The organism is Leptolyngbya sp. FACHB-671, assembly GCF_014695745.1.
Classification (GTDB): Bacteria; Cyanobacteriota; Cyanobacteriia; order Elainellales; family Elainellaceae; genus JAAUTN01.
Window position 1 is genome coordinate 230,687 of the sequence record NZ_JACJOV010000127.1, and the last position, 57,671, is coordinate 288,357.

53 protein-coding genes (2 of these 53 running past the window's edge) are annotated in these 57,671 nt (G+C 47.8%); 23 read left to right on the top strand and 30 right to left on the bottom strand.

The genetic code is table 11. From position 1 onward, the window contains the following. On the top strand, positions 1-1,101 hold the 3' portion of the coding sequence (locus H6F93_RS17665) for a hypothetical protein (protein ID WP_190683730.1). Its footprint begins 579 nt before the window's first position; only the last 1,101 of its 1,680 coding nucleotides appear in the window; its start codon lies off the left edge, out of view; it ends in the stop codon at positions 1,099-1,101. A 19-nt stretch (positions 1,102-1,120) separates the two neighbouring features. Here the strand turns inward: H6F93_RS17665 and H6F93_RS17670 are convergent, their stop codons facing one another. Beyond that, entirely contained in the window at positions 1,121-2,428 is a 1,308-nt protein-coding gene (locus H6F93_RS17670) for a recombinase family protein (RefSeq protein WP_190683238.1), read from the bottom strand. 274 nt (positions 2,429-2,702) lie between these two features. Between H6F93_RS17670 and H6F93_RS17675 the strand changes: the two genes are divergently transcribed. From H6F93_RS17675 to H6F93_RS17700, 6 genes are all read left to right on the top strand, one after another. Continuing rightward, positions 2,703-3,383 carry a response regulator transcription factor gene (locus H6F93_RS17675; RefSeq protein WP_190683239.1) on the top strand — a complete coding sequence of 227 codons (681 nt, stop codon included), beginning with the start codon at positions 2,703-2,705 and terminating at the stop codon, positions 3,381-3,383. 274 nt (positions 3,384-3,657) lie between these two features. Continuing rightward, the gene (locus tag H6F93_RS17680; protein ID WP_190683242.1) at positions 3,658-4,671 is read left to right on the top strand and encodes an ABC transporter substrate-binding protein; all 1,014 of its coding nucleotides are present in this window, start codon (positions 3,658-3,660) and stop codon (positions 4,669-4,671) included. 37 nt (positions 4,672-4,708) lie between these two features. Continuing rightward, positions 4,709-5,503, top strand: coding sequence for an ABC transporter ATP-binding protein (locus H6F93_RS17685; RefSeq protein ID WP_190683245.1), 795 nt, complete (start codon positions 4,709-4,711; stop codon positions 5,501-5,503). Continuing rightward, positions 5,500-6,303, top strand: a complete 804-nt coding sequence (locus tag H6F93_RS17690) for an ABC transporter permease (RefSeq protein ID WP_190683248.1) — start codon at positions 5,500-5,502, stop codon at positions 6,301-6,303. The genes H6F93_RS17685 and H6F93_RS17690 overlap by 4 nt, the downstream gene beginning before the upstream one ends. Before the next feature lie 153 nt (positions 6,304-6,456). Then, positions 6,457-6,729: a DUF4278 domain-containing protein gene (locus H6F93_RS17695; RefSeq protein WP_190683252.1), complete on the top strand. Its 273-nt coding sequence runs from the start codon at positions 6,457-6,459 to the stop codon at positions 6,727-6,729. Between the two features lie 587 nt (positions 6,730-7,316). Beyond that, positions 7,317-7,505 (top strand): hypothetical protein, encoded by a 189-nt coding sequence (locus tag H6F93_RS17700; RefSeq protein ID WP_190683255.1) that lies wholly within the window; start codon positions 7,317-7,319, stop codon positions 7,503-7,505. 68 nt (positions 7,506-7,573) lie between these two features. Here the strand turns inward: H6F93_RS17700 and H6F93_RS17705 are convergent, their stop codons facing one another. The 3 genes from H6F93_RS17705 to H6F93_RS17715 all read right to left on the bottom strand — a co-directional run bounded on the left by H6F93_RS17705 (position 7,574) and on the right by H6F93_RS17715 (position 10,674). After that, a complete protein-coding gene (locus H6F93_RS17705) occupies positions 7,574-9,310 on the bottom strand; it encodes a CHASE domain-containing sensor histidine kinase (RefSeq protein ID WP_190683258.1) in 1,737 nt (578 codons plus the stop codon). A 101-nt stretch (positions 9,311-9,411) separates the two neighbouring features. Then, a complete protein-coding gene (locus H6F93_RS17710; RefSeq protein ID WP_190683261.1) occupies positions 9,412-10,116 on the bottom strand; it encodes a class I SAM-dependent methyltransferase in 705 nt (234 codons plus the stop codon). Between the two features lie 294 nt (positions 10,117-10,410). After that, positions 10,411-10,674 carry a hypothetical protein gene (locus H6F93_RS17715; RefSeq protein ID WP_206755741.1) on the bottom strand — a complete coding sequence of 88 codons (264 nt, stop codon included), beginning with the start codon at positions 10,672-10,674 and terminating at the stop codon, positions 10,411-10,413. 207 nt (positions 10,675-10,881) lie between these two features. Here H6F93_RS17715 and H6F93_RS17720 point away from each other — a divergent pair, with 207 nt between their 5' ends. Further along, positions 10,882-12,339, top strand: a complete 1,458-nt coding sequence (locus H6F93_RS17720) for an aminotransferase class I/II-fold pyridoxal phosphate-dependent enzyme (protein WP_190683266.1) — start codon at positions 10,882-10,884, stop codon at positions 12,337-12,339. On the opposite strand, the gene H6F93_RS17725 is transcribed toward H6F93_RS17720, so the two are convergent. Continuing rightward, complete coding sequence (locus H6F93_RS17725) at positions 12,334-12,627, bottom strand: hypothetical protein (protein WP_190683269.1); 294 nt, start codon at positions 12,625-12,627, stop codon at positions 12,334-12,336. The genes H6F93_RS17720 and H6F93_RS17725 overlap by 6 nt on opposite strands. A 539-nt stretch (positions 12,628-13,166) precedes the next feature. Between H6F93_RS17725 and H6F93_RS17730 the strand changes: the two genes are divergently transcribed. Further along, the gene (locus H6F93_RS17730) at positions 13,167-13,451 is read left to right on the top strand and encodes a hypothetical protein (protein ID WP_190683272.1); all 285 of its coding nucleotides are present in this window, start codon (positions 13,167-13,169) and stop codon (positions 13,449-13,451) included. A 37-nt stretch (positions 13,452-13,488) separates the two neighbouring features. On the opposite strand, the gene H6F93_RS17735 is transcribed toward H6F93_RS17730, so the two are convergent. After that, entirely contained in the window at positions 13,489-14,025 is a 537-nt protein-coding gene (locus H6F93_RS17735) for a DoxX family membrane protein (protein ID WP_190683275.1), read from the bottom strand. Between the two features lie 286 nt (positions 14,026-14,311). Continuing rightward, positions 14,312-15,220, bottom strand: a complete 909-nt coding sequence (locus H6F93_RS17740) for a hypothetical protein (RefSeq protein WP_206755742.1) — start codon at positions 15,218-15,220, stop codon at positions 14,312-14,314. A 237-nt stretch (positions 15,221-15,457) separates the two neighbouring features. Between H6F93_RS17740 and H6F93_RS17745 the strand changes: the two genes are divergently transcribed. The 3 genes from H6F93_RS17745 (at position 15,458) to H6F93_RS17755 (ending at position 22,007) form a co-directional block, all read left to right on the top strand. Beyond that, positions 15,458-16,693 (top strand): lipid-A-disaccharide synthase-related protein, encoded by a 1,236-nt coding sequence (locus H6F93_RS17745; protein ID WP_190683281.1) that lies wholly within the window; start codon positions 15,458-15,460, stop codon positions 16,691-16,693. A 465-nt stretch (positions 16,694-17,158) separates the two neighbouring features. After that, positions 17,159-21,634 carry a choice-of-anchor D domain-containing protein gene (locus tag H6F93_RS17750; RefSeq protein ID WP_190683284.1) on the top strand — a complete coding sequence of 1,492 codons (4,476 nt, stop codon included), beginning with the start codon at positions 17,159-17,161 and terminating at the stop codon, positions 21,632-21,634. 91 nt (positions 21,635-21,725) lie between these two features. Further along, positions 21,726-22,007 carry a hypothetical protein gene (locus H6F93_RS17755; RefSeq protein WP_190683286.1) on the top strand — a complete coding sequence of 94 codons (282 nt, stop codon included), beginning with the start codon at positions 21,726-21,728 and terminating at the stop codon, positions 22,005-22,007. A gap of 33 nt (positions 22,008-22,040) precedes the next feature. Here H6F93_RS17755 and H6F93_RS35850 read toward each other — a convergent pair whose 3' ends face one another. Further along, complete coding sequence (locus tag H6F93_RS35850; RefSeq protein ID WP_524537963.1) at positions 22,041-22,163, bottom strand: hypothetical protein; 123 nt, start codon at positions 22,161-22,163, stop codon at positions 22,041-22,043. Between the two features lie 270 nt (positions 22,164-22,433). Between H6F93_RS35850 and H6F93_RS17765 the strand changes: the two genes are divergently transcribed. Then, a complete protein-coding gene (locus H6F93_RS17765; protein ID WP_190683289.1) occupies positions 22,434-23,309 on the top strand; it encodes a hypothetical protein in 876 nt (291 codons plus the stop codon). Positions 23,310-23,364: 55 nt separating this feature from the next. Then, positions 23,365-23,508 (top strand): hypothetical protein, encoded by a 144-nt coding sequence (locus H6F93_RS33665; protein WP_206755743.1) that lies wholly within the window; start codon positions 23,365-23,367, stop codon positions 23,506-23,508. A 19-nt stretch (positions 23,509-23,527) separates the two neighbouring features. Here H6F93_RS33665 and H6F93_RS17770 read toward each other — a convergent pair whose 3' ends face one another. Beyond that, complete coding sequence (locus tag H6F93_RS17770; protein ID WP_190683292.1) at positions 23,528-24,976, bottom strand: aminotransferase-like domain-containing protein; 1,449 nt, start codon at positions 24,974-24,976, stop codon at positions 23,528-23,530. A 191-nt stretch (positions 24,977-25,167) separates the two neighbouring features. On the opposite strand from H6F93_RS17770, the gene H6F93_RS17775 reads away from it, so the two are divergent. Both H6F93_RS17775 and H6F93_RS17780 read left to right on the top strand, forming a co-directional pair. Further along, positions 25,168-25,665 carry a GNAT family N-acetyltransferase gene (locus H6F93_RS17775; protein WP_190683294.1) on the top strand — a complete coding sequence of 166 codons (498 nt, stop codon included), beginning with the start codon at positions 25,168-25,170 and terminating at the stop codon, positions 25,663-25,665. An 11-nt stretch (positions 25,666-25,676) separates the two neighbouring features. After that, positions 25,677-26,180: a GNAT family N-acetyltransferase gene (locus H6F93_RS17780; protein ID WP_190683298.1), complete on the top strand. Its 504-nt coding sequence runs from the start codon at positions 25,677-25,679 to the stop codon at positions 26,178-26,180. A 46-nt stretch (positions 26,181-26,226) separates the two neighbouring features. Here the strand turns inward: H6F93_RS17780 and H6F93_RS17785 are convergent, their stop codons facing one another. Together H6F93_RS17785 and H6F93_RS17790 are read right to left on the bottom strand one after the other, a co-directional pair. Then, positions 26,227-26,670, bottom strand: a complete 444-nt coding sequence (locus H6F93_RS17785; protein WP_190683302.1) for a DUF29 domain-containing protein — start codon at positions 26,668-26,670, stop codon at positions 26,227-26,229. Between the two features lie 70 nt (positions 26,671-26,740). Next, positions 26,741-27,061, bottom strand: coding sequence for a hypothetical protein (locus H6F93_RS17790; protein ID WP_190645569.1), 321 nt, complete (start codon positions 27,059-27,061; stop codon positions 26,741-26,743). A gap of 158 nt (positions 27,062-27,219) precedes the next feature. On the opposite strand from H6F93_RS17790, the gene recR reads away from it, so the two are divergent. Beyond that, complete coding sequence (recR, locus tag H6F93_RS17795) at positions 27,220-27,819, top strand: recombination mediator RecR (protein ID WP_199313809.1); 600 nt, start codon at positions 27,220-27,222, stop codon at positions 27,817-27,819. Positions 27,820-27,830: 11 nt separating this feature from the next. On the opposite strand, the gene H6F93_RS17800 is transcribed toward recR, so the two are convergent. After that, positions 27,831-28,385: a response regulator gene (locus H6F93_RS17800; RefSeq protein ID WP_190645570.1), complete on the bottom strand. Its 555-nt coding sequence runs from the start codon at positions 28,383-28,385 to the stop codon at positions 27,831-27,833. 484 nt (positions 28,386-28,869) lie between these two features. Between H6F93_RS17800 and lipA the strand changes: the two genes are divergently transcribed. Both lipA and H6F93_RS17810 read left to right on the top strand, forming a co-directional pair. Then, a complete protein-coding gene (gene lipA, locus H6F93_RS17805; RefSeq protein ID WP_190683305.1) occupies positions 28,870-29,808 on the top strand; it encodes a lipoyl synthase in 939 nt (312 codons plus the stop codon). A gap of 151 nt (positions 29,809-29,959) precedes the next feature. Further along, positions 29,960-30,100 carry a photosystem I protein PsaX gene (locus tag H6F93_RS17810; protein WP_190645572.1) on the top strand — a complete coding sequence of 47 codons (141 nt, stop codon included), beginning with the start codon at positions 29,960-29,962 and terminating at the stop codon, positions 30,098-30,100. A 225-nt stretch (positions 30,101-30,325) separates the two neighbouring features. On the opposite strand, the gene H6F93_RS17815 is transcribed toward H6F93_RS17810, so the two are convergent. The 12 genes from H6F93_RS17815 to H6F93_RS17870 all read right to left on the bottom strand — a co-directional run bounded on the left by H6F93_RS17815 (position 30,326) and on the right by H6F93_RS17870 (position 46,213). After that, positions 30,326-31,192: a branched-chain amino acid ABC transporter permease gene (locus tag H6F93_RS17815; RefSeq protein WP_190645573.1), complete on the bottom strand. Its 867-nt coding sequence runs from the start codon at positions 31,190-31,192 to the stop codon at positions 30,326-30,328. 131 nt (positions 31,193-31,323) lie between these two features. Beyond that, positions 31,324-33,099 carry a hypothetical protein gene (locus H6F93_RS17820; protein WP_242043503.1) on the bottom strand — a complete coding sequence of 592 codons (1,776 nt, stop codon included), beginning with the start codon at positions 33,097-33,099 and terminating at the stop codon, positions 31,324-31,326. A 65-nt stretch (positions 33,100-33,164) separates the two neighbouring features. After that, entirely contained in the window at positions 33,165-34,802 is a 1,638-nt protein-coding gene (locus H6F93_RS17825) for a DUF2079 domain-containing protein (RefSeq protein ID WP_190683308.1), read from the bottom strand. Between the two features lie 112 nt (positions 34,803-34,914). Further along, positions 34,915-35,883, bottom strand: a complete 969-nt coding sequence (locus H6F93_RS17830; protein ID WP_190683311.1) for an ABC transporter permease — start codon at positions 35,881-35,883, stop codon at positions 34,915-34,917. Positions 35,884-35,901: 18 nt separating this feature from the next. Continuing rightward, positions 35,902-36,960 (bottom strand): ABC transporter permease, encoded by a 1,059-nt coding sequence (locus H6F93_RS17835; protein WP_190683314.1) that lies wholly within the window; start codon positions 36,958-36,960, stop codon positions 35,902-35,904. Next, positions 36,957-38,504, bottom strand: a complete 1,548-nt coding sequence (locus tag H6F93_RS17840; protein WP_242043504.1) for an ABC transporter ATP-binding protein — start codon at positions 38,502-38,504, stop codon at positions 36,957-36,959. Before H6F93_RS17840 ends, H6F93_RS17835 begins: the two co-directional genes overlap by 4 nt. 131 nt (positions 38,505-38,635) lie before the next feature. Then, positions 38,636-39,694, bottom strand: a complete 1,059-nt coding sequence (locus H6F93_RS17845) for a BMP family protein (protein ID WP_190683317.1) — start codon at positions 39,692-39,694, stop codon at positions 38,636-38,638. A 153-nt stretch (positions 39,695-39,847) separates the two neighbouring features. Further along, positions 39,848-40,810 carry an isopenicillin N synthase family dioxygenase gene (locus tag H6F93_RS17850; protein ID WP_190683321.1) on the bottom strand — a complete coding sequence of 321 codons (963 nt, stop codon included), beginning with the start codon at positions 40,808-40,810 and terminating at the stop codon, positions 39,848-39,850. Positions 40,811-40,948: 138 nt separating this feature from the next. Beyond that, positions 40,949-42,562 carry an ArnT family glycosyltransferase gene (locus H6F93_RS17855; protein WP_190683323.1) on the bottom strand — a complete coding sequence of 538 codons (1,614 nt, stop codon included), beginning with the start codon at positions 42,560-42,562 and terminating at the stop codon, positions 40,949-40,951. After that, entirely contained in the window at positions 42,552-43,439 is an 888-nt protein-coding gene (locus tag H6F93_RS17860) for a carbohydrate ABC transporter permease (RefSeq protein ID WP_190683326.1), read from the bottom strand. Before H6F93_RS17860 ends, H6F93_RS17855 begins: the two co-directional genes overlap by 11 nt. Further along, entirely contained in the window at positions 43,436-44,116 is a 681-nt protein-coding gene (locus H6F93_RS17865; RefSeq protein WP_190683328.1) for an SRPBCC family protein, read from the bottom strand. Before H6F93_RS17865 ends, H6F93_RS17860 begins: the two co-directional genes overlap by 4 nt. A gap of 24 nt (positions 44,117-44,140) precedes the next feature. Further along, on the bottom strand, positions 44,141-46,213 hold the full coding sequence (locus H6F93_RS17870; protein WP_190683330.1) for a GAF domain-containing sensor histidine kinase: 2,073 nt from the start codon (positions 46,211-46,213) through the stop codon (positions 44,141-44,143). 290 nt (positions 46,214-46,503) lie between these two features. On the opposite strand from H6F93_RS17870, the gene H6F93_RS17875 reads away from it, so the two are divergent. Next, positions 46,504-48,207: an ATP-binding protein gene (locus H6F93_RS17875; protein WP_190683332.1), complete on the top strand. Its 1,704-nt coding sequence runs from the start codon at positions 46,504-46,506 to the stop codon at positions 48,205-48,207. Positions 48,208-48,249: 42 nt separating this feature from the next. Here H6F93_RS17875 and H6F93_RS17880 read toward each other — a convergent pair whose 3' ends face one another. Then, positions 48,250-49,632 carry a Sll1247 family protein gene (locus tag H6F93_RS17880; protein WP_190683710.1) on the bottom strand — a complete coding sequence of 461 codons (1,383 nt, stop codon included), beginning with the start codon at positions 49,630-49,632 and terminating at the stop codon, positions 48,250-48,252. A 1,457-nt stretch (positions 49,633-51,089) separates the two neighbouring features. On the opposite strand from H6F93_RS17880, the gene ndhL reads away from it, so the two are divergent. From ndhL to trpA, 3 genes are all read left to right on the top strand, one after another. Next, a complete protein-coding gene (gene ndhL, locus H6F93_RS17885; protein WP_190645584.1) occupies positions 51,090-51,311 on the top strand; it encodes an NAD(P)H-quinone oxidoreductase subunit L in 222 nt (73 codons plus the stop codon). A gap of 150 nt (positions 51,312-51,461) precedes the next feature. Beyond that, positions 51,462-51,827, top strand: coding sequence for a DUF3007 family protein (locus H6F93_RS17890; protein WP_190645585.1), 366 nt, complete (start codon positions 51,462-51,464; stop codon positions 51,825-51,827). Between the two features lie 50 nt (positions 51,828-51,877). Continuing rightward, complete coding sequence (trpA, locus tag H6F93_RS17895; protein WP_190645586.1) at positions 51,878-52,675, top strand: tryptophan synthase subunit alpha; 798 nt, start codon at positions 51,878-51,880, stop codon at positions 52,673-52,675. Between the two features lie 18 nt (positions 52,676-52,693). Here the strand turns inward: trpA and H6F93_RS17900 are convergent, their stop codons facing one another. From H6F93_RS17900 to H6F93_RS17920, 5 genes are all read right to left on the bottom strand, one after another. Next, positions 52,694-53,107 (bottom strand): hypothetical protein, encoded by a 414-nt coding sequence (locus tag H6F93_RS17900; RefSeq protein WP_190645587.1) that lies wholly within the window; start codon positions 53,105-53,107, stop codon positions 52,694-52,696. 140 nt (positions 53,108-53,247) lie between these two features. Next, a complete protein-coding gene (gene aroF, locus H6F93_RS17905; protein WP_524537966.1) occupies positions 53,248-54,180 on the bottom strand; it encodes a 3-deoxy-7-phosphoheptulonate synthase in 933 nt (310 codons plus the stop codon). 582 nt (positions 54,181-54,762) lie between these two features. Beyond that, a complete protein-coding gene (locus H6F93_RS33410; protein WP_199313786.1) occupies positions 54,763-55,143 on the bottom strand; it encodes a hypothetical protein in 381 nt (126 codons plus the stop codon). Positions 55,144-55,359: 216 nt separating this feature from the next. Further along, complete coding sequence (glmU, locus tag H6F93_RS17915; RefSeq protein ID WP_190645588.1) at positions 55,360-56,730, bottom strand: bifunctional UDP-N-acetylglucosamine diphosphorylase/glucosamine-1-phosphate N-acetyltransferase GlmU; 1,371 nt, start codon at positions 56,728-56,730, stop codon at positions 55,360-55,362. Between the two features lie 142 nt (positions 56,731-56,872). Beyond that, positions 56,873-57,671: the 3' portion of a response regulator gene (locus tag H6F93_RS17920; protein ID WP_190683334.1), read on the bottom strand. Its footprint extends 254 nt past the window's final position; only the last 799 of its 1,053 coding nucleotides appear in the window; its start codon lies off the right edge, out of view — the gene reads right to left on this strand; the stop codon is at positions 56,873-56,875.

Here is a 57,671-nt window from a genome sequence, read left to right on the forward strand (position 1 = left end):
AGAGGCAGAGTTGCTTTTACTACTGCAATTGACCAAATCGCTGAACAGATTAAGCAATTTGTTGATAATACAGAATTAAGTCTTTCAGATAATCACCACTGCCAGGAGATTATTCGTAGGCGTTTGCCCTATCTACGGCAGGCGATCGCACTTAAGCGGATGGAGCCTACCGTTTCTGAGGTTTTAGCGATTGTTTTAGATAAATCCAATCAGCAAAATCTGTCGCCTCAAATTGCTAGAATTATTGCCCGAATTCATGAGAAAAATCCGGAAATTCCAGAGCAATTACAGCGAAACTTGATTGCGCTAGCTCGACAGGCTCAGCTTAAAGCTGACGGCTTGCAGGCAGGAGTGCAGCAGTTAGAGCGGGAAGTTGGGACTTGGTTTGACTACTCGATGGAGAGATCGTCGGGAGTTTATAAGCGCAATTCAAAAGGAATTGCGATCGCCATCGGTTTCCTCGTTGCTACTATCAGTAATGCTGACACTTTTCACATTGTGAATCGGTTGTCTAAAGATTCAATTTTGCGATCGACCATCTCCAATGCAGCCGATCAACTGGTTGCTCAGCCGCTTCAAACTCCAGCCAGTTCGCCATTCGTATCAGAATCGGAACCTCCAATTTCTGAACCCAATGATGAATCTCAAGAATTTGAACCTGAAATAGAAGAAACATTGCCATCCGATTCTGCGAGCGAATTTCAGAATTCTGAACCGGAAACATTTGAGCCGCTGCCGCCCGATTTTTCTCTACCGGCTGAACCAGAAGCAGGTCAAGCTGCTAATGCTAATTCGGCTGAAGCTGTTCGCTTACGCAACATCAGAGATGCAGTGGATGGGGCGCTACAAGGATTATCTTTGCCGATTGGTTGGAATCAAGAAAATCTATACGCTCAGAATTTAGAAGGACAGTATTCGCTCATTCCATTCTTCCGAGTGCCATATCTTAGACGCATTCTTGGCTGGTTGGTCTCTGGAATTGCACTGTCAATGGGCGCGTCTTTTTGGTATGACCTGTTGAGTAAGGTCATGCGAGTGCGAAATTCGGGCAGGCGCAATGATGCTAACCCTACCAGCAGCGATGCTCCTGTTGAGGATTGAGTGGATGTAGACGTAAAGGCTAAAAGATAAAAACAAGCTGAATTTGCCAGTTTTGTTCTTGGCGGGAAATCTGAATTTGGCGAATGAATTCTCGAAAATAGAACCGTCGTTCTGCTTCTGATAGGTCTAGCCAGAACTGGGGAATGGAGACGGCTTGAGCGATCGCCCGCAAGTTAACAGGGGGAAATTGAGCTAGCTGAGCTTGCAGAGCTGAGATTTCTGTACGGATTTTGTAGGCTCTCAAATCAGCCGTTTCTACGTCTAAAACACCGCTTGTTACCAAGGGTTGTAACTGTTCCAGGACAGCCTGCTTTGCAGCAATTTGAGCTGAAACGCCTTGCTTGATTCGCTCCAAGTCTGGCATTTCTGCTCCGCTAACTGCACGAGGTAAATCTTCGCAAATTCGCTGAATCGTTTGCTCTAACACTTGTTGGTAGGGTAAAGCGCGACATTTAGGACGCTTTGGGCAGGCAATCGGTCGCAGATAGAGATATTCCTGCGATTTACGTACCGCTGTGACCCGAGTGACCGTCATCGCGGAGTTGCAAGCTGCACAAAACACCAGCCCTGCCAGCGATCGCGGCGCACTGGCAGAACGGGGAGACAAGCGGCGATTACGACGCAGCAGGCGATCGACCTGAGCTGCCTCTTCTCGGGACACGATCGCCGCATGGGTATCTGAGACGACCTCTCCGTTCTGATAGAGCAAATCGCCACGATAGACCGAACTAGTAAGCCAACGTTTTCCTGTAGAAACCGAGATTTTTTTGCCGTATTTTTTTTCTAAATGTCGAACACTTCCTCTAAGCGAACCATAGAGCAAGAAGTTATCAAAAAACTCTTTGACAATGGGTGCAGTGCTGCGATCAACGATATAGCGATCCTTGCCGCGACGATAGCCGTAAGGTACTTTGCCCGGAGGTGGCAGAGCCTTGATCCGATTTCGAGCGTGACCTTTGCGAATGTGGCGGCTGCGCTGGCTATCCTGAATCGATCGCAGCAGTTCCAGCAGATCTGAACGGGTAAGCGGCTGATTGTCTGCGCCAACTTTTTCCTCCGTTGCAATTAAGTGAACACCTAGAGTTTCAAGTTCTGTTAGGCGATCGCCTACTGCCTGCACAGAGTCTCCTAATTCTTCTAACCGACGCACTAATAAATAGGTTTCTGAGGAATCGTTTGACTCTGACTGACAATCTTGAAGTAACTGTTGAAGCTGCTGGCGATCGCCCAGGTCCTGATAAATCCGATCGACTTCCCATCCCCAAATGGTCGCATCTGGTGCAGATTCTAATAAAGGATCGGTATAAGAGTAAGCGATTGTTTTCATAGTGATTAGCCCAATCCTTAATTCAGGATAGGTGATTGGGTAACAGGTTTAGACTGGTGCAAGCCCTGCCTCAGGAAGCTCACAAGATTAGGGAATGTATCACTAAGGAAGTTTCTGTATGTTAGGTGACAATGAAGAGTCTCCACATGCGTCAGTATATTTTTTAACAGCGATGAAATTTATCCATACTGATTCAGCACTAGAGTAGTCTTCCTTGGCATAACTGTTTTTGATGAGCACCCTTCAACAAATAAAACAACAAATAAAGTAAGTAATGAGAATACTGCTAGTGGAAGATGATGTCCAGTTGGCAGCATCTTTGGCTGAAGCGTTGACCGCACAACGATATGCGGTTGATTTAGTCAGAGATGGAGAAATGGCATGGGAACAAACCAAAGGATTGGTTTACGATTTGGTGCTGCTGGATGTCACATTGCCTAAACTAGATGGAATTTGCCTGTGTCAGCAGTTGCGCGATCGCGGCTACCCTACCCCAATTTTGATGCTAACGGCTCGTGATACCAGCCTGGATAAAGTAGTTGGCTTGGATGCGGGCGCAGATGCTTACATGGTGAAGCCATTTAATCTACAGGAATTAATGGCGCAAATTCGCGCATTGCTGCGTCGGGGACAGTCCGGAACTGCTCCGGTTTTGAGTTGGGGTGCACTTCAACTAAATCCTAGTAGTTATGAAGTAACGTACAACCGATCGCCGATTCATCTCACTCCCAAAGAGTTTGCTTTGATGGAAGCAATGTTGCGTTATGGCAAGCGAGTGTTGAGCCGAGCTGCCATTCTTGAACATGTTTGGAACTGGCAAGACTCACCTGAAGAAGACACCATCAAAACCTACGTCAAAAACTTGCGGGCAAAGCTGAAAGCAGCAGGCGCACCCAAAGATTTTATTGAGACCGTTCACGGTTTAGGATATCGCTTGAAAACATTAGATAACTGATGGGGCGATACTATACGAGCTGTGAGTGTATATCCATGGAGTGCGCTCACAACCTACTCACCTTTAAAGCTGATATGTGAGAAATCGACTATATTCTCCACGATTTCTCCACCTATTCACTCCCAAAATCTATACCTGCAATCTGTACCTTTAATTCTCAAGTTACAGAAGAACCAGTCCTTAAGCCTTTTTCCTCAGCCCATAAAGGACTTCGTGGTTCTGTATCAGTTGATGCAATTTTACATCAAATTTGAGAATTTGTGGAGTAGCAGGTATGAATATTCGTAGACGGCATTTTCTTCAACTTGGTGCGGGAACAGCACTGGCGATCGCCGCTCATGGCTGTAGGCAGCCCCAAGCACAAGTTTCAACCAGTGGCAGTGCTGAGAGCCCCGGTAAGATTTCAATCGGATTTTGGCCCGTTGCATCAGGACTTCCCCTATTTGTTGCAGTTAAAAAAGGATACTTCGAGGAAGCTGGACTGAATGTGGAAGCGGTGAAATTTGCTTCTCCTAACCAGGTCGCAGAAGCACTGATTGCCGGACGGTTACAGGGAACTGGAAATGGAGTTGCTAGCGGTGCTCTGGGGCTGGCAGAAATCACTTCGCCGGGTTTGTTCAAAATCTTGGCGGCTAACCCAAGCAATGCTAAATATGTGTTAGATCAGGTGATTGTGGCAAAAGATAGCCCAATTCAGTCTGTTGCTGATTTGAATGGGAAAACGTTTGCAACGGGACCAGGGGCACAGAACAAGGCGATCGCCGAAGCAATTTTAACCGCAGCAGGAGTAGCTGAGCCGAACGTGCAGCAGCTTGAAATCAGTCAACACGTTGCAGCGATCGAATCAGGACAGATCGACGCAGCTTACACATTGGAGCCAACCGGAACCGTGGGTGAGATGAAAGGAATCACTCGCATTCTGGAAAACGGCGTTGTCTCCAAATACATTCTGGGTGATTCAATGGCTCCCTGGTTTGGTGGTTCGGCTGCCCTCAGCAGCAAGTTCATAGAACAGTTTCCAGAAACAACTCAAACCTATGCTGAGGCATATCGTCGGGCAATTCAAGACATTCGCGATAATCCTGACGAAGCCCGTCAGTACCTGGTGGGCTACACCGCGATTGAAGGAGATCTGGTAGAGAAAGTGCCACTTGTAGGCTACACCCTATATGACGAATTCACTCCAGAAGATGTGGCATATTTCCAAAAATTCTTTGATTTCATGACTGAAAAAACAGTGTTTTCGCGTGCGGTTGATGTGATTGCGTTGTTGTACAAACCTGCCTGATTCAGCATTTGAAGGGATTTAGACTTAGGAGACGTTTATGATGTTAGATTCCATAACTGAGCAGCACATTGCTCCCCATGAACACTTTGTCTCAGTGCAAGGATTGTGTAAATCGTTCGGCGATTCCGTCCTGTACGATAATTTCAACCTGGACTTAGCAAACAACCAGTTGGTATCTGTGTTTGGACCCAACGGTTGCGGCAAATCAACGCTGATTAACATGATCAGCGGACTGATTCCCTTTAATGGAGGCGAAATCCGCATTCATGGTAAACCGATTCGGCGGGCACGGATTGGTTATGTGTTTCAAAACTATCGAGATGCAATGCTGCCCTGGCTAAGTGCTTACGAGAATATTGCTTATCCCTTGCGGGTAAAAGGGGTGTCAGACAAAGAGTGCCGCGATCGCGTCGAGCGATTAATTAGCACTTTCAACATCCAACTCGATCTAAAGCGCTATCCCTACAGCTTTTCAGGTGGACAGCAACAGCTTATTTCAATCATGCGAGCATTAGTTGCTGATCCAGAAGTGTTGTTTCTAGATGAACCTTTTTCAGCACTGGATTTTGAAACCACGCTGTTTGTGCGCGATAAGCTCCAGGGAATTTTCATGACCACCAAAATTCCTATGTTTATGGTGGTACACAACCTAGAAGAAGCAGTGTTTTTGGCAGACACCATCCTGCTGCTAAGTAAGCGTCCAACCCGTCTGGTAGAGATGGTATCGTTTACCGCGCCTCGTCCTCGCACCTTTGAAACCCTTTCTTCTGCTGAATTTGTTGAAGTGAGTCGTTACTGTTTAGAAATTTTTCGTCAGGAGATGCGGAAATGACTGCAACCTATGGCTCTAAGCGTCGTGTTCAAACCGCTTTGCGATTTCGTCACATCGATCAGCTCCTTCCCTTGGTGGGAGTGCTGGCACTCTTTATCATCTGGTGGCTGATTTCTGTTTCTGGGTGGGTTAATCCGGTACTGTTGCCAACACCCTGGACGACGATCGCCACCTTATTCCAGGCAATGTTTACAGGCAACATGGCGATCGACTTTGGCGCAACCGTACTGAGAACCTTTAGCGCTTTTCTCCTGGCTGCGTTAGTCGGCGTCCCGCTAGGAGTGGCATTAGGGAGTTCTGAAAAACTCTATCGCAGCGTCGAGTTTTTGATTGACTTTTTTCGCTCCACGCCTGCTAGCGCACTGATTCCCATGTTCATTTTGTTTTTTGGAGTGAGTGATTTCTCTAAAGTCGTGATTGCGGCGTTCAGCGCTCTGTTGCTGATTGTATTTAATAGCGCCTATGGAGTCATTAATGCCAAACAGTCTCGCATTTTAGCCGCCAAGGTAATGGGTGCAAACCGCTGGCGAGTGTTTACAGATGTCCTGCTGATGGAAAGTTTGCCTCAGACCTTTATTGGTTTACGCAGTGGCATTAGCATTTCCCTGGTGATCGTCATTGTTGCAGAGATGTTTATTGGAACGGAACAAGGGTTAGGCAAGCGGATTATTGATGCTCAACAAGTTCTGAACGTGCAGGACATGTATGCTTCCATTTTGGTGACTGGATTGTTGGGGTACTTTCTAAACGTGCTGTTCTTACTGGTCGAAAAACGAGTCATTCACTGGAGTGGCAAGTAGTCCATTACCTGATGAGTTGACCGATTGCGGCTGGCTGGCTGCTCAATAAACTCAACTTAAACATATAGCGCATGGAAATTGCGGTAGAGATTGCAACTGCGCTAGGCCTTCATTTGTCTACTGATTAAAAAGTCCCTCAAGGAGAACAGTTCCATGCAGTTTTCTCACTATTTCAACCTGTTTCAATCGATTCTTGCTCAAGGTTTCCGGGTCGATTCAACCGCAGCCAGCGAAGAAGCTTTGGGCGATCGCCTCACCTATCGAGGCGTTTCCTACCGTCGCCCTGCGGCATCGACAAAAGATATATCATTTGCAGCCAACGGAACCTATCGTGGTAGCACCTGGATCTCTCAGTCCCAATCTTGGGTTCCAAACGCAATGGTGGTTTTGCGTTATCGCGGCTGTTGTTATCTTAAGCAGGTTTGATTGGATTTGCTTGTGGAGTGTAGCGATCGCTAGATGCAGATCTACAAGGTATTAGAGTTACCGGGAAATAAAACGAAAAATCCTTGAGAATCTTACGCAACAAGCTTGTCCGCCGCTTTTGCCAAAAATCGCCATAACCCGCGCAGGACAAGGTTTCCAGCCGTTTTTCTCGTTATTACCCGACAAGTCCAAGGTGCAACTCTTCCCTATAAGCAGAATCTATCTCGTTTCTTATACAGACTAAGCCTACGTGAAATCACGCAATCGGGTGAGTCTTACTCTGAAATAAGAAAAATTCTTCTTAACTTAAGCAGTCCAATTTCAGCCGAGTTTCTATCCCTTTGCTCGAAACCTTTTGGAAAATCAGGGCGTTGACGATTTTTCTGCTGCATCTGCTTAAGTTCTTGCTTAAAAGCCTAAACCCCGATTGTTTGGTATGGGTTTCAAAGGCACACTGAATTCAGTTTCAAAGATAGCTGAGCCGCAACACCGCCAATGCTAAACCTTGAACTAACCTCCAGCTAGCTCTTTTAGTTAGTCAGCCCTCTGAGGGTTTCCCTCCATCTCTCAATCAAGGAGTTCAAATCGTGCAGCTAGAATATCGTCACCAACCTACTTTGGAAAACATTTTTATCCCCGATCGCATCGGCACTTCAGACCTTCACTCAAAACTCATTTCAACTCACTACATCTTATCAAGAAAACCTAATTTAACCGCACAGTGGATCGTTGAAGACGGAAAACTGGTCTGTAAGTGGATCGTGAATCAGCCCTGATACTGCTGAAATATCTCGTAGAGCAAGTAGGTGACTTAACTAAACGTCAAAAAAGTGCGGGTTGGGTATTACTCCAATGGCAATTTCACAGTTACAGTTGTTCCCTGTCCTTCCTCACTCTCGATCGCCCATTCTCCCCGGTGCAATTCAACACAGGTTTTCACTACTGCTAAACCTAATCCTGTACCAGCAACATCACCTACGTTGCTGCCACGAGAGAAGGCTTCTTGAATTTGGGCTTGCTCTACAACTGGAATACCAATACCGCGATCGCAAATTTCTATGATTGCGGTTTGGTAATCACAACGCAAAATCATCTGCACGGACAGATTGTTAGGGGAATACTTAGCGGCATTAAAAAGCAAGTTAGTGAGTAGCGATCGCACCAGTTTCTTATCCCAGAATGCCTTCATGTTTTGACAATGGCTAGTCAAGCTAACGCGTTGATGGATACTATCTTCTAGTTCCTCAAGAACTTGCTGACAAAAAGGTTCTACTTCTAATAGCTCTGGGTTAAACTCCAGTTTGCCGACTTCTGCCCGCGTTAACGTCAACAAATCCGTAATCTGTTGACTCATTCGTTTTGCAGTGAGATAAATACGCTGAATGTTGTTTTGTTTTTGAGCTTCGGACAATTCGTCGCGGTTCAGTTGTAACGACTCTGCCGACAGCAGAATGGTGCTGAGCGGCGTGCGAAGTTCATGCGATGCCATTGAAAAAAACCGCAGTTTCAGGTTGTTTAACATCTTTTCCTGAGTCAACTCACGATTTAAGTTACTCAAAAAAAGCACTAGGCTGGCAGTCAGCACCAGCCCCACAAAAAGGGTGGTAGGTGCGCCATAGTTCAGATTAAACGGATAATTACCAGATGGTGAAAAGATGACTTGCCATTGGCGTTGTCCGACCGTGAGGGTACGGCTACAGTGAGTGGCTGTGGAGCATAGAGAGTGGGATGGGCGATCGCGCTCATTGGTCATCACCTGCTGAACAACGGCATCATATCGTCCCAAAAACCGCTGGTCGGCACTGACATTCTGGTCATATAAAACAAAGTCAATTTCGTATCCCAAATCCTGGAGTGATTCTTCAACCACATTTGAAACTCGAAAAACACCGAGCAAAAATCCTTCAAACTGCTCACGTCGGCTGGATACATCATGAACCGTAGCCGTTTGATATAACGGCAAAAAGACCAGAAAACCAAACTGATCGCGTTGTTCTTGCACCAAACGGATACGTCCCGTTGCGGTAATCTTTCCCTGATCTCTGGCAAACTCTATAGCGACAGCACGAGCCGGATTAGAGTTCAAATCAAACCCAAATGCGGCTTCATTATTGGCGAACGGAACAACGTAAGTAACGGGAATGTAATAGGGGCGATCGCCTGCTCTAACGAGCCGATTGTCACTCGTCAACTCAGTAATTTGAAAGTTTGGATAGCCTTCTGCCTGGATCGTTCGTTCAAAAGCTAAACGATCTGCCTGCTGCACCAAGGGTGCCCACTCCAGCGCCTGAATGCCAGGATATGTGTTGAGCGATCGCGCCACATAGTTAGAAAACTCTTGCCGCTCAACTTGCCCTTGAGTGACGACGTAGTAATCTCCCAAAAACGCCAGCACATCGGTATAGCGATTCAGGCTCCGCTGCAAGGCTGTTGCTAAACTCTCGATCTGTCTTTGAAACCGAGTTTGCTGGTTAGAAACTTCCCATCGACCCACAAATAAAGCCGCGAGGATAGATAACCCTACCCCTACTCCTAGCGCCAGTCTTAAAACAACGGGGTGACTGACAGAAAGCTTAGCCATACAAATATCTGAGCACTAATTGAGCCTCAAACAGATCTAAAGCGATCCTGAAGCGTTCCATCGTTCAAAAGGCTACAGAAAGGTGAAGCAATCGTGCCGTTCTAGATAAGGTGGTTGGATTCTGGGTTTCTCGAAATCTGTAGAAGCTGATTGCCGCCGCGCTGAAATTCGTAAGAGACAGGTTTAATTTCTAATGAATATCCTTGCTGCGGCAATTCTTCCAGCACAATTGGCAGAATGGGTGAAGTTTCCCCAGAAAGGTCAAGAATTGGAAAAATCCGGACTTCGTTAGCGACTCGGCAAAGTTCTTGGATAGCGCTGAGGTGAAACTCGGTTGAAAGTTGGTCAGAGTAAGTGAAAAGCAAATGTCCGCATAGCGCCAAATCAAACTGCCCTGTGTGAAACGATAGCGTAGGCAACTGATCCACGACGTAGCGCCCCAACTGTAATCCTGTCGGAAAATCTACTAGAAACCGACGCATTGCCATTAGGCGAATTTCTCCTAACTGTTCTGGGGACTGAATCGTGCGCCAGACATAGTGATCGCGATTTGCCCGAACGCCTTCCACAATGGGGGCATAGGTTGCCTGAACGCGTTGCTCAATCTCACCCACAGAAAACTGATAAACGGGATCGCAGGAAATCACGGAGTAGCCTCTGTCAGTCATCTCAGCGTTGAAGCTAGCGGGACCACCCCCACAGTCCAAGATTTTTCGCTGTAAGTCGGCAGGCGATAGGGCAAACATGCCAATGTATTCATCAAGCGATCGCCCCCAGGGTACAACGCTCTCTAGTTTTAATCCCAAAGAATGTCCTCTTATCACACCAATTGACTAAAAACAACTAAGTTATTGTACTCAGATTTAACTTGTCGCGATAGCCTATATTCTTGTGAAAAGACTTAAATCTTTCAAACTACAGAAAAGCTTGAAATTTTTAAAAATTCGTTTAGCTAAACTATTTGAATCAATCTAATTAGAAATAAACAAAGCGAGTTGTGAAAGATACTTTCCAGAACTCACTTAGAAACGTTATATCGATAAAATTCATCCAAACGATGAATTTTATCGATACATCATTCAACGTAACTCAGGTTAAGGTTAGCGATAATAACGCTGTTCTAGCCAAATTCTTACTTCACTGCTAGAACCAAAGCTAGTAGAGTCTTTTGTAACTGGATCATAAACGCGCCAGTACACGTTGCCTGCGCGATCGCTGACCTGCCAAATCTGCACTTCATGAGTACCTGAAATCAGTTGAATCAACTGCTTACCAAACTGCTTCAACCCTGTTAGAAAGCGACTGGAAACTGTCAAAAACCGAGCTTGAGATGGCTTTAAGACTAATGGATTAGAGAGCTTCATCTGGAGCTTTTCGCCTCTTAAAAACTGAATCAACCCTACTTTCTTCCATTTAGATAGCAATGAGAAGGTACAAATTTTCTGACTTTAACTGATACAGTTTTAAGCACGAACAAACTGTTCTACTAAAACTTTCAAAAACTGTACTAGGTGAAAGAATAAGGAATCGCTTATATTGCAAACTATGATGTGACTTAACCCTGTCTTGCCGTGAAGATTCCTCTTGATCGCCGTTCACCGGAGCCTGTGTACTTGCAAATCCGCGATCGCATCAGTCGCCTGATTCAATCTGGAATTTTGAAACCGGGCGATCGCCTCCCCTCGATTCGCGTACTAGCAGAGAATGCTCAGGTCAACAAGCTGACGGTCATTGAGGCATACGGCGTTCTAGAAGCAGATGGTTTAATCTATGCCCGTGCAGGATCAGGTTATTTTGTCAGCGCTGAGACCATTCCTTCACCCAAAGCTGCATCTACCTTTGCCCCCCAGCAAGAGGTAATCATTCCTGAGCAGGGCGAGATGTCTTACTTTGACATTTACTCCGCCTCAGTTCAGGCACAGCAGCAGGGCGAGATGATCAACTTCAGTTCCGGCTTTCCTCGCGCTACTGGGCTGGAAAATCTTCAACGCGTGGCTCGTCGGGCGGTTAAAGGCGTCAGCGACACGCTGTTTAACTACAACATTCCTCAGGGACAGCTAACTCTGCGTAAGCAAATCGTGCAACTGCTGGTTCAGCAAGGGTTAGAGGTTTCTCCAGAAGATTTGATCATCACCAATGGTTCCATGCAGGGAATTTCTCTGGCTGCTCACTACTACCTTCAGCCAGGAGATTGGGTAATTGTTGAATCTCCTAGCTATCACGGCGCGCTAGCCCTATTCCAACAAGCAGGCGCAAGAATCATTGGGATTCCGATGACCAATGAAGGAATGAATTTGACGCTGCTGGCAAAATATCTACACAGCCATCGTCCTAAACTGATTTATACGATCAGTACGCTTCAAAACCCAACAGGAATTACAACCTCACAGGCACATCGTCAACAGCTTCTACAATTAGCATCCGAGTATAACTGTCCCATCTTGGAAGACAACGCTTATGAGGGGTTGAGCTTTGGTATCGTACCGCCTCCGATCAAAGCCCTGGATCGTTCCAATTTAGTGACTTATGTGGGTACTTTTACCAAAACTTTGATGCCAGGGCTACGGTTGGGCTACATGGTGGTTACTGGACAGCACTACCGGGCAATACTGGAGCGAAAGCTGCTGCGGGACCTCAGCGTTTCCACCGTTTCTCAGGCGATCGTCAGTGAATACCTGGCAGCTGGTTACTATCGCCACTATTTAAACCACTTGCGAAATAACCATTTGCATAGCCGTAATGTAATGCTGCAAGCGTTGGAGCAACATTTCCCTGAGTCCGCATCCTGGACAGTTCCTAATGGCGGTTTATTTCTATGGGTGAAACTGCCAGATGAGTTGCCGCTGCAAGCGATTTGCCATGAAGCCGCTCAGCAAAAAGTCCTGATCATCTCAGGGTCATCTTTCTTCCCTAATCAGCAGGGCTATCCCGCGTTAAGACTCAACTTTTCAATGCTGCCGGAGGAGATTGAGCGGGGAATTGCGGTTTTAGGAAAACTACTCAGAAAATACAGCAATCAAAGCTTATGAAGTCTTCACGGGTGTGAGCAATGACTGGTTGAGCGATCGCCACTCATCAAAGCTGAGCAAATCTAACTCATACCAATCTCGCAACAGGTTAGCCAGAGAGTAACAAACAAGACGCTGATCAATTAGCTTTCTCGCTGCCCGCAGTGCTTCAAAGTCATACGGATGAAGGGTGCGATCGCTAAGTTGCTGCCTGGATGGAGAATAACAAACCATCCTAAAGCCACCTTCTTCCTGTGCAACCTCAATCAGCCAATCCTGATAAAAGTCTGTGAGAGATGTATCCTTCATGAGTTTTACTACCACAGGCTAATTCAGTTGACAGATTCTTCAGCTAATCAAGGTTACAAAACCAAATTGTTAAAAGCTTGAGCAACATGGCGTAATAGCCACTACAAAACTTCAGCAATCTGCTGAGAGATTTGTTGAGTCACTTTTTGTCTCACTTTTTCAAGAAATAGTACGGATTGTTACAGAAGCCCTCTCAGGTTAGATCTCCTCAAAATCTTTCCCCTAAAGGCTTAGGAGCTTTTGGATAACTTACTCGTAAAATCGAAGTCGTTAAATCTTCTTGCAGACTTGGTTGGACTGATGAATCGATACGCTTGAATGGACATAATAGATTTCAAAGCCTCTCGTTCAATTGGAAGTGAGATCAAAAGCCTTACAGATCTGAACGGTAGAAATCGGGCTAATAGAAGGTGTGCACCTCGACTCAGTTTTGGAGAACTCGCTGTAAAGCCGAAATTGAGCAAGAGTACAATCTGCACACTGTCTAATCTTTTGTCGGACTCATGCTGCCGAGCGTAATTCTGCAAACTCTGACACTTATGAACTGGTACTCACAGATAACCCAACTCATTCTTGACTTTTACCGAGAAGACTTAACTGAGCTTAAGCAACTAGATGCCCTTCCGAGGTGTCATGTCTCTCGACGCTGGGGAGTCCTGCGAGTCAACTGCCGCACCCAGGAAGCAGCCAGTGCCCTATACACCGCCAAGGATATCTTAAGAGAGCCAGTCGCTCAATTGCGACTGGCCCAGCAAATCAAAATTTTGCTCAATGGCACTTTAGTAGCGGCTTTGCCAGTTAATCCTTCAAAGCTAACCAAATAAAGCTAGCCACTAGATCGGTAACTCAATGACACACCTACTACTTTGAAACAGCTTCAGTAGATTTGTAGGAAGTTTCTAGAGACTCAAGCCGCTGCTCCTGGTTACTGCGAGTAACTGCATTGAGCCAACCTGCAAGCAAAGCATCTACGGAGAATAGCCCTCCCCCATTCACTAGATAAAACAGAAAACAGGCTGCATAAAGAGCAGAAAGCTCAAGGTATGGAATGCTAAAGCCTGCTACCAAGATGTGGTGATACATGGCTACAAGCATGGTTGAAAACAACCCTGCCGCAGCGGGACGGGTTAGCAAACCTAAAGCTAAAAGAGGTGCGCCAATTAACTCGGTATAGGCAGCGCAGTAGCTAAAGAAGATGGGAAAGGGTAAACCGATTACGGAAACGTAAGCTTGGGCAAAGCTCTCAATGTTAGACAGCTTGTCGAGACCGTTGTGAATCATCACGATCCCAGCAACAATCCGAAGGACTGCCCAGGCAGCCTGAGATAGGTAGTTGGGTGCGAGATTGGGTCTCAGTGCTGCCACCAGGAAGGACGTAAAGCGCTGAGTAGTATTCACGGAAAAAATCCTTAAAGGCGAGATATGTATCAATGTTAAGGATCATAACAATTAGTAAAGTATTAAGCAATGTAAATGCTACTCATACAGTAATACTGATGGGTTGAAGGTTATACCGTTTCTACAGGAAGCTGCTACGTTTTGAAGCGTGCCTCACATCCGTGGAGCATGCTTCAAAATGTGTAGCTTTAAAGAGAATCAGCATTAGAAACACAGGTTTTGCCTGTGCCTCTAAGTCGCAACTCTTTTGAAGATCAAACAAAATCTCCATCTTTGCTAAGAGCTATCAGTTGGTATCTTCTCCAAGGCAAAAACGACGGCAGGTGAGAACAGGAGAATCCTCTATACCATTCATGGGACAGTCTCTAGTGATGCAATTGACGCAGTTAGCTTGAGCTGGCAAAAACAGATCGGAAGCTGCATACAAGCTGATTCCTTGACTGATAAAGCCTCGGGCTTCCAGGTCGGACACTGCATCACAGATTAGAATTGCCTTTGGGATGTCAAGCTGGTTGCGGCAGTAGTTGATCTTTTCGAGGGTTTCGCTAAAGCTCTGGAGTCCAGTTTTGATTTCGACTAACACCTGCTGCGTCTGGCTTTGGAAACAGCAAGGCTTTTCCTGGCTGAAATAGTCTTTGTATTGAATCGTATAGCTGCCATTGGGGTAGCGCAGGGTGCGAATCAGCCGTAGAAATGGGACATTAGGGTTTCCATCCGCGTCGAGCGTGTACCACCAGGATTTATGGCAAGCTTCGTAAGACAAGCTGAGAATTTCATCAACCTGTCGAGGTAAAAATCCTACCTGTGTTAAGAGCGCCAGTGCTTGTGCCAATGAAACGCTCTGTCCTAAGTTGCGGGTTTCCGACTCGCAGCGAGTTAGCTTTTGATACTCTTTTTGCTTAATTGTTTGATTGGTGTAGGGAAACAGGCTGTGTTCGGCTTCAAATTCAGGTGGAGCAAGGGCACAGTGAATAGATTCGTATTGAATAATGCCGTCAACTGCGGTTTGAGGGGCGATCGCCACGCCAATGCTGGAGCTAACCGTTCCAATGAGGGACGGACGGGCGATCGCGGGGGTGCAGTTCACTAGCAGCGATTTGAGAATGCTGTCATCGGCGATCGCCAGCGCAATCTGCACCTGATCGTGAGTCGAAGGCGATTGCTGCTGAATTGGACAAGTCAGGACATTGAGCATGAGCATGACCTGGAGAGTGACCTGGGCTTTAGCGTTTTACGCCTATTCAGGATATTGTGGCGGCTCGATCAGCATAGACGGGCAGGATTTGTTGTTCTCTTAAGAAAGGCTTTATTTTGCTTGTTCTTGGCTGACCAAACTTCGCGTTTGTTTGGAAAAAGCAACAATTTTGAGTTCTTTTTCTTCCATTAAGGTGTTACACAATGACATGATGATTAGATCTCATCGTCAATTCGCATGAAGCTACTTTGCCTGAGTAACGGTCACGGAGAAGATGCGATCGCCCTTCGCATTTTGCAAGCCCTGCAACAGCATCCCAGCCATCCTAAGCTGGCGGCCCTACCTATTGTGGGAGAAGGACGCGCCTACATTCAGGCAGGCATTCCGCTGATTGGGCAAGTGAGACAGATGCCTTCGGGTGGCTTCATTTATATGGATAGCAGGCAGTTAGCGCGAGACCTAAAAGGCGGGCTGCTGCAACTCACGCTGTCTCAACTTAAGGCAATCAAAGATTGGGTTAAGACAGGCGGCTCGATTTTGGCGGTTGGCGACATTGTGCCGCTGCTGTTTGCCTGGTGGAGCGGTGCCCCCTATACCTTTGTCAGCACTGCCAAGTCAGAATATTACCTGCGCGATGAGGCAGGTTGGTTGCCGCGCCCTTCCTGGTTTGAGCAACTCGAAGGCTGGTCAGGTTCCGTTTACCTCCCCTGGGATCGCTGGCTGATGAGCCGTCGCCGCTGCAAGGCTGTTTTCCTTAGAGACAGATTGACGGCAGAGGTTTTGAGCAAGTGGGCGATCGCCGCTCACGATCTGGGCAACCCCATGATGGACGGGCTGGAGCCTAAAGGAATTCAACTTCACGCATCCGAAGCAGACTTTGAGGCTGAGCGACCGCTGACGTTAGTTCTGTTACCTGGTTCTAGAGTGCCAGAGGCGTATCAAAACTGGCAGCATATTCTACAGGCAGTACGCGGTGTGCTGACTCTATTTAGACGGCGAAAGTTGCTGTTGTTGGGGGCGATCGCCCCCAGCCTGGAACTTTCGCCGCTGCAACAGGCTCTAGAAGCTCAAGGTTGGCGACAGCAGGCTGCTGATCCTGACCTCAAGTTCGTCCAACACAGTGCGACGCTGATTTTGACTCAGTCGGCATTTGAGGATTGTTTGCACCAAGCAGATTTTGCGATCGCCATGTCAGGCACCGCCACCGAACAGTTTGTTGGCTTGGGTAAACCTGCCCTGATTCTTCCAGGTGAAGGGCCGCAGTTCACCCCTGCTTTTGCCGAAGCCCAAACTCGATTGCTTGGACCATCCGCCATTCTGGTAAAACAGCCCACTAGAGTAGCTGAGGTGATTGACTCCCTCTTACAAGATCCCGATCGTCTTCAATTAATCAATGAAAATGGTCGTCGTCGCATGGGACAACCAGGAGCAACACAGCGGATTGCTAAAGTTCTGTTGGAGCAGTTGGGGTAGGGAAGTTAGGGGTTTAGGAGCTAAGGGTTAGGGTTGGACGCTAGGGGATGAGTTTTGCAGAATGTTTTGTAGAACGCCTCTGCCAGATAGCTTAATAGCCTAAGCATCCTTAAATTCAAGTAGTACCAAAATTGCTATATCAAGGGGATCATGCCAAATTTGGACTAATTCTTCAAAATTAACGTTATGAATATAGAAATCAGTTGGCTTTTCTAGCAATTTGCAGGAGATACAGAGATAATTTGCACAACTACTTGGGGTTAATTTGTCACCTGCCACTCGTTATTTGTGATTCACTATATTGTTTACTCCTAATGACCCTTGACCGATGATCAATGCCCCCTATCATCCATAGCTCCACCTTCTTTTAATCTTCCTGAATCGATCGTTTTTCCTTGTCAAATTCCTCTCGAAATGTGACCGCTGACTTGTGCTGAATTGAATTAATGTTGCAGGGTTGCAATTATGATGCAAGAAACTCAGGAGAATCTTTTGGAGCAATCCAGGCAGGGCGATCCGGAGGCGATCGCCGCCCTGATTGACCGCTCTCTGCAACCCAAGGGCATTCGGACTCAAGCAGAAATTGACGAAGACTGTCTGCATCTTTTTCTTGAGGCAAATCAGGCTCCACCTCAGGCACAACTGGTTCCTTTTATTCGAAATGGCTTGACTAGCTTGGGCGTTGAGTCGATTCGGATGGTGAGAATTTATGGGCGACAAAAGGGGCAACGTCAACCGATTTGGCAGGAGGCAGTTGACCTTAACCCAGCCAATGCCTTTTCTGTTGCGACGGTGCAGCAAAGGCTCTCTACTCTATATCAGCCCTCAAGCAATACCAGCGGGATGGATAGAGGGTTGGATGAGTTAGGGTTAGAGCCATCAGACAACTCCGGGAATGGCACTGTCCTGCAACAAGAGCCAATTGGAGGGGTGGTCAATGGTCACAATGGAGCAACTCTAGTTCAGCCTGGTAATGCTGATGGCTCAGAGCCCTACAGTGGTGGACATGGCGTTGGGCAGCAGATTGCGATCGCCAACAAGGTCATGCACCTGACGGACTACGGTGGGGTGATCGACACCACACAAACCGGCGGTTTACGAAACTTGAAATTGCGTCCGGTTCCTACACCTCAGCGCTATTGCCCACCTTTTCCTGAGTTGTTGGGGCGACAGGTAGAAGTTGAGGCAGCGCTCACCAATCTGCGATCTGCTACACCAGTTGAGTTTTGGGGTGAAACGGGCTTAGGGAAAACGTCGCTATTGCAGGCGATCGCCTACGTCTCGGGCTTGGCAAACACCTTTCCCGATGGCATCGTCTATCGTCATGCCTACCGACAGACCGTGCCAGATCTGCTGCAAATTTTGCTAACAGATTTTTATGAATACGAAAGCAGCCTTCCCATTAAAGCAACAGAGACAGAAATTCGGGATGCACTGCAAGACAAAAAGGCCCTGATTCTGCTGGACGATGTGCAGATATCGCGGGAGGAAGTTGAAAATCTCCTCAACGCCTCACCCAATTTGACGTTTCTGCTAACTGGTTTGGAACGCCACCTTTGGAGCGAAGGACAAGCAATTCCAATACCAGGCTTGCCGCTGGACGATGCGCTGACCCTTCTGGAACGGGGTCTGGGTCGTCCGATTGAGGCGCAGGAGCATACTCCCGCTGCAAAGATCTGCAACGTGTTGGGTGGGCATCCGCTGCGAATTCTCCAGGTTGCGTCACTGGCAAGACATCAGGCAGCTGATGTAAATCGACCGTTTGATGAGCCCCTGAATCAACTGGAGGTAGATCATCAACCCGTCGATCGACAGCCATTTGAATCATCCCCTCTAGTCGCGATCGCCCAGGAGTTGCAGGACAGCCCCTCTCCAGAAGCGCTGGTGTTAAAAGCGTCTGCGAGTCTACCTCAGGCAGAGCGGCAGGCTTTGGCGGCGCTGAGTGTGCTAGGCGGTGTGCCTGCCCGTCCAGAAAATTTGGCTGCTGTGACCAGGCTGCCCGATGTTGAAAATACGCTGCGATCGCTATCCGACCGAGGGTTGGCACTAACCGATGGCAACCGCTATAGCATTGCTTCTAACTTGCTTGCCCCCCTCCAACGAGTTCCCAAGCGCGACCAGTGGATCAATCGAATATTGAGCTATTTCACCACTTGGGCAGAGCAACATGGGCAGACAACAGAACTTGCTCAAGAAAGCAATGTGTTGCTGCGAATGATGCAGCTTGGGGTCGAAACGCAGCGCTGGTCAGAAGTGCTGCGGCTGGCAAAAGCGATTGATCCTGCTTTGACGCTGAGTGGTCTATGGGGAGCCTGGGAACAGGCATTGCAGTGGGCATTGCAGGCAGCGCAGGCATTGGGCGATCGCGCTTCCGAAGCCTGGGCAATGCATCAGCTAGGCACTCGCGCCCTGTGTCTAGAAGATTCGTTTGCAGCTCAATCCTGGTTGACGCAGGCATTAGAACAGCGTGAATCTCTGGGCGACCAGCCTGGGACGGTAGCGACGCTACACAATCTAGGGCTGCTTCTGCCTCCTCTTACTCAGGTAGAGCTACCCATTCCAGTGCTTGAGCCGGAGCCGGAGCCAATTGCTGCACCGATACCTACGCCGACTCCCCTTCCTACGATTAGTTCAACCTCGACTCCTGCACCGCCCTGGTTAAAGTGGGCAATTTTGGCAGGTCTGTTTGCCGCTTTAGGCACGCTGTTGGCCCTGCTGTTTACCTCTAATCGCAATTCCGATCTGTGGTTGAGCCGCGATCGCCTGGATTTTGACAACCAGGAGCAAAACACCATCAGCGCGGTGGAGACGGTGGAGTTAGAAAATCGCGATTCAGCGCCTTTACAATTTAGCCGCGTTGCCCCGACGGGGGCTGATTCTGAAGACTTTGAAGTGACTGAAAACTGCACTGCTGCCCCAATTCAGCCAGCGGCAGGCTGTACAGTTGAGGTCAGCTTTGTACCAACCGACACGGGCAACCGTCGGGCTAATTTAACTTTCTATGATGCTCAGGGCGATCGCATACAGTCCATTCCCCTACGCGGTTCCGGCGAAGAGCCAAACAATCCACTGATCAGTTTCAACCCCAACCGACTCAACTTTGAGGCACAGGACGTTGGCACTCAAACGCCAATCCAGGTGATTACATTAGAGAACGTCAGTGCAGCTCCGGTCACCTTCGAGCGTATTGAGCTGGCCGGCCCGGCACGAGCAGACTTTCAGGCTACTGAAAACTGCACTGGACTGCCGATTCAACCAGGCGTGACATGCACGATTGAGGCGAGCTTCGCCCCAACCGCAGTCAGCGATCGCGCTGCCAGCTTAGTGATTCAAAGCAATACGAGCGATCCCCCCTGGGTGGTGCCACTGCGTGGGTTTGGCAATGAATCGGCTGCCGCAGGTTCCCCTCAGCAGGGCTTTAGCGACAGCACAACCAATCTGGGAGTAAATCCTGACAGTGTGGACTTTGGGGAACTGCGAGTCGCTGGCGCAAACGTTGCGCCTCAACGGGTAACGGAAACGATTACCCTGAATAATCCCGGTTCTGCCCCAATCGTGATGCAGGAACTTAGCCTGGGCGGGCAGAATGTAGACGATTTCCAATCTTCCACTAATTGCACCAACAATACAGTTGCGCCCAACTCAAGCTGCACTGTTGAAATTAGCTTCGCTCCTGGTGCGGCAGGCGAGCGGGTTGCCGATCTGCGGATCGTCAGCAATGCCCCAAATGGCATCGTAAGTGTGCGGCTAGGCGGCACTGGAGTTAACGCAATTCCCCGTGTGCCGCGCATTGCCCTCACTCCAAACGAACTCACCTTTGACGCTCAAGAAACTGACCCTAATGGCAAAGTCATCACTATCAGAAACGACGGTGCAATTGATTTGCGAGTTGGCAATATTGCGATCGCAGGTAACGATCCCAACTATTTTGCTCTGGCAACGCGAGATAACTCAATCAACTGCGCTAACACCGTCTTGGCTCCTGGCGAACGGTGCGATGTGGCGATCGCCTTTCGAGGCTCAGGCAGCGATCGCACTGCCGAGCTAACCGTTTCCAGCAATGCCCCCAATCGCATCCCTAGTATTCGGTTAATTGGACGGGGCAGCGGAACCAGTGGTGGCGACAACGGCAGTGCTAGCAGCGGTGCTGGCAGCGGTGGTGGCAGCGGCACTCCGCAAGCTCCCAGAATTAGCGTCACACCCGCAAACCTTACCTTTAACACCGCAAATAGCGAAGCAGCCATCTCAGTCACCAACAACGGCACTGCCGACCTAAGACTTGGCAACATTGCCATCACCGGAAACAATCCCGACTCTTTCTCCAGCGCCGAAGATAATGGCTTAATTAGCTGTTCTAATACTGTTTTAGCTCCTGGCGATCGCTGTGACATCAGCATCTTGTTCGCTGGTTCAGAGAGCGATCGCGCTGCCCGACTGACCATTCCCAGCAATGCCTCCGACCGTCCGATCGCGGTGAATCTGATCGGCGTTGGAAGTAGCTCAGGTGAAACTCCGGGCGCAACTCCAAGCGCGACTCCGGGTGAAACTCCAGCCGGTAATTCGTCTTTGTCGCTCAGTTCTCCAAATCTTAATTTTGGCACTCAGCCGTTGCTCGTCACAGCTGACCAACAGGTTTTAACCCTAACAAACACAGGCTCAAATCCTTTAGAAATTGGCAATATTGCCTTTACGGGTGATCCTGATTTTTTTGCGCTCTCGGCTAGCTCGGGCGACACTTTGGAGTGTTCCTACCAATCTCTTGAACCGGGAAGCAGTTGTCAGCTTACTCTTGGCTTTACGCCTTTTGCGGCAGGCGATCGCACTGCCCAACTCACCATTCCCACCAACGCTCCCGATGGTCCAGTTAGCGTCAGCCTTAACGGTTCTGGGGAACCTTCTGGAAATGCTGCTGTCCCAAGCTACACTCCCTACGGCCGTTAATATTTTGCGAGCACTTTGCTAACCTTTCACTAGAATCCGCCTATCGATTAGTCTGCGTTGTGTCACTATCCAAATTAACCCCTCCTCCATCATGGATACTGCCCAAGATCCCTTCTGCCAAGCCAACTACTTTCTAAGAAAAGCTGCTTATGATCGCTGGCACCGACAGCAGAGCAAACAACACATATTGCGATCGCAACTGGGCTTTACTGACGTTAGCCCCTCTCGCCCCAAGGTCTGCCAGCGCTGCGAACACTATCACGGCATTGCCTACGGCTACAACCGCGCCAACCGCACTGTACTAATTTGTGGCTTTCACCCCTTCGGCTGGCAAGGAGACGTTTGCCCTGACTGGAGTGAACTCAAAGATTGAACACCAAAACGGTGAACTATTCGATGTCCGATATCAGACAATTCGGGATTGAGCATCAGACAGTTGCTCAAACAACAGTTGCTTAAATAAAGCGTTAGTTGCAGTTAGGATGTCATCTGAAAGCTCAAAAGTTCCACTTTCAACATCAACCGCCACAATCCTGCCATAAATACCTTCCTCAACTTGTGAGCAAGCACAAGACTCATAGATCTCATCACCTCATCGAGCGAATTCTTCCTTGCTACAACGAGGTCGTCGAACCCCCAAAAGCCTGATCTCACCTCAACTTAACAAGTTGTTAGACAGCTTGCTTGTTCACAAACATTTCCACCTCAATGAGGCTGTGCATTTGTGTTAAGTACAGATGTTCCTACCATAATTAAGTTGATTTTAGTATGTGCTCTCTCTACTGACCAATAGATTCGGATGGTAAAGCTGAAGCCTGATCCAATAGCAGCGTCTGACCTAATTGAGTACCTGGATAACCATTCAGACTTTTCATTCGAGATCGAAACTTTAAGAGAATTGATCAAGATAGGTTTTACTTGCGAACATGGAGGTACTTATGAAGATCCTGCTACACAGATACCTCGTGAATATGATATTCGTGCAACTCGTCAGATAGAGGAAAAACTCCTGCGTCTTGCGGTTGAATGTAAAAATCTCCGCCCTAATTTTCCGATCCTGATTTCATGCTTACCTCGACGATCTGAAGAAGCATTTCATGAATTGTCGATTTCTGTTAAGCCACAGACTGAAATTCAGACTAAGTTCGGAACAACGCAACGTTTGACACCTAAAACAGCTGCCATGATTTCTTATGCTCAAACCTATCGATTGAAAAACACTGATTCTCTTTATCCTGTTGGTGAATTTGTTGGTAAATCATGTGATCAGGTTGGCAGATTAAAGAACGATGCTGAGATTTTTTCTGGTGATTCAGGTATTTACAACAAGTGGTCACAAGCATTGAGTTCTGCCCATGACTTAATATCTCTAATATTTTCTGATGGAAAGCGCATTGGTCAGCAGGCGGCTTCATTGGTTTTTCCCTTAGTTGTTGTCCCCAACAACCGGTTGTGGTGCGTAAAATGTGACGTGAATGGAAACCGTATTTCAGATCCAGAGTTGGTAAATCAATGCCCATTCTTTGTAAATCGAAAGTACCTCTATCAATCATCATCTGGTGAAAAAGAGTTCGTTATTTCTCATCTTGAGTTTGTCACCTTAGATGGTCTTCTAGAATTTGCAAGTCATCTTTGTAGTAAGGACGCTAAGAAGCTATTTTCAAAAAATACTTAACACTAAATTTTCTGCCAAAGAGATTCTTGAACACATCATATGTTGACTTTTCACCGTGTCTAACAACTCTAGTGCAGCAGATTTACCAAAACCCCTAGTGATGCTGCGAAGGTGTTGGCAACCGCTGATCGAGCGAATGCAGCAAAACCCAATTCCAACGAATACCCCCGATTCCCATGAGATACGTTGCATGAACTAGGAATTGCCAACCGCAGATGCTACGCAGTCCGAGCGATCGCCCCTGCCAACTGCCCTAAAACATTAACAGCTTGCTCCACTTCGCGTGACCAGGGATAGCCACAGTTCAACCGAATGCAGTTTTGATATTTTTGTGTAGTTGAGAAAATTGGTCCAGGGACGATGCTAATGTTCTGCTGCATCGCCTGTCGGTATAGCTCCAGGGAATCGACGGTTTCAGGTAGCTCCACCCACAGCAAAAAGCCGCCTTGGGGTCGGGTAATCTTAGTCCCTTTTGGGAAGACCTGGCTGACTGCCTGACTCATTCGCTGTACCTGAATTGCATAAGCCTGACGCAGTTGCCGCAGGTGGTGGTCATAACTGCCGCTTTGAAGGAATTCGGCGATCGCCAATTGCAGCAAAACTGGATTTGAAAGCGTGTTGGCATATTTCAGCCGCTCAACCTGAGGTTGAAATCGTCCTGCCGCTGTCCAACCCAGACGATATCCAGGAGCTAACACCTTAGAAAAAGAAGAACACAGCAGCACCATTCCTTCTCGATCAAACGCCTTCGCCGGCTTGGGGCGATTGGCATCAAAATAAAGATCCCCAGAAACATCATCCTCAATCAGCGGAATCTGTGCCTGAGCCAGCATTTCAACCAATTGCTGCTTGTTTTCCTCCGGCATACAGCTTCCCAATGGATTACTGAAGGTTGGGGTCAGGAGACAGGCTTTTACCGGATGAGTGCGAATGGCAGCGTCCAGCGCTTCCAGGCTAACGCCATCTCTAGGATGGGTAGGAATTTCCAAGGCCTTCATTCCCAAGCTTTCCAAAATTTGTAGAAATCCGTAAAAAACAGGCGACTCCACCACGATCACGTCCCCTGGCTTTGCTACCGCTTTGAGGCAAAGATTGAGCGATTCCATACAGCCGCAAGTGGTGACAATTTCTTCAGCGGTAAGGCTACCTCCCCAAGTGAGCGATCGCCGCGCAATCCGTCGCCGCACATGCTCGTTTCCGGGCGGCAGATCATAAACATTGCTGTTAACATCCGCATGACGAGCAATTTTTGCCAAAACGCGATTCAGCTTCAGCGTGGGTAACAAGGCAGGACTGTTTACCGATGCCCCCAACGGAAACATCTCTGGGTTTCGTGCCGCAGCCAAAATTTCAGAAACCAGTGAGCCAACTCCAACAGGTGTGGCGATCGCATCTGGCGCAGAAATTGATGGCTCCGGCGGCAAATCCTGCTGTTGGGACCGCACATAATAGCCCGATTGGGGACGAGCTTCTACTAAGCCCTCACTCTCCAGCAACCGGTAGGCTTCTAGCACCGTCGTCACACTAACGCCAAGCTGAGAACGAAGCTGGCGCACCGAAGGAATGCGATCGCCCGTCTGTAAGGTGCCTTGCTGAATCAATCGAGCAACCTTATCGGCAACCTGTTCATAAAGCGGACTCGACTTAAGCGATTTGCTCTCATTCATGCAGCCATCTTGCCCGAAGTAGGAGACAATAGACAGACACAATTTCCGTTACAACTAACAGTACAGTTAATCTCAAAATAAAACTGTTAGGGTACAAATCCGATTAACTGCATCTGTTTGTGGCGTGAAGGCTAGCTTAAAATTTGGCCGAGTCTTGTCTCTACAAATTCTTCTCCATTCTGGGCTAGCTAATGCCAACTATACAGACTTACACATCCGAATATTGTGACCAGGTAATTGACTTAATTCGACGTGTTCAGCAAGATGAATTTGCAGCACCGATCAAAATTGAGAACCAGCCCGACCTGCTCAAAATTTCTCAGTTTTATCAAGTTAAAAAGGGAAACTTTTGGATTGCTACTGAACAAGAAAGAGTAGTAGGTACGATCGCCTTAATTGATATCGGTAATAGTCAAGCCGCGATCCGAAAGATGTTTGTTGATCAAAACTATCGAGGCAAGCATATTGGGGTTGGTCAACAGCTTCTCAACACTTTATTAGATTGGGCTGAAATCCACTCTATCTCAGAACTTTATCTGGGCACGATTGAGGTCTTTAAAGCTGCCCATCGCTTTTACGAAAAGAATGGTTTTCTACAGATCAACCAAGCTGAATTGCCTTCTACATTTCCCGTCATGCAAGCAGATACTCGATTCTACAAGTACGTTCTTTCAACCCTAAACGGTTAGGAGATGTCCTTATGCAGTCAACCAGTGGTATTCAAGTTAAAATTAAAGGATATACTCCCGGCACAATTGGTCGCATTACCGAACTTCATGCCATTTACTACAGCCAAAATTGGGGCTTAGACGTAAAGTTTGAAGCCGAAATCGCGACTCAGCTATCAGAATTTTTGCTTCGCTTTGAGCCATCTCACGATGGCATTTGGACAGCAAATTTGAATGAGGAGGTTGTGGGGGCGATCGCCATTGACGGCAGTAAAGCCAAATCTAAAGGTGCCCGATTAAGATGGTTTATTCTTTCACCCGAATATCAGGGCTATGGTATTGGTCAACTGCTGTTAGAGAAGGCGATCGCTTTTTGTAAACAGGCTCAGCTCAATCAAATTTATCTTTGGACTTTCTCAGGATTAACTGCCGCTCGACACCTCTATGAAAAGTTTGGGTTCGTCGTTGACGAAGAATACACAGACAATGCTTGGGGCAACGCAGTAACTCACCAGAAATTTAACCTAAAGCTTTAGGATGAGGAGCATTTTTCACTCTTTAAACTCTCTTCAAACCGTCAATCTAATCTAGCTCTGGCAAGAAATCAGGATTGATCGTTTGTTCAACTGTATAAGGACAAACTTCTGGAAAAATTTGTTCTCCCAGCTGAGTTTCCCGAATTGCTAAAGCTAAGCCTAACTCATAAGCAGCAAAGAAAATTTCAGCCAGATAAGATTTCAAACTAGGACTATCTTTCAAAAGCAGCTTAATCTGAATCCTCTGTTCACGAATTGTTCCTAGCCAGCTATTGTTGCGTTTTTCAGATTGGAATTGCCACTTCAACAGATGTCCCAATAGAATACCTAATCGATTTCTTAACTCTTGGCGCTCTTTTCTGCCCAAAGTTTCAATTTCTTCAATCAAGTTTGCTGCATCTAATTGTTCCCATTGATGCGCTTTGAGCAAACCAATCTGCTCCTGCGTCCAGGCATAGAAATCTATTTCATACAGGTGAAGGGTATCCATCTGTTTTACCTTTGACAAAGCGAATGCTAAACGCAGGAGCGTTTCCTAGAAACGCTCCTGCGCAAATGGGCTATAGTTCTGTGCCAACCGCAGGGCCGTTGTCCGAGTCGATAATAATCAGCTCTTGCGGTAGTCCTAGCTCACCGGGTGGACGAATAATATTGGAACGATTTGAATCCTCGTCAAAGACAGTTTGGTTAATGTTGTTTTCTAGAGTGTTGAGGCGATCGCCATCATATTCAAATTCTTCAGGCTCTTGTTCGGGGAGTAAAAGCTGAGATGCATTACCTTGAGGAACACCAACTGACTCAGTTTCCAGAGTGTTAGCCCAGGCAGAAGTGGCTCCAACAACGCTCAGAAGTGTTACCGCAGTTAGAAGAATGAGTTTCATAGTTTGCCCTCTCGTCTTGTTTCAATAGCGAACTCGATCAAGCTACTTCAAAACCGAAAACGGGCGCTGCCCATTACACCAGCTACCTCAAGAGTAGCCCACAACCCCCAAAGGATTGCTATATGATCGAATTTTAGGCAGGAAAACCTGGAGGAATTCTGACAGCTTACACACGCCCTCTAGCTCGTCTCATCGAGCAGTTTCAGCGATTACCTGGTGTTGGTCCCAAAACAGCCCAGCGTCTCGCGCTGCACATCCTCAAGCGCCCTGAAGAAGAGGTCAAAGCGCTGGCTCAAGCCCTGATGGAAGCTAAGCAGCAAGTTGGCTTCTGTTCTGTATGCTTTCACCTATCTGCTGAACCTGTCTGCGAAATCTGTAGCGCTCCAAACCGCGATCACAACACTATTTGCGTGGTTGCCGATTCCAGAGATGTGATTGCCTTAGAGCGAACCCGTGAATACAAGGGAAAATATCACGTCCTGGGCGGATTGATCTCACCTATAGACGGCATCGGTCCAGATCAACTTCACATCACACAGCTTGTGCGACGGGTTAGTCAGCAGAGCATTAAAGAAGTGATTTTGGCAATTAGCCCCAGCGTTGAAGGCGAAACAACCACCCTTTATGTTGGGCAGTTGCTTAAACCCTTTACGCGAGTCACCCGAATTGCATTCGGCTTGCCCATGGGCGGCGATTTGGAATATGCCGATGAAGTAACTCTGGCACGCGCTCTGGAAGGCAGGCGAGACTTAGATTAGGAACTGTTGGACTACTTCAGCTTTTGCTTAATAAACGTTAGAAGCTGACCCATTTGTTTCTTCAGCGTATCGATTTCACCCTGCATCTTGGCGATTTTTTGGTTGAGTGCCTCCACTTCGGCTGAGCTAACGCTGGCGGCAGTGCCAGCGGGTGCTCCGACACCAGCTACAGGTTGAGGGCGGCGAGGCAGGCGGGCCTTTGCCATCGCTGCCTTGATCGCCTCAATCAGCTGCTTTTGCTCAAACGGCTTCTCAATAAATTCAAAAAACTCAAAGGGTTCTGAAATCTTTTCGGTGACCTCTTCTCGCCGACCAGACATCATCACGAGAGGAATGCTTTGCAAATCAGTCTGCCCTTGAATTTGCTGGAAAACTTCCCAACCGCTCATGCGGGGCAGTAGGAAATCCAACATAATCAAATTGGGGCGTTCTTGCCGAATCGCATCAAGTCCTTCAATCCCATCTTTGGCTTCCAGGACTTGGAAGTTACCTTTGGGCAACATGTCCCTTACCATGTTGCGGATAACTCTGCTGTCATCAATGACTAGGATTTTGTGACTTGCCACAATGGACTCCTTTGGTGTGACTCGAAGGAACAAACGAAGGGTGTATTTTGTCGAACTATCTGCTCTGTAGGAACATGAAACTGACCCATAACAAAAGCTTGAGAACGCTCAGGGAAAATAGACTATTGCCTTGCATCATCTGCTATGCAACGTCTATTGTGTCATGGACTAGTGTAGCCTCTGATCTACGGAATAGCTTGCATTTTAGCCAGACATCGCTGTTTGCGGCAAAACAATTTTCTAACTATTCGCTAAGTTGAGGCGTTTAGTTAAATCTTCCGGCAAGTCTTTACTCCCCAGAATCAGGATCTAACTGCATCACCTCTACTCCATCTAGCTATCCCAAATCTTATCGTCCTCTACACAAAAAAGTCTTTGCGGATTTGACACTCCGCTATAGCGCCAACAGAGCCGTTTTACCGGGAGGAGGCGATAGAATCGGTAGCATATTGGCTCTGCTGGGTAGTGGTGGGATTGGGAAAATATGCCTTTAGACGTGAATCAAACCTCAAACCGAGTTTCAGAGGAGGACGTAGAAGTAGGAGTAAGGCGATCGCCCTCTCCTTTGCCAACTTGGCTGCGTCGTCCCATCGGTAAAGCCAGCGAAATCTCCACGGTGCAGCAGATTATTAAGCAGCGGCAAATTCACACAATCTGTGAAGAAGGGCGTTGTCCCAATCGAGGCGAATGCTATGCCCAAAAAACGGCCACCTTTTTGCTGATGGGTCCGACCTGTACCCGTGCCTGTGGCTTTTGTCAGGTCGATAAGGGCCATGCTCCAATGCCGCTAGACCCAGAGGAACCTCAAAAAATCGCTGAGTCAGTCCGACTGTTGGGGCTGCGCTATGTGGTGCTGACTTCAGTAGCACGGGATGATCTGCCTGATCAAGGAGCGGGATGGTTTGCCCAAACGATGGAAGCCGTCCGCCAAGTCAATTTTGGAACCCAGATTGAAGTGTTGACTCCCGATTTTTGGGGTGGCACAGAGGGAGATATTGCTCAGCGACAGCGCATTGCTACAGTTGTACAGGCTCAGCCTGCTTGCTACAACCACAATGTGGAAACGGTGCGCCGCCTTCAAGGTCCGGTGCGTCGAGGGGCAAAGTATGAGCGATCGCTTCAAGTGCTGCAAATCGTCAAAGAACTTGAGCCATCGATTCCCACGAAATCTGGACTGATGTTGGGGCATGGGGAAACGAAAGCTGAGTTAGTTGAAGCGATGCAGGACTTGAGAGCGGTAGGCTGCGATCGCCTCACTCTAGGACAATACATGCGCCCATCGCTAGCACATTTGCCAGTACAGAAATACTGGACACCAGAAGAATTTGAGGAATTGGGGGCAATTGCCCGTGATCTGGGATTTGCTCACGTTCGTTCTGGCCCACTCGTCCGTAGCTCATACCACGCAGGAGAAAGCGAGTAGCACTTAGGTCGCAGGTGAAGCCAAATTAGCCATAACTGCAGAATTAATATTGAGTTCTGTCAATTGGGTGCTGTGCTTTGTCATCCGACAGTTAATAATTAATTTTAGGTTTGAGTTCACATGTAAAGTTACTCATAAGGAATTGATTCCCATGACTTCTAAACAAGCAAGACTGAAAGAAAACGTTGCTACTTCAGGGAACCCTCCCTACCCCTATCGCACGCTTTGGGCAATTATTCTGCTGGCGGGCAACTTCTTGGTTGCAGCCTTCTACTTTGGCATTCTTAAGTAATTTCTACGCAAGCAGCTTGCTCTAGCCAAGCTGACAAATACAAAATCTTTGGCTGTGAGTTGAGGGCTGTGGATTCAATCCAAGGTCTTCAACTTACAGCTATTATTTTTATTGGCGGCGGCTGTCCATTCCAAGCTCTGCTGCAAAGTTTGAATTCAGACAGAATATCGTCGCTGACGGGCGCTATTCTCAGTTTGGCTGTTATCAGGTTATGGACTAAAGTAATCAAATTGTGCCTCGGAACAGCCCTTGAGGGCGAATCAGCAAAACCAGAATCATGATGAATAAGGCAACCCCCAGCTTGTATTCTGTGGGGAGCCAGTAGGTGCCAACTTCCTGGGCAATGCCAATGACGAAAGCTCCGGCGATCGCTCCATAAGGATTGCCAATTCCACCTAAAATCACCGAGGCAAACATCGGCAGGATTAAGAACCAGCCCATATTTGGGCGCACTGCCGTAATCAGCCCGTACATACCACCCCCCAAGGCGGTTAGTCCCGCAGCAATTACCCATGTCCAGATGACGACCTGATCGACATTGATGCCGGAGACACGCGCCAGGTCTATGTTGTCTGCGACTGCTCGCATTGCCTTGCCAATCTTGGTGTTTTGCAGCAGGTAGTGAAGTCCTAAAATTGCCAGGATAGCGAGCGCCACAACCACAATTCGGTAGTAGGCAATTTTGATGCCAAAGATATCAAGCGCAGTGGCGACGGGCAGGTTATAAGCCTGGTTGTCTCCTCCCCAAAATAGAATGATGCCGTTGCGAATGAATAGGGCTAAACCGATTGAAATAATGATCAGCGTGGTGGAGGTAGCTCGGCGATCGCGCATGGGCGACCACAATAGCTTTTCGCTAACAAGGGCTGCTCCTACTGTTGCTACCGCTCCGACAATCATCGAGAGCCAAATATTAGCTCCGTTAGCGTTGATCAATAGGGTCAGGTAAGCTCCGAGCGTCATCAAATCGCCATGAGCAAAGTTTGCGAGTCGCAAAATTCCGTAGGTTAACGTCAACCCGACTGCGGCCAGAGCAATAATGCTGCCAGTCGCAATCCCGTTTACCAACAGTTGAATGAGTTGTTGATCCATACCTACCTTATGTGACCCCTGAGCAACAGTTTATTTGATCTGCCATTCCTGGAAATAATTGTCTAAGAACAATTCCAGTTCGAAAGTTCAAACTGCACCAAATTTCAGATTGTATACCCAAAAGCAAAGAATTAGCCGTCAGAGATTGTAATGCAGTTCGCATCAATGATAGTCAAGTTTCTTTCAGATAAAACTGAGCATTGATCTTGAAACCTCTGCAAAACAGGCTTTTCTCCTCGTTCAAGCCAAGCAATTGCCTCAAGCACAACTGGCTGAAAAGAACTATGGATTAACCACTTTTTCTCTTTAAGAAACTCGGACTGAAAAGAGGTGTTTTCTACCACAAAGAAATCAATCCCATAGGATTGAATCACTTCCTCAACTTTCTCAGAATCAGAACTGTATAGCGCATAGATAGTATCAATAGTGTGTTGCTTAAATTGATTGTAATAGCTTGGATGATAGGCAAATGCAAATTCTTCTCCAGCTAAAATTGAACGTTGGGAGAATGCAGGAAAAGAATTGGCTTCCTTAACTAAAGAAGCAATGAGTGTATCTTTTGGTTGATTGGCAAAGAAATCATAGATTTCTGGATAACGCCCAACTACCCACTGTTGACGATTTAAGGCAACAGCAGGCAAAGCGAAGGTAACTAAACACAGGATAAATAGCGTTCCTATCATTCCTATTGCAGCATAATGTTTGACCTTATATCTTGGTTTAGCAAAGGAACGAATGGAAGCGATTTGACCTGATGCATTTACCGCTCTATTTTGCTGTAACCAACGCCAACTTGCATGAAACAAAACTGTAAGAGCGATCGCAGCCGCTATTGGCATCACAAATCGCAAACTGTGATAAGTATATCGACTGGGAAAATACAATTTCAACAACACTAGATGAGCTAGAAGAAACACTCCCAGGGAAGCAAATAATATTTGCCATAAAATACGAATTTCTCTCGTAACACTCCTAACTAGTGGCAGTTGAGATTTTAATATTATTGGCAAACTTAAACTAATCCAGTTGACGTAAGGCATGTCAGGAGCCCGTAAACCGCTAGAGCCTGACAATATAAATGAAAGAGGATCGACACCAAAATACTTGCTTCTCCCTTCCGAACCAAATTCAGGCATTGCTTTCATCTGTGAAGCTGTTACAACTTCCCCAAACCCTGAAAAACTTTGCGTAAATGGAAGTACGACAAGAGCAGCGACCCCTAAACCGAATAACCAAACGATGTAATGATGCTTCTCCTGAGTTAGCCGAGGTAATCCGTTTTGCCAATTGATTAAACGAACGGTGAGAATCGTAATTTCTACAAGCAGAAGTTGGGGGAAAAATAGTCCTTGGAGAGCGATTGTGATTAAGCAAGGAACTAGCGATCGCCGCAACAAATAATATAAGAAAGCAGCAAAAAGGGGATAGACAAAAGCTCTGGGGGTTGCTGAGGCGATATCATCCTTTAACCAGAAAGTTTGATTAAGCAGTAAGACGGCTAGAAAAGCACCAGCCGGAATTGGCAAGAGACGTAGATAAGCTTTGAAGATGTAAGCAGAAGTAATTAGTGCCAATATTACAGGCAAAATCTTAGCTAATAGAAGCGGCTCAATCCCTAATTTTGCCATCATCCAGTAGAGGGATCGAAATCCAGCAGGAGCAAGGGTTTGAAAGTAATGTGCAATTAAGTCATTCGGAAAAAGTTGAGGATCAATGTACCGCTGTAACCAAACAACGTGATGTCTAGCATCATCTTGCACAACATTTTCGGCACTGAACGCGCGCTGAAGAGATATCAATCCAAAGTAGAGCGGAATCATTAAACTTAGACACAACCAGATAAATTCATGGTGTTTATTTGGTTGTCCTGATGATGCCTTGAGTTTTAGGAGGTTTTTAATACGCATAAAGAAATAAATTGACTTGCCAACTAAATTGGCTACAAGAATTTGATTGTCTTGTCAAAAAATTGTTATGGAGAAGCTTCGTCGCTAAAGATAGGAGCTAGTTCTTGTTGGTAGATTGTCCATGCATTTAGAGCTGTCTGATTAGAATTTGCTCTGTTTTGCAGAAGAACAACCCTATCTTCGAAACCAATCAGCCCGTACTGACGCTCTATGAGGGTATTGGTAGCGTCAATCATTGACTTCAGACTTTTGCGGTAGCTCTCAAACGCCGGTTCATACTGTTGCAGATACCAAAGATCGGCGATCGCATACTCTACCGATACACTCTCGTCCAAATCATTTCGCAATTGGAAGCTGGGAAACCGCAGTGCCTCTCGCCGACTCGACAAATGAGAAACGATTTGATCTGTGGCGGTTACACTAGCATCACTTGGAATTTGGGCAAGGAGCGATCGAACTGCCTGACTATGCTGCCATTGTTGTGGCGGAGACACATAAACCCAAGGTTGGAAAGAATCTGGAATTGCCCAAGACAGTGCATGGCTGGGATTTGCTGTCAAAGTGAAGAATAGCGAGAGCCCAATACAGGCAGTCCAGAAGAACCGAAACTGACGAGTGAAGCGATCGGGATGCTTTGCCCACCAGAGAATAGTTCCGTAAAACAATCCTGGAACCAAAGACATCGCATAGCGCCAGTGTGGAGATAGAGCGGTGACTTCTGCCTTTAGTAGCAAAATTTTGAGCAGTGGAAATCCAGCTAATGCCCAAGCTTCAGGAGCAACTAACGGCACAAAAGCGAGTGGCACCCAATGCCCTAACAAATAACTGATCGTCTTCCCCACGGGTGTCACAATTTCAACAATCAATTGTCCAGGGTTACGAGTGATCGCCCACAGCACGTCTAGTGTTGAGGCTTCTTCGTTGTCAACGAATTGCCCAAACTGTTCCACCATGAACCGCTGAGAGATGTCTTGAGAAAACAGCGGCATGATCAGGTTTGTGACGATGAGGATGTAAGCCAAGCTCAACAGACACAACCCGACCCCAATACGGGGATAGCGACGGCTGATCACCAGGTAAAACCCAATGCTGAACAAAATTATGCCACTGTCTTCCCGAACCAGTAGAAGCAAGATTGCCAGAATTCCAACTATCCACCACCTGCGTTTTTCTAATGCCAGGAGTAATCCAAAACCATAAAGTGGGATCTGACAAATGTCGTGAAAATTAGCAACAGTGGGACCAATGACAGCGATCGCACCAAAATAACTCACCACTATCAAACTCGATAGCTGAGGCGAGTGGTAGTGTCGCGCCAACGCATACAGTACAAATCCTGCTGCTGTAACTAGCGTCACTTGTAAAATGGACAGCCCAGCAGGTGATTGAAACAAAGCATAGAAGGGTAGCCACAGCAGCAGGGCAGGCGTAAAATGCTGTCCCAAACGACGATAGGATACATCTGGAATGTCGCCCTGCATGACGCTTGCCGACTCAGTAGACGATAAGGAACTTTCAAATAGCCGACCGTGCAAACTATTCCAAAAAACTTGGTTGAAGATTCCTTGATCAAAGGAAACGTAAGTTAAGGAAAAATTGTAGTATCTGTGCAACACCAAGATGCAGCATACTCCCCAGAAAAGGATAGCAACGCCGATCACAAACTGGAGTTGAGGCGACTTAAAAGCTTTTTGCCAGATCATTACCGAGAAAAATTCATGGACGGGGGAGTAAGCATTAGTGCGCTTTAGCTTACCATTCCTCTTAATCTAGTGTCAGCAATTTTCGGATGGGTAAGCCATAGGGTGTGCCCATTTACCGTTTGCCCTGAATGTAAGGAATGCCCAGTGCGGTTGGAGTTTGGTCACGGATGCGGCGACTCACCAATACCAGCAGCGTTAGCAGGTAGGGGAGCATCAGCAGAAATTCGTAGGGCAAGGTTTCCGATCCCAATGCTTGAATTCGAAATTGGATTGCGTCGGCAATTCCGAATAGCAGTGCGCCGAATAGTGCCAGTCCGGGTTGCCAGCGGGAGAAGAACACGAGGGCGATCGCAATCCAACCTCGCCCAGCCGTCACTCCTTCAATAAATAAATTGAGCTGTACCACCGTCAACACAGCCCCACCAAACCCAGCCAGGGCAGAACCAGCCAGGGTGCAAAGATAGCGGATAGTGATGACACTTAGCCCAGAAGTGTCTATGACGGCTGGATGTTCCCCGGTTGCCCGAATCTGAAGTCCCCAGCGGGTGCGGTACAGCAAAAACCAGCAGAGCATCACGAGCAGAGCACTCAAATAAACCACCAGGCTGTGATTAAACAGCACATCACCTACTACTGGAATTTGGGAAAGTCCTGGAATCGGCAAGGGAGCCAGTCCAGTAACGCGAGCTTTGCCCAAAGCAGGATATTCTCGGTAGAAATAAGTCGTCAGGCTTTGCCCCAGGAGAACCAGTGTAATTCCGGCGATGACCTGGTCAGTACGGCAGGTAATCGAGAGAATTGCCATCACCAGCCCCATCAACATTCCGGCTAGCAGTCCCGCCAGCAACCCCAGCCAAATAGACAGTTCAGTCAGTCCTGTTGTCTGTTGCAACGCATAGGTGGTCGCGAATCCAGCTAATCCACCAACCAGCATTATGCCTTCCAATCCCAAATTCATCACACCGGATAGCTGGGTAATGATTTCGCCTAAAACAGCCAGCAGCACGGGCACGGCAAGCCGAATCCCGGCGGTGAGAATGGCAATCAGAAAGGTGGTTGTTAAGATTTGATCCCAGGGCATAAACAAAGAAGAAATAAGTTAAGCAGTGGGTTCTCGTTGGGCGATCGCCTGTCCAGCTAGCACACCCAGTACCAGTAGCGCCTGTAGTACGCCAGCAACCGCCGCTGGAATTTGCAAAGACACATTTAAGCCCTGTGCGCCGACCTCTAGAGCCGAAAACAGCACGGCTGCAACTAATATGCCAACAGGATGCAGTTGTCCCAACAGCGCAACTAAAATGCCGGTGAAGCCGTAGCCATCAGAAATGCTGGGTTTTAAGCGCGTATAGGTAGCGCTAACTTCGATCACACCTGCCAGTCCTGCTAAAGTGCCGCTGATTAGTAGAGCGGTCAGAATGCTTCGTCCGGTTTTGATGCCGACCCATTCTGCCACGCTGAGCTTTGCACCCACTGCCCGCAGCCGAAAGCCAAGTGTGGTACGCCACAGCAGCACATAGGCTAGACCGACCAGGATCAACGCCAGCAAAACGCCGATGTGAAGCCGACTATCCCCCAGGCGGGGCAAACGTGCTGCCGCTACAAATTTGGCAGATTCCGGCAAAAAGCCGTTGGGGTCGCGCAATGGAACTCGTGCAGCATACTGCACCAACAGAATGCCAATATAGTTCAGCATTAAGGTGCAGATGATCAGGTTGACTCCTCGCTTCAAATGCAGCAACCCAGCCAATCCGCTCCACAATAAACCGCCTAGCCCGCCTGCAATCAGCATTAGAGGAATCAGCAAAATAGCAGGTAGTGTTGGAAATGTCAGGCCAATCCAGCCGCCTAGCAAAGCTCCAATGTGATACTGTCCCTCTGCCCCAATGTTCCAAACTCGTGCTTTGAAGGCGATCGCCAACCCCAGCGCGATGATCAAAATAGGCGTAGTTTTGAGCAACGTCTCAGTCAGTTGACGCGATCCTCCCAATGCACCAAGGAGCAATTCCTGGTAGGCTTGCAGCGGGTTGGCTCCACTAAGCACCAGCAAAATGCTGCTGAATAACAGGGCGATAAGAATTCCCAGCACTGGAGCTAAAGGTTTCAACCTTTGCAGCGAGAATTGTTTGATCGGGTTAGATGCAACAGAATTGGAAGTCATGAAGTTTGGAGCGATCGCTTCTCACTCATCATGGGGTCATCCGTAACTTGAGTCTTGCCTGCCATCAGCAGTCCCAGATGATTGACATCTGCTGTCGCTGCGTCTATCAAACCGACAATCTGACCTTCATAGAGAACGGCGATGCGATCGCACAGGCGCAAGATTTCATCCAGTTCTGTTGAAATCAGCAAAATTGCTGCTCCTGCATCTCGCTGAGCCATCAGTTGAGCGTGAACATATTCCATCGCTCCTACATCTAGCCCTCGTGTCGGTTGGGCCGCGAGAATAACCGGGTGATTGCGATATAGCTCACGGGCAATAATCACCTTTTGAGCATTGCCACCAGACAAAGTGCCGCTCGGCGTGTGAACCGAAGGAGTCCGAATCAGGTATTGCTGCACCAGGGCGATCGCCTGTTTCACCATTTGCGCTGGACGCAGAAATCCTTTCTGGCTGAAGGGGAAACGATCGATATCGCGCAGCAGCAGATTTTCTGTCACCGAAAACTCCGGGATCAAGCCCATGCTGTAGCGATCGGAGGGAATATGAGCCAGTGTGCCGTTACGGTGGATTTGTCCTTGAGTGAGCGATCGCAGCCCAATTATTGCTTCCTCCAGTTCTCGCTGTCCGTTGCCATCGACCCCAGCGATGCCAACAATTTCACCTGGGTAAACCTGAAGATTAATATCCTGGAGAACCGGCAAACGGTGATGCCCTACCGTAGAAACTTGCTCCAAAGACAGTAGGGGAGAACGATCCGCAACTTCCACAACAACCCGATCTGGACGGTCTAGATTCACCTCTCGCCCCACCATTAGCTCGGTCAAATGATGAGCATCACAGTTAGCAACTTCAACAGAGCCAACTCGCTGTCCGTCTCGCAATACAGTGACGCGATCGCACAACGCCAACACCTCATTTAGCTTGTGGCTGATAAAAATAATGGCAGTCCCCTGAGCCGCCAAGTCTCGCAGAATGGTCATTAAACCTTCGGTTTCTTGCGGGGTCAAGACTGCCGTTGGCTCATCCAGAATGAGGACATCAACTTGGCGATCGAGCGCCTTGAGAATTTCTACCCGCTGCCGTTCTCCAACAGACAGTTGCCAAACGGGTGCCGTCGGATCAATTCCTAAACCATAATGAGCCGAAAGAGCCCTGAGTCGCTGATGGAGTGCGCGTGAATCGTCTCGCCAACCTCGTCCGGTTTGACCTAGCGCAATATTTTCAGCGACAGTGAACCGCTCCACCAACATAAAATGCTGATACACCATGCCAATGCCAGCGGCGATCGCATCGGCAGGACGCTGAAACCGCACTGACTGTCCTCGCAGCCAAATCTCCCCCTCATCTGGCTCATACAGCCCACAGAGGATATTCATCAGCGTGGTTTTTCCCGCCCCATTCTCACCCAGTAGTGCGTGAATCTCCCCCGCTTGCACCACAAAATCGACCTGCTGATTTGCCATCACTCCCGGAAACCGTTTGGTGATGCCCCGCATATCAACCGCAGGTAGAAGGGTAGATTGTGAGGGTGAATGATCCATTAATGCAATTCAGATAATGCAATTCAGAGAACTGAATAGACTCGTGTAAGCGCAACGATATGGAATTAGGATATTTGGCGATCGCTCGACCTATCCACAGGCGAACGATCGTTCGCCCCTATCTGGAATTCCTAATTTGGCACAAACGGCACTTCTAATTCGCCTGCTGCAATCTGTTCCTTCGTCTCCTCCACAGATTTCAGCACCTCCTCACCGACCTCATCTTGGAAATCGGTTGGCACCTCAACCTGAATTACCCCTTCTGGAATTGCCAAATTATAGAACTGATCGGCAAAGGTATTAGCCGCCGTATCGTCCAGCATTTGCTGAAACAGCGGCTCCATATTCCAAATCAGGTTAGATGCAACCACTTCTGGACCCAAAGACGACATATCACCGACATAGCCAGTAGCGTATCCACCTGACTCTTTTGCTGCTTCAATCTGTCCCAGCGTTGGACCCTGACCACAGCCAATCCAGAAATCCACCCCGGTTTCTGCTTGAGATAGTGCCGCTTCCTTAGCTTTGGCAACGTCATACCAATCGCCTACCGCCGCGCTGGTTAGCGTTGCACCAGGACGCACCTGCTGCGCACCTGCCAGCATTGCCTCTCCCATTGCATGACAAACGGGAATGTCATAGCCATACAACGCACCTAGTTTCCCTGTTTCGCTTAGCTCAGCAGCCACTAACCCAATCAGGTATGCACCTTGATAAAAGGGTTGGTCGTAGTCCGCCACGTTTTCTGCCGTTTCACCAATGCCACCTGCCCAGGCAAAATCCACTTCTGGGAATTCTTCTGCCACTTCAAATACGGCATCTTTGTAGCTAAAGGAATGCGCCACAACCAGGTCATATCCTTCCTCTGCGTACTGGCGCAAAACGGCGGCGACATTCGCTGGATCAACCGCTTCTGACACCGCTACTTCAACCCCTTGTTCCTCTAGCTTTTGACCCGCTTCAAAGGCAGCCTGATCCCAAGATTGGTCAGTCGAAGAACCGCTCAGCACTAGTGCCATTCTAGGAACATCTGCTGAACCTTCTGCCTCAGTCGGGGATGCTGCCTCAGTTGGTTCAGCATCGGTGGAAGTCGTGCTTTGACCACAAGCACCTAGCACTAGGAGGGGAATGGAAAGCGATAGTCCCAATAGCGTTGGCAGCAACCGACGAAAGGTGAACGGTGTAGTCATTCTGAATAGTTGATTGAGTGATAGATAGATAGAGCGGTGAGAAGCCTTGAACCTTGTGGATGTTGGGTTTCGCTTTGCTACACCCAACCTACGCGATAATTTTTGTCGGTCGATCAGGACGAATGGGTGTTACTACTTCATCCTTCTTACTTCTTAGTAGGTTGCCTGTAGGCGGCTAAGCAGGTATTCGCCCGATGTCACGGGAGGGTATCGGGGTGGATTTTCTGAGGACTGACAACTGGGCAGGCAAACGATTTCAGCTTCAGCATCAGGTTGACAGAAGAAGGCAATCGAGTAGCGATCGCGTCCCACATTTTCCCCCTGAGGCAGTGCCACCCGGTGTTTAGTCGAGCGAAACACATCATTGCTCCAGCGCTGGGTTAAATCCCCCGTATTAATCAAGACGGCATCAGGAATTGAGGGAGCTGAAATCCATTCACCCGCTGCCGTTTGCACCTCCAAGCCACCCACATCATCTTGAAACAGCAGCGTCAGCGTGCCGTAATCAGAATGTGCTCCCGCCCGAATTTGTCCTGGCTTTGGCGGGTTCGCTAAAGGTGGGTAATGGAGTAGGCGGAGGGTATAGTTATGAGCCTGGTGTTTGTCAGAAATAAAGGATTCAGGCATTTGAAGGGCGATCGCAAACGCACGAAATATCCGATCAGCAGCTTCCGTGCAAACTTCAAAAAACTCTGTCACCGCCTGCCGAAATTCATCCTGACCAGCGGGCCACTGGTTTAGCACTAGAGCTGGATTCTCAGTTCCCACATCCTCAGCAGACACTTCTTTGCCAACATTAAAAGCTTCTTTCAAATCACCAGGCTTTGTCTCGTCCAGTCGTTCTCGCTCAACACCGACATAACCACAATTGCTCATTTCGTTTGACCAGGCGATCGCCTGCTTCTCCTCATCTGGCGAGGCAAAAAATCGACGTGACTGGTCGAATACATGAGCGATCGCCTCTTGTGGAATGCCGTGATGAGTCAGATACAAAAAACCTACCTGATGACAAGCACGATAAATTTCTTGAGCAACTCGCTGTTTTCCCTCTAGGTCATCTGTGACAAAAGGAGAAAAATCAATGACTGGAATTTCAACACAAGCATCAACTAGCATAATTTCTCTTACTGCCGAAGCACGCTCAAGCAGGTGTAGCGATCGCCCAACTCCATCGATTAACGCCGATAGATGAACTCACCGCGGTATCGAAGATAACTGTTTATGTAGCGCTGGTCACTCCTGAGAACTAGTTTTCTAACTGCCTTCTTTTGTAATCAATATCCAATTCTCAGTTCCCTTTGACACATTGAGTATCGCTTTGGGTTGAAGCTTGAGATCTCTAAGAGCATTGGAGTCAAGCAAAAAATAGGGTCGGGGATTACTGTTCCAAAGTTCTAGAAGCCGTTCTTGAGAAGCAGGGATAACGCGGCGATCGCTATAGAAATTCAAGGACGGACGATTGTATGGGTAGGACATGTAAACACGCTGATCAGGCGGGACACCCTGCTGCACAATTTCAGCGACAGGTTTCACCGGATATGCCTCGGCTATTTCCCAGACCCAATGCTCAGAAGTCATTAGCAACAGCAGCGACAGATAGCTTCCCCAGATCAAAACAGAGAGAAACTGCGGATTTTGTCGTGCGATTAAAACGGCAACTGTGGTCATGGAAACCCCGACCGATGCCAGAATCACCTCCAGGTCAGGCTCAGGTTGCAGACTAAACTTGGCGAAATAAAGGCTCCCAACCCAACCTATCACTGCAAATAAAGCAAATACTCCAATCCAAACCCGGGAATAGGTTGAACTGTGGGACTGCTTCATGCCGATAGGCTGACTTCCCCAAAACTGAGCAAGCTGAGCGCCAACAGCCAGAGCTAGAGCCGGATAGAGCGGCAAAATGTACCAGGGCAGCTTGGTTGCCATGAGGGAAATCGCCGTCAGGTAGACCCCACTCCAAACCAAAACCAGTTTTGCCCAACTTAAGGTTCGATTCTGCCAAACCCGCTTAAACGCTAGAGGCAAAAACAGCAGCCAAGGAAAGCCATATTTGAGCAGCTCTAAAATGTAGTACCAGGGCGGACCAACGTGATTCTCTACGGGTGTCCAGATGCGACGAAAGGACTGGTCAACGACGCTAACGCCGAGAAACTGCTGTCCATACTGTAGCCATTGTGCTCCATACCAAAGGGCAACGGGTAAACTGCCAATGCCGATGCCAGCCCAAAGGTAGGGCAGAGTGATTAATCGCGGAGTATCCCACAGTAAAAAGATTAGGGCGATCGCTCCCAGCAGCAAGCCCAACATCACACCTTTGGTCAGGCAAATCAAACCAAATCCGATGCCAATCCCCAAACTGTAGCGGCTGTCTCGGCGCGATCGCAGCAAACACCAGACCATCAGCAGCATAAAGCACAGCACTGCTCCATCCAGCATCGCCAATCGCCCATGTCGCACCACAGGGAGAAACGTCAGGTAGACTAAAGCGGCAAAAACAGCAGGAATTCGTTGCCCAAAAGCTTCTCGTCCAATGCTGTAAAGCAGGGGCACCGAAAGCGCTGTGAGAAAAGCCCCTGGCAGTCTAGCTGACCATTCGTTGATGCCAGCGATCGCATAACTTCCCGCAACCAGCAAATGCATCAGCGGCGGCTTATTTAAGTAGGGTTCACCCCAGTAAGTAGGATAGAGCCAGGTTAAGGAATGGGGGGGCGATCGCCAAATCTCACGCGCCACTTGTGCCACTAGCCCCTCATCCCAATCTCGCAGGGGCAAGCCGCCCAAATTAATGCTGTATAGCAACATTGCTGCTGCAAAGAGCCCTAACAGCCACAGCCAATCCGTCAGACGATCATCCTGCTTAATTTTCATCTCCTAAAATTCGGAGCTGTAAGTAAACAAACACTAGCGTTACCATCAACAGCACTGTAGCAGCCGCAGCCGCATAGCCAAAGTCAAACTGAGCGAATGCTTGATTATAGATGTAAAAAACCAGCAGATTCGTCGAGTTTAACGGACCACCGCCGGTGATTACATAAGGTTGCTCAAAGCTGCGGAGCGTAAAAATTGCTGTCGTCACCGTTGCAAAGATTAGCGTCGGACGTAACCCCGGCAGCGTAATGTGCCAAAACTGCTGCCAAACATTTGCACCATCCAGCTCGGCCGCTTCATAACGATTGGCAGGAATGGCTTGCAACCCCGCCAAAAACACCACCAGGTTGAAGCCAAGCTGCTTCCAAATGCTCAACAAAATCAGCACAGGCATTGCCCAGGTGACACTGCCCAACCAGGGAATTGGCTCTATTCCAACAGTGCTCAACAGCGCATTCACCGGACCATCGGTTTGAAATAGCCAGCGAAACCCAAGCCCTACAGCAACAAGAGAGGTAATTGAGGGAATAAAATAGGCAGTCCGCAGCAGCCCTCTAAACGCCACCGACCGATTTAGCAGCACTGCCAAACCCAGGGGAATTACCAGACTGGGAATTACAGTAGCTAAGGTGAAATAGACCGTATTGCCGATAACTTGCCAAAAATCTGGAGTGAGGAATAGCCGCCAGTAATTTCTCAGCCCAACCCACTGAATTCCCGCACGGGTAAAGCTGCCCGATGTAAAGCTGAGATAGATCAGATAGACAATCGGACCCAGTAGGAATGCCCCTAGTAAAATCAGGGCTGGAGCCAGGAATAACCAGGCAACTAGAACTTCGCGCTGCGGTTCATTTAGGGCATTTGGCGATCGCGTCATGACAAGCTAAACAGTTCATTAGCCCGCTCACGAATCGCAACTAGATTCATCGCCAAATTGGTGCTGAGCCGACGTTCAATCAGTCCCACAGGCATTGCCATGCGAGGCAAAACCAGAACGCTATAGCAAAGTTCTGTGCCTGTTTGATTCCCTAACGTAATAGGTTGAAGCTGCCAGCTCCCAGAAAACACCTTGAAGTCTCCCTCAACCATTTTGAAGTCAAGCCGTTGAGGAAAATTCTCAACCATATCAAGGACTACACGTGCACAAAACTTGAAGTTAAGCAAACACTGAGTTCCTACTTGCTCTAACCGAATACCGCCTTGCGGGTGAGGAATCTGTCTGCTCTTGGACAAGCTTGGAATAAAGTCTGAAAGCTTCTCGTAATCCGTGAGGATCTGCCAAACTTGCTCACCAGGATAAGGAATTTGTACCTTTGCAGAAATTCGGCGCTGCCGCCCATCCAACCGTTCCGTCTCAACCTCTACATCCTCCAGCAAGGCTGACTCATAAGGCAGGTCAACGTTAACCAACTCAGGAGCTGCTGCATCCTGAGCGGCTGAAGGACTACGCTCCGAATTTAGGTTGTACACGTCGGTCACGGGTAACTCCAGTCGATCGGTTTCAGGATAAACAGGGAATTCAGGAGAAAAGAACTGAGGGTTAGCAGCTTCCATAGGTATCTATGCCCAATTTCTCAATTAGATTAGAGTTCTGTCAAGGTCAGAGTAGGTAGAGTTCCCATGAACTATAGGTAGAGTTAAGGTAAAGCAAGTCTCCCAGGATTGGCTCTGCTCTAGGGGACGACTAGAGACGGCAATCGTTCCGTTGAGGTGTTCTACCAAACCTTTCGCAAGAGCAAGTCCCAGCCCAGTTCCCTGGATTGCTCTTTGAGTGACTCCCTGCCCCCGGCGAAATTTGTCAAAGATGTACGGCAATTCCTCCGGAGAAATTGCAGAGCCGACATTGCTGAGTGTCAGGACCAAACAGTTCTCTGAATGACTAAATTCACGATGAGCGTTCAAGTGAATAGAACTACCGTAATCTGCATATTTTTCGGCATTTGTCAGCAGTTCTGTCAGAATGCGATTGAGGCTGTCTAAATCAGTATGAACTGGCAAAGGTTGAGAAGGTAAATTGACAACTAGAGTTAATTTTTTGCTGGTTAGACTTACTTCAAAGGATTGGGTCAGGTCTTGAATAAAATCCTTGAAATCTATTTTCTGCCATTGAATAGTCGTTGAGTTTGACTCTAGTTTCTGCAATGCTAGCAGGTCATTGATCAAGCTTGTTTCTTGAGCACACTGCTGTTCCAAAATATCTAGGTATTTAGCTTGGCGCTCTGGTGGTAGGTCTGCCTGGCGCAACATTCGAATCGCTAGAGTCATACTGGTCAAGGGAGTCCGCAGTTCATGGCTGACTGTACTAAGAAATTCTTCCCGAATCTGGTGCAATCGGCGCAATTGTTCGACCTGTTGACGGGTTTTTTCATAAAGTTTTGCCTGTACTTCAAGGCTTCGCTTGAGTTGGGCAGTGCGCTCTTCGACTAATGCTTGTACCTGTCGCAGTGTCCGGGATTGAATGATGGCAGTGCTGAGTTGAGCTGCAACTAGTTTGGCAAAGATAATATCTTCTCGCTGCCAGGAACAAGGCTGAGAGTGCTGCAAAGTTAGGTAGCCCAGTACGGTGCCTTGACTTTCTAGCGGCATCAAAACTAGAGCTGGCATTGCTTCCAGGTTGAAGATTGGCGCAATACTTTTAGCAGGGGCGATAAAGTCAGCAGAAATAGGAGGGTTTAAGACATCGGTGGTAGCCGTGGAAATGACGACAGGCTCGGTACCATTGATAAATGCTTGCTGACAAAGTTTACAACTAGAAAGTTCAAAGGAGGTATTAGACCAAGTGCCTGTTTCTGAGTTGATGATTTCCTCAGAGCTTGAAGCAGTTGGAGAATTGAGCAGGTCACAAGCTCTGGGTGATTCACAAACAACCGTTACTTTAGCTTTTGGAATTTGTGAGGTGCGGTTTTTGAAGGGGTGGTCAGAATATTTGAGCAACAAAACAGCACTGCGACTAATCTGTAGCGCTGTAATTAATCCTTCTGTTACGAGTTGAAAGATTTGGGGTAGATCCCAGGCACTCCGGATAGCTCTAGTTAGCTGATCGATAAATGCTTGATACCTTACTTGCTGCTGCACTTGCCGCTCAAGTTGAGCTTGAGAGATGGCGATCGCAACTTGCTCTGATGCAGTTTCGAGTAGCTGAACCTCTTCCTGTGTCCATCGATGAGATTGCGATCGCATCACCATAATGACTCCGTTGATTCGCCCCTGGAAATGGGTTCTTTTCGCCAAGACCGCTTTGATGGTTGGTGTTGGCACGTTTAGCAATAGTGGCTTAATTTTTTGGCTTTCTGGTATGTGTGATGAAGAAGGTTGAGATTGCGGTTCTGTCTGAAGCTCAGATGCTGCTTGGTAGCCAAGCAAATCAGTTTGAATGTCAGCTAAAGCAATCGAATGAGAACAATCAGATGTTTCTTCAGATACTTTGAAGAGCCGTTTTTGCAAAATGATTAGTGAGGTAGGTTGATAGCGATGAAAAGTCGCTTGACTTTGAGGAGTCCAGCAGACGGACTGATGGCTAGCTCCATCAGGATTAAGGGTGATCGCACAACAATCTGCCAAAAACGTTTCTCCAATCACCTGGCTCAACGCCAACAGCGCTGACTGACTAGTGTCGCTTGTCAAAAGAATTTGAGCCAGTTTTTGCCGCATCTGATCTGATATGTTGTTTACCTTGAGGCTGGGTGATCTTGACTTGCTTCAGATTACACGTTGTTAAAGGCTTACAGTATCCGTGATTCCTCTACGATTCACTAAATCTTGTCTAATGTTTTTCAAAATTTGTGAGAGAGCCTTCCGCAATTCTCAGGGCTTGCACCAGTTATGCAATGTCTTGCAAGGTTAAGAAAATTCTTTAGGACAAAGGTTACTAACCCATACTGAAGCTAATACCTGCTATAACCGACAGGGAAAGGGCTTTACTCCCTCTGCATTTTGAATCTATGACTTCAGTGACTTCAGCACCAGTTGCACTCTCCTCATCACAAACGATCGGTACGGTCAAAGGCCCGGGGGAAGACGGAAATCAGTATGTTTTCATTACGGCAAATAACCGTCACGTTAAGATTGGTGAGTTTGTTTACTATGAAGTACCTGCAGCGGAAACCTTCCAAATGCCGCTACAGATTCTAGGTAAAATTTCAGCTCGTTGTTTAATTGATCATTTGCCTGATCGGATTTTTGCTGATACTGAGATTAGCCCAGAGGCGATCGCTGCCTTAGTTGGTTTCACCCATCCCAGCCCTGAAATCTACGAAGTCACTGTGGATGTAATCGGCTACTTCCATCGATCGCTGGGCTTTATGAACCCACGCAAAACGCCTGATCCAGGCGCAAAAGTATATTTAGCTGACGATGCTGGTTTGCAGCAGGTTTTGAATAAACGGCAGCCTGGAGAAGTCGGTTCAGCCCATATTGGTTCCCTGTTGCTGAGAGAAACTGCGTCAGTGCCGATCGCCCTGGATGTCAAAGAATTAGTCAGCACCCACATGGCGATTTTAGCGGGAACCGGATCGGGTAAGTCCTATACGGCTGGGGTCTTGGTTGAGGAATTGCTATCGCCCCACAACCGAGCCGCAGTGCTGATTTTTGACCCGCATGGAGAATATGGGACGCTATCAGACATGCGAGGGCATCCGGATTTTACAGCCGCAGATGGTTATGCCCCTAAGGTTAAAGTCCTGATTCCAGACGATGTGCGGATTCGGGTTTCTTCCTTGGATTACTACGATATTTTGACGCTGCTGCCAGAAATGAGCGATCGCCAGCAGTCAATTCTCAACAAAGCGTTCACTATTCTTAAGCGACACAAGCGGGGCGACTATCGCTGGGGCGTGAATGATTTGATTGCCGCGGTCTATGAAGCAGACCGAACGCAGGATGACGAAGGAAATGAAAAGACCGGATCTTCTGCTCCTGCGATTGAATGGAAACTCGACCGATTGGATCGATCAGCATATTTCCACTCAATTGATCACCTTGCTCCCAAAGATTTGTTTGAACCGGGACAAGTGACCGTGCTGCAAATGAATGAGATTAGCCAGGAAGAACAGCAAGTTATCTGTGCAGCAGTGTTACGACAAGCGAGCCATGCACGCATGAATACGGAAAAGGGCAACATCACATCCGAGGATGAGAACTATCTGCCTTATCCCGTCTTTGTCCTGCTCGAGGAAGCTCATCGCTTTGCGCCTGCCCATGAGCCGTCTCGCTGCAAGATGATTTTGCGAACCATCCTGAGTGAGGGACGAAAGTTTGGCATGGGGGTAGGGCTAATTACCCAACGTCCCGGCAAGCTTGACTCAGATGTTCTATCTCAGTGCATGAGCCAGTTCATCATGCGGATCGTTAATCCTGTTGATCAGGACAGCCTTAAATATGGTGTAGAGGCAGCCGGACGGGACTTACTGAAAGAGTTACCCGCCCTTACCAAAGGGCAGGTGATTGTTGCAGGGGCTTGTGTCAATACGCCTGTTCTATGTCAGGTGCGACAGCGCAGAACGGTTCATGGTGGTGAAACGTTAAATGCGCCTGAGCTATGGCAGAAGCATTTCCAGCAGCACCAAGTTAGAGCGAGAGAGATTGAGAAGGCTCCTGTGGCGGGGCGATCGCGGTCCGAAACTTTCCGAGGAGTCAGCATTGAGTAGTTCAGCTAAAACAGTTCAGCTAAAACAGTTCAGCTAAAACATTTAGCTACTCAGCTCTTCCTCACCCTCTTGAATGAGTATCTCTAAGGTATCCTCTAAAGCTTCAGGTTCATCAGCTAAAGCCCCATTCCGCTTAAACTGAGAAAAAATTCGGCAGGCATCTAGGCTTAGTTTTGCTCGCTGAGGTGAATTGTGATTGTTCATGTCAACCAGATTGTATTCAACGTTCTCAGCGTAGATTGCCATCGTAATATTGAAAATCTCAAAGAAGTTGACAACCCATTGACAGTCTTCTTCAGAAAAGCCCTCGTAGTATTTGATCAAATCAGCGATACGAGCTTCTAGGTGCGTACGTGCATATTTGCAAACTAGAATGATCTTTAATAGGACAACTACCAGAGTCAGAGGATTACCTTGTGAAAGTAGCAATACAAAGAGAGAGGAAGGCTCTTGCTGGTTTTCAGTTGTGAGATACTCAATGACTCGATTAGAAGTCCGCAGCAGCAACGCATCAGTAATTACCTTGTCGTTGTGGGTGGTGTATAGCGCATCTAGTCTTTCCAACAGCTGCTTCTTAAACGTTGTCACAAAATCGTCATGCTCAACCGAAAAAAGCAGGTATTCCCCAAGGCTACGCTTGAAATCCTGATAAGTTAAAGTTCTAGTTTGATTAACAAAAATGTTAGCCAGATTAGCGTAACTGAATTTCCCTCGTCTAGCTACGATCATTTTGATTAAACGCAAACCGTTATCACCCAAACTCGTTGGATTTTGGGGTAACTTTTCTTTAGGCGCAGCGGTTTCACAACGGGCAGTATAAAGAGCCAACTCAAATTTAAACTTATCTTTCAGTTGCCGTGATAATGCTCTTGCAGCTTCACGCTGCTCAATCGGATTTTTTAAGTTGATGTATTGTGGAACAAGTAAATAGGAAGTATATCGCTGGCTCCAGTGAAGTTCTTCCTGGTTTTCATATCTAGCAGCAAAAAGTTTAAGTTCTTGAAAATCTGGACTATCAACAAAATTTTTGAGCCAGATACGCAGCCTTTTCAGCGTTGGAGATAGCGTATGGCGATTAAGAACTGGATCAGAAAAGAGTTGAATTAGCTGCTGAATTGATTTGTGGCTTCTAGCAATATCCCAGTTGTTAATCAGAATGTAACAAGCTCGTTTGAGCGTATTCCGAAATTCCTGTTCTTGGTTGGCAAAAACAAGTTCATATAAAGCCGGCAGCGTATCTGAGCTGACAGTATCAACATGGTGAATAAAGAGATGTCTAAACTCTACTAAAACGTCTTCAGGCGACCATGTTTTAACAATCTCCAAGAGGTGATTGTAGATTATGTCTTGTGCCTGCGAGACGTCTCGCCGACTCCGATTTGATTTTGCTGGAGTCTGACCTTCTGTCAATCTATCCACAATCATCACGTTACCCAAAGTGACTAGCGCTTCACTCAAAAAGTTGGCAATCTGTTGTGTTTACTGAGTATGTCTAGAAAATGGCAGTGCCTACCAGCCCAGACGAGTTAACGCTTAAAATGCTCTCCTCCCTAATCCTCAATCGTAATCTAGCCAATTCCGGCAACGAGAGTCAGATGTTGTGTCAATCATTGCATCTGCGTACCCACCGGCGTATCCGCCAGAAGGTTCTAGGATACATTAAGGTTACCTATTAAGAGCAAGTACGGCTTTTTAGTCTAAAGTAGATTTGCATTTGTGACAGAAAATGCTGTAGGGGTACGCAGTTTTCAACCCAACATGGCTTGCCAAGCAAAATTTAGGTGCCACAAATTGCGCTCATATCGCCTAGAAAAGCTTCAAGCTTGGCATCACTTGTGAAGAAGCTTCAGGAGTAGCGCTAAGGGAATATTTAGCTGAATATGGGGGCGGAGGGACTTGAACCCTCACGACTTCAACAGTCAACGGATTTTCATCCTCTCGCAGCTTTCGCTACTGCCTTGAGCGATCTAGTGCTAGATCATTAGGCTTTGAGAATTGGACCCTCCCTTTACCCGCGCTCTGTGAAGCTTTTCAGCTGCCAACAAAACGTGTGGGTAGCTCCCGTCGGGCCTCTGCACCTTCCGATCAGGCTCAGAGTCTGGCACTTTGCCTTATCTGCTAATCGGCTTGGCTCAGGATTGCCTTGTCTAAGGCACAGGAAAGAGGTTGTGAGGTTGAGGACAACTGCTGATGCAGCTAATGCCTCACTCATAGAGCCTATTTCCGTTGCTTCAGATTTAGGTTTCCCTGAATTTGAGAGCTTCCACTTGATGGGTTTCCCCGTCAAGGCTCAGTTTTCTAAGTCCGCAGCGTCTACCATTCCGCCACGCCCCCGTGATTCAACTTGAGGATTTTGATTTACTCAGTCGATACTTGTCTATTCCATCACTATTTACGAGTCTACGCAACTTCTTTTGTGACACTAGTGCCAATAATGTTGCGGTAAGCCAAGGTACAGGGTTGTTAACGACGTTCCTCACTCTGCTTTGCAACAGGTTTTGCAGTAGTGGGTTACGTGGTCAGCTTTGTTAGGAGGTTTGATTTTGCTGCAGCAGATTCTTGTGGAACAAAGAATCCCATGGAATTCAGACTTTTGTTACTTTGATTACATACCTTACAAGCATTTTGCTTTGATTAATAGCCTTCCTCAGTTGACTGAATGGATATTTACAGGCTAAGTACCTGTAATGTTGTTTAAGTATATAATATTTGAGAACAAATCAGTAATTTCATCATAAATTAGAATTAGTAATTTATTTGATTGGTCGAGTTAATTGGCTTAAACAGTGCGATTTCCACAGCTAGCGGTAATATAGAGGGGATCTGCTCGGGACAGCACTGGGTAGTCAGGATTATTAATCAGCTGAGTTATTGTGAAGGTTATGTCAATTCCATTGGTTCCATTGCTATATCTGGGCTTGGGAGGAGCATATTTGCTGGTCATCCCGGCGATCACCTTCTTTTACCTGCAAAAGCGCTGGTACATTGCTAGCTCAGTAGAGCGGGTACTAATGTACTTTTTTGTATTTCTGTTCTTCCCTGGGCTGGTACTACTTAGCCCGTTTCTCAACTTCCGTCCACAGCGGCGGCAAATTGAAACATAGCGATTGAAACATAGCGATCCGTTGCGCTGGACTGTGGAACTAAGGAAATCTCCGTAAGGGCAAGCAGCAGTTTGCCCTTAGAAGCTATTTCCCTTAGACTCTTTGCTGCAACGGGAAGTATTTTTGACAGATAACTCAGGTTGATCCTGGATGCGACGAATTGACGTAATTGGTATTGGTATTGGTATTTTTGCGGCAGGCGGCTTACTCTACCTGATCTTGCAACGGGCTGGGCTGAATAGCGTCGATGCTGGCATTTGGAGTCAAGCTGCTTTAGTTGGTGGGTTAGTCGGCTGGCTGCTGACCTACCTGTTTCGAGCTGTAACTCAAAATATGACCTACAATCAGCAACTTCAGGACTATGAGGATGCTGTTTTGCAGAAGCGCTTGGAAGAGATGACTCCAGAGGAACTAGCCAAGCTTCAGGCAGAAATTGAGCAGGAAAAACGGTTAGCTCAGGAGAAACAGTTAGCAACTGAGGAAGCCAGGCGATCGCAGACGACCAACGAGCCGTAGAATGGGGAACGGTCATTTTTTAGCGAATCTACGAAGCGGCAAGGTCACAAATGGGATTAGTTCTAGATTGCATGGATGCTCTGCGCGATCGCGGTCAGTGTGCGCTGATTCCCTTTATCACAGCGGGTGATCCTAACTTAGAAACAACAGCAGAAGCGCTCAAGACCCTTGATCGCAGTGGTGCTGACCTGATCGAGCTGGGAATTCCTTACTCTGACCCACTCGCTGATGGTCCCGTAATTCAGGCAGCAGCGACCCGTGCGCTTCAGCAGGGAACCCGTTTGGAGCAAGTACTAGACGTAGTCCGACAAGTTAGCCCTGAACTAAAAGCTCCGATCATCTTGTTCACCTACTACAATCCCATTCTGAACCGGGGAATTGAAGCATTTTTGCAGCAGATTTCTGAGGCGGGCGCACGAGGGCTAGTGGTTCCCGATTTGCCGTTAGAGGAAGTAGAAGGGTTGCTCAAGCCAGCGGCGGCAGCAGGAATTGACGTGACGCTGTTAGTGGCCCCGACCAGCCCAAAAGAACGAATCGAGGCGATCGCCACTCAATCTCAAGGCTTCATTTACCTGGTCAGCGTAACGGGTGTGACCGGAATTCGCTCTCAGGTCGAAACGCGAGTACAAGATTTGCTGCTAGATCTGCGGAACGTTACTGATAAGCCAATTGGGGTCGGTTTTGGCATTTCGCAACCGGAACAGGCTCGTCAAGTAAGAGAATGGGGCGCAGATGCGGTGATTGTCGGTAGTGCATTCGTGAAGCGACTGGCAGAAGGCACGCCTGCTCAAGGATTGAAGGCGATCGAATCATTTTGCCGTAGCTTAAAGATCGCCATCAGTCAGTAATGGCTCTGTTGTAATTTACTACTGAATTTGCTTTTGAATTCGCTTTAGCTGAATAGAGCGGCTGGCGATCGTTGCTTTCTCTGGCTCAAGCTGAACATAAACTTTACCCGAGAGAAACCTACCTAACGCCGATCGCTCATACACCAGCAAGTCATCTGCCTCTGACTTCTGCTGATAGCCCATTTGACTCAAAACGTTGTTCAAGTTCGATAGGAATGCCTTTTTGCCCTTGAACGTCACGGAGAGAGTAGTCGTTCGGTTGAAATATGCTCCCATCAGCCCAGCAGCCAGTCCGCCCATCAGTCCAACCTGCTGGGGAATTCCAGAGCCCATGCCTATTCCTAACGCCTGAGATGAGACAAGGGTGAATAGGACAGCAGTGCTAGTGAAGTAATACAAAAACGTAACGCCAAAGCCGGGACCGAACTGCATAGATTTGACCTGGTTGAACAAGTTCCGCGTAGGTAAGTTTATAGCAGTTCTTGGGTAGCTAAAGTACAACATACAGCAGTGGCGCGGTGCACCACTGCTGTATACCGTGCAATTGAGAATTGCTATGTAACTCAAGTCCTTTAAACGAGTGAAAGCCGGGGCAAATTTCCGGCTTTCATAGGAATCGAGCGTCCTACAGCAGCAGCAACAGGTCTGAGGCTTTGAACCAGGCTCACCATGTCATCGAGAGAAAGGGCTTGACGAGCATCAGAGACAGATTTTTCGGGTTCAGGGTGACACTCGACCATAATGCCGTCTGCCCCACAGGCAACAGCGGCTCTGGCAAGGTCGGCAACTAATTCGCGTTTGCCTGCGGCATGACTGGGATCAACAATTACAGGCAAGTGAGTAATTTGCTTCAGGGCAACAACTGCTCCTAGGTCAAGCACGTTTCGGGTATAGGGGTCGAAGCTGCGAATGCCGCGCTCGCACAGGATGACGTTTGGGTTGCCGTGGCTAAGAATATATTCTGCGGCCATGACGAATTCTTCGATCGTGGCAGCTAGTCCACGCTTGAGGACGATGGGTTTGTCTACTTCACCAACGGCTTTGAGCAGGTCGAAGTTTTGCATATTGCGGCTGCCGATTTGTAGCGCATCGGCGTGGGTGGCGATCGCCTCAATCTGCGAGATTGCCATCACCTCAGTAATTACAGGTAGTCCAGAGCGATCGCGAACAGATGCCAAAATTTCTAACCCCTCTTGCCCCATTCCCTGGAATGCGTAAGGTGAAGTGCGAGGCTTGAATACACCGCCCCTGATTGCCTGAACAGGAGCTGTGACAAGGCGGCTGCCGACTTCCTCCATTTGAGCCTGACTTTCGACCGAGCAAGGGCCGCCTACAATCAGCAAATCTTGTCCTCCGACTGCAATTTGTTCTGAAAGCTGAACGACGGTTTTATGGCTGGGATTAGCTTTAGCAGCGAGTTTAGCGTTTTGCACTGGAGACTCCTTTAAAAAGAACGTAGTGGTGTGAACAAGGTGTGAATTGCGAGAAATCGAACTGTGAGAGATTGAACTGTGAGAAACTCAACTGAGAAAAATCCAAGCCATTAAAAAACCCGGAACCGCCTGAAGTCCCGGGTTGGTAGAAGATTGCATGACCATCTCACCCGGGTATTTCCCTGGACCAAAAAAAGTAAAAGCCGTAAAACCAGCTATTGAGATAGGTCAGCATTTTTACTTCCTGAATGAATGGCTCGGAAAACAAACTCTGAAAAAGCAAAAAACCGCAGATTGTAGTCTGCGGTTCACCAGAGGTTCCATGCAAAGCTGGACTCACCCCAGGTGAACCTCCATAAACCAAAAATAAAAGTAAGAAGTTGAGTAAATCATGGCTGTTGCAGCGGTTTTTTGCTAATTTCCAACTGTCTTTCAACCGTAGCAGGCAAAACCTGAACGAGTCAAGAGTCCTTTCGGGTGATTTACGAATTCATTCCGCTTTAGGGAAAAACTCCATCAGAGTTAAAAAGTTTGGTGGTTTCGGTCATTAAGGCTATTTCAGCTCTTAGAGAGGGGGTTCCAAAAGGGTAATAATTTTTTGTTGTGCGGGCTAAATCTGCACAACAAAAAATTATTACCTAAATGCCACTACCTTTAGAGATACTCACGGAGGAAATCGAAGGGATCATCCTCCCAACAAAGTTCAGGACTCATCCATTCCAGATTACGGAGAACATCGGCTTGAACTTCTTCTATTTCTTCATGCTCAAACAATTCCTCTAGCGCCTCTAAATCTCTTCCTCTTAGAGCTGTTGAGGGCGAAGAGCCTCTGAGAGAACCTTGATGCGACTGAGGCTGATCTAGGTCAACCGGATCAATCGCCCAATCTGCTAATCGCGTATCAGGTTGAGTAGGAGCAGCGGCTAAGGGGTGAGGCGATCGCCCAATCTTTTTCTGCAACGATGCCTTGGAGTTATATTCAGGCAACTTCGTCAGAGACGAATTGCTGTTAGGGTCAGACGAAGTGACAAACATCAAATTTAAGTACCAGTCATACAACAGGGACTCTCGGGCTAGGCCTTTATCCTGATAGTAAACCGACTAGTCGTTACTATTTGGTTCTATGCAGAACAGGAATTAATAAATTCCCAACAGCCGACCTTCTGCATGAAGCCCTTCACACTTGAGGTCTAGTAAATCGTTTCAAATGGTGCAACTTGCCTGTACCACTTGAGATTAGTACTGATTTTGTTATTGAGGAGGTTCTTCTGAGCGGGATTTAAGCCGCCAACCCGGTTTAACCACCTGACGAGCCCGGGCAATTACTAGACAATCATTGGGCACATCTTCGGTAACGGTTGAACCCGCAGCAATGTTGACATCTGCACCAACCGTGATGGGCGCAACCAGGACGCTGTTTGAACCTGTTTTGGTGCGATCGCCAATTTGAGTGGGATGCTTATTCACGCCGTCATAATTAGCTGTAATCGTTCCTGCACCAACGTTTACCCGTTCTCCAGTGGTCGTGTCGCCCAGGTAAGACAGATGAGCGACATTGGTGCGATCGCCCAAAGTAGTTTTCTTCAACTCCACAAAGTTGCCGATGCGACAGCCATCTCCTACCTGCACCTGACCCCGCAAATGAGCATAGGGACCAATTCGGGTATTGGCTGCTACGGTGCTGTCTGTCACCACCGAATACAGCACGGTCACATTTTCGCCAATTTGACTATTTTCGATCAGGCTACCTGGTCCAATGCGACTGCCTGCTTGAATTAAGGTCTTGCCTCTGAGGTGAGTCTGAGGCTCAACGATCACATCTGGCTGAAGCTGCACTGTGTCATCAATCGTCGTACTATCGGGATCGATTAGCGTTACGCCTGCCTTCATCCAGTCATCTTTAACCCGCGTTTGTAGAATGCTGTAAGCATTGGCAAGCTGCTTGCGATCGTTGATCCCTAAAATTTCCTGGTGATCTTCTACATCTACCGCCATCACGGGTTCCAAAATGCTAACGGTATCCGTCAGGTAATATTCCTGCTGGTCATTATTAGACTGAAGCTGAGGCAGCACTCGTGACAGGTCAGCCCAGCGAAAGCAATAAACCCCAGCATTGATTCGGCGGTTTTGCTTTTGCGCGGCGGTGCAGTCCCGGTCTTCTACGATTTGCGTCACAATGTTTTGCCCATCACAAAACACGCGCCCGTAGCCCTTGGGGTCTGGCAACTGAGCCGTCAGAATTGTTGCTGCATTCTGCTTCGTTTGGTGGGTGTGCAACAGCGACTTCAGGGTTTGGGGACGCAGCAGCGGCACATCACCGTTTAGCACTAGCAAATCTCCCTCAAAGTCTACCAGCGGGGAAAGTAGCTGTTGAACGGCATGTCCAGTCCCCAATTGTTCCGTCTGTTCGACAAATTCTAAATCTGGGTAGGGGCTGAGTGCTTCCTGCACCAGATCACTTCGATAGCCAACGATGATTAATCGGCGCGATGGTTGAATCTCTACCAAACTTTGCAAAACTCGCTCAACCAGCGATCGCCCTCCTAGAGGATGCAAGACTTTAGGTAAGTGAGATTTCATTCGTGTCCCACGTCCCGCTGCCAGAATTGCTACCGCTACCATGTTTTCCCCAACCTAATCCATTCTCACGGAGTATACCTTGCTAGTGCTTTTTCCAAAAGGCTGTTTTGTAAGGAGGGTGCAGGCGATGCCTGCACCCTCCTTACAAAACAGCTTCATCAAGCTGCGCAGCAATACCGATTGCTCAGTTCAAATGCGTGAACAATTCAGCTTTTTCAACTTCACTCTTCTCGGACCCAGTTTGAGTCAGAACAAACTCAGAAAACAATTGCATCAGCTTAGGATTTCGCCAACCCCTAGCAGTTTCTGCATTCATAATTTTGAGAGCTTCCTCAAATGAGAGGGCAATTTTGTAAGGTCGGCTATGAGTTAGGGCATCAAAAATGTCGATGATCTGAAATACCTGAGCCAGGTAGGGAATTTCATCGCCAACTAAACCGTCTGGGTAGCCAGAACCATCCCACCGCTCATGATGATGGCGAATAATCGGGATGACTCCTTGCATCGTTCTTAGCGGCTGACAGATTTTTTCGCCGATTAGCACATGCTGTCGCATTAACTCCCAATCTTCTGGCGTGAGTTTGTCTGTCTTGAGCAAGACTGCATCAGGAATGCCAACTTTGCCAATATCGTGCAGGTAACCACCCCACATTAAATCGCGAACCTCATTTCGGGAAAGGTTGAGAAATTCACCAAATGCTTTGCCTTGAAGAACCAGACGTTCACAGTGATTCCCGGTATTAGGATCACGGCTCTCAACGGCACGGGCAATCGAAAATAAGACTTGACTGGCATGATCCAGATCTTCGTTGAGGCGTTTTTGCTGAACTAGAGATTTGACGCGAGCAGAAAGCTCAAGCTGGTCAAAAGGCTTTGTCAGAAAGTCGTCTCCTCCGGCTTCAATTCCTCTTAGGCGGGCGCGGCGATCGTTTAAAGCAGTAATAAAAACAATTGGAATTAAGCGGGTCCGTTCATCCTGCTTG

Coding starts and splice junctions, on each gene's coding strand:
- H6F93_RS17670 (WP_190683238.1), bottom strand. CDS start 2,428: ATGAAAACAATCGCTTACTCTTATACCGATCCTTTATTAGAATCTGCA.
- H6F93_RS17675 (WP_190683239.1), top strand. CDS start 2,703: ATGAGAATACTGCTAGTGGAAGATGATGTCCAGTTGGCAGCATCTTTG.
- H6F93_RS17680 (WP_190683242.1), top strand. CDS start 3,658: ATGAATATTCGTAGACGGCATTTTCTTCAACTTGGTGCGGGAACAGCA.
- H6F93_RS17685 (WP_190683245.1), top strand. CDS start 4,709: ATGATGTTAGATTCCATAACTGAGCAGCACATTGCTCCCCATGAACAC.
- H6F93_RS17690 (WP_190683248.1), top strand. CDS start 5,500: ATGACTGCAACCTATGGCTCTAAGCGTCGTGTTCAAACCGCTTTGCGA.
- H6F93_RS17695 (WP_190683252.1), top strand. CDS start 6,457: ATGCAGTTTTCTCACTATTTCAACCTGTTTCAATCGATTCTTGCTCAA.
- H6F93_RS17705 (WP_190683258.1), bottom strand. CDS start 9,310: ATGGCTAAGCTTTCTGTCAGTCACCCCGTTGTTTTAAGACTGGCGCTA.
- H6F93_RS17715 (WP_206755741.1), bottom strand. CDS start 10,674: ATGAAGCTCTCTAATCCATTAGTCTTAAAGCCATCTCAAGCTCGGTTT.
- H6F93_RS17725 (WP_190683269.1), bottom strand. CDS start 12,627: ATGAAGGATACATCTCTCACAGACTTTTATCAGGATTGGCTGATTGAG.
- H6F93_RS17730 (WP_190683272.1), top strand. CDS start 13,167: ATGAACTGGTACTCACAGATAACCCAACTCATTCTTGACTTTTACCGA.
- H6F93_RS17740 (WP_206755742.1), bottom strand. CDS start 15,220: ATGCTCAATGTCCTGACTTGTCCAATTCAGCAGCAATCGCCTTCGACT.
- H6F93_RS17745 (WP_190683281.1), top strand. CDS start 15,458: ATGAAGCTACTTTGCCTGAGTAACGGTCACGGAGAAGATGCGATCGCC.
- H6F93_RS17750 (WP_190683284.1), top strand. CDS start 17,159: ATGATGCAAGAAACTCAGGAGAATCTTTTGGAGCAATCCAGGCAGGGC.
- H6F93_RS17755 (WP_190683286.1), top strand. CDS start 21,726: ATGGATACTGCCCAAGATCCCTTCTGCCAAGCCAACTACTTTCTAAGA.
- H6F93_RS17765 (WP_190683289.1), top strand. CDS start 22,434: ATGGTAAAGCTGAAGCCTGATCCAATAGCAGCGTCTGACCTAATTGAG.
- H6F93_RS17770 (WP_190683292.1), bottom strand. CDS start 24,976: ATGAATGAGAGCAAATCGCTTAAGTCGAGTCCGCTTTATGAACAGGTT.
- H6F93_RS17775 (WP_190683294.1), top strand. CDS start 25,168: ATGCCAACTATACAGACTTACACATCCGAATATTGTGACCAGGTAATT.
- H6F93_RS17780 (WP_190683298.1), top strand. CDS start 25,677: ATGCAGTCAACCAGTGGTATTCAAGTTAAAATTAAAGGATATACTCCC.
- H6F93_RS17785 (WP_190683302.1), bottom strand. CDS start 26,670: ATGGATACCCTTCACCTGTATGAAATAGATTTCTATGCCTGGACGCAG.
- H6F93_RS17790 (WP_190645569.1), bottom strand. CDS start 27,061: ATGAAACTCATTCTTCTAACTGCGGTAACACTTCTGAGCGTTGTTGGA.
- lipA (WP_190683305.1), top strand. CDS start 28,870: ATGCCTTTAGACGTGAATCAAACCTCAAACCGAGTTTCAGAGGAGGAC.
- H6F93_RS17810 (WP_190645572.1), top strand. CDS start 29,960: ATGACTTCTAAACAAGCAAGACTGAAAGAAAACGTTGCTACTTCAGGG.
- H6F93_RS17815 (WP_190645573.1), bottom strand. CDS start 31,192: ATGGATCAACAACTCATTCAACTGTTGGTAAACGGGATTGCGACTGGC.
- H6F93_RS17820 (WP_242043503.1), bottom strand. CDS start 33,099: ATGCGTATTAAAAACCTCCTAAAACTCAAGGCATCATCAGGACAACCA.
- H6F93_RS17825 (WP_190683308.1), bottom strand. CDS start 34,802: ATGATCTGGCAAAAAGCTTTTAAGTCGCCTCAACTCCAGTTTGTGATC.
- H6F93_RS17830 (WP_190683311.1), bottom strand. CDS start 35,883: ATGCCCTGGGATCAAATCTTAACAACCACCTTTCTGATTGCCATTCTC.
- H6F93_RS17835 (WP_190683314.1), bottom strand. CDS start 36,960: ATGACTTCCAATTCTGTTGCATCTAACCCGATCAAACAATTCTCGCTG.
- H6F93_RS17840 (WP_242043504.1), bottom strand. CDS start 38,504: ATGGATCATTCACCCTCACAATCTACCCTTCTACCTGCGGTTGATATG.
- H6F93_RS17845 (WP_190683317.1), bottom strand. CDS start 39,694: ATGACTACACCGTTCACCTTTCGTCGGTTGCTGCCAACGCTATTGGGA.
- H6F93_RS17850 (WP_190683321.1), bottom strand. CDS start 40,810: ATGCTAGTTGATGCTTGTGTTGAAATTCCAGTCATTGATTTTTCTCCT.
- H6F93_RS17855 (WP_190683323.1), bottom strand. CDS start 42,562: ATGAAAATTAAGCAGGATGATCGTCTGACGGATTGGCTGTGGCTGTTA.
- H6F93_RS17860 (WP_190683326.1), bottom strand. CDS start 43,439: ATGACGCGATCGCCAAATGCCCTAAATGAACCGCAGCGCGAAGTTCTA.
- H6F93_RS17865 (WP_190683328.1), bottom strand. CDS start 44,116: ATGGAAGCTGCTAACCCTCAGTTCTTTTCTCCTGAATTCCCTGTTTAT.
- H6F93_RS17870 (WP_190683330.1), bottom strand. CDS start 46,213: ATGCGGCAAAAACTGGCTCAAATTCTTTTGACAAGCGACACTAGTCAG.
- H6F93_RS17875 (WP_190683332.1), top strand. CDS start 46,504: ATGACTTCAGTGACTTCAGCACCAGTTGCACTCTCCTCATCACAAACG.
- H6F93_RS17880 (WP_190683710.1), bottom strand. CDS start 49,632: ATGATTGTGGATAGATTGACAGAAGGTCAGACTCCAGCAAAATCAAAT.
- ndhL (WP_190645584.1), top strand. CDS start 51,090: ATGTCAATTCCATTGGTTCCATTGCTATATCTGGGCTTGGGAGGAGCA.
- H6F93_RS17890 (WP_190645585.1), top strand. CDS start 51,462: ATGCGACGAATTGACGTAATTGGTATTGGTATTGGTATTTTTGCGGCA.
- trpA (WP_190645586.1), top strand. CDS start 51,878: ATGGGATTAGTTCTAGATTGCATGGATGCTCTGCGCGATCGCGGTCAG.
- H6F93_RS17900 (WP_190645587.1), bottom strand. CDS start 53,107: ATGCAGTTCGGTCCCGGCTTTGGCGTTACGTTTTTGTATTACTTCACT.
- H6F93_RS33410 (WP_199313786.1), bottom strand. CDS start 55,143: ATGTTTGTCACTTCGTCTGACCCTAACAGCAATTCGTCTCTGACGAAG.
- glmU (WP_190645588.1), bottom strand. CDS start 56,730: ATGGTAGCGGTAGCAATTCTGGCAGCGGGACGTGGGACACGAATGAAA.